Origin of the sequence: Pseudomonas sp. K2I15 (assembly GCF_002204795.1) — a bacterium.
Taxonomy (GTDB): Bacteria; Pseudomonadota; Gammaproteobacteria; order Pseudomonadales; family Pseudomonadaceae; genus Aquipseudomonas.
This window is the reverse complement of the sequence record NZ_NIXO01000009.1, coordinates 1-57,128: the sequence shown is the minus strand read 5'-3', so window position 1 is coordinate 57,128 and position 57,128 is coordinate 1. Positions and strand designations below refer to the sequence as shown.

Below are 57,128 nucleotides of genomic sequence, written 5' to 3'. Positions count from 1 at the left end.
AGGTCCGTATCACCCTGCCCAATGGCCAGGTTTTGTGCGCCCTGGCCCAGCCCGACGCGCTCGCGCAGATCAATGCCGCCGAAGGCCAACAGGTGAAGGTGCAGTTCTCCCCCAGCAACGTGCTGCTGGGCACCCCGGTGTAACGCTTCAAACTGCAACAGTTTCGTCACGACCGCTCCCTAAGGTGGCTGAAAAAACCCGCAGGGAGCCTGAAATGAGCCTGTTAGAAGAAAACCAAACCACCGACCTGGAACAGATGGTCGGCCTCACCCGCCGTCGCTTTATCGGCGCCGGCGCCCTGTGCGGTGCTGCAATGTTCCTCGGCGGCAACCTGCTGACCCGCAGCGCCATGGCCGTGAGTGCCGCCTCCAACAGCCCATTGCTGGGTTTCGCCAGCATCGCCGCCGCCACCAGCGACACCATCACCCTGCCGCCCGGCTACAGCGCCTCGGTGCTGATCAGTTGGGGCCAGCCGCTGCACAAGAACGCGCCGGCCTTCGACCCCAGCGGCAACGGCACGGCCAAGGCCCAGGAACAGCAGTTCGGCGACAACAACGACGGCATGAGCCTGTTCGCCTTCCCCGGTGACGACAACCGCGCGCTGATGGCGATCAACAACGAATACACCAACTACCGCTACCTCTACGCCCACGGCGGCGCGCCGCAATCGGCCGAGGACGTGCGCAAGGCGTTGGCCAGCGAAGGTGTGTCGGTGATCGAAGTGCGGCGCAAAGGCGACACTTGGCAGTTCGTCCAGGACTCGCGCTACAACCGGCGCATCCACGGCAACTCACCGATCCGTTTTGGCGGCCCCGCGGCGGGCCATGCCTGGTTGAAAACCAGCGCCGACAAAACCGGCAAGAAGGTCCTCGGCACCTTCCAGAACTGCGCCAACGGCAAGACCCCGTGGGGCACCTACCTGACCTGCGAAGAAAACTTCACCGACTGCTTCGGCAGCAGCAACCCGCAACAAACCTTCGACGCCGGCCAGAAACGCTACGGCGTGGTGGCCGCCAGCAAAGACATCAACTGGCACCCGCACGACCCGCGCTTCGACATGGCCAAGAACCCCAACGAACTCAACCGCCACGGCTGGGTGGTGGAAATCGACCCGTTCGACCCGCAATCCACCCCGGTCAAACGCACCGCCCTGGGCCGCTTCAAGCACGAAAACGCCGCCCTGGCAGAAACCCGCGACGGTCGCGCCGTGGTGTACATGGGCGACGACGAGCGCGGCGAGTTCATCTACAAGTTCATCAGCCGCGACAAGATCAATCACAAGAACCCCAAGGCCAACAAGGACCTGCTGGACCACGGCACCTTGTACGTGGCGATCTTCGACGCGGGCGACGGCAATGCCGACCATCCCAAGGGCCAGGGGCAATGGGTCGAACTGACCTACGGCAAGAACAGCATCGACGCCAACACCGGTTTCGCCAGCCAGGCCGAAGTGCTGATCCACGCCCGCCTGGCGGCCAGCGTGGTGAAAGCCACCCGCATGGACCGCCCGGAATGGATCGTGGTCAGCCCCACCGACGGCCAGGTGTATTGCACCCTGACCAACAACGCCAAGCGTGGCGAAGACGGCCAGCCGGTAGGCGGCCCGAACCCGCGGGAGAAAAACGTCTACGGGCAGATCCTGCGCTGGAAGGCCAATGCCAACGACCATGGCGCGCCGGATTTCAGCTGGGACCTGTTTGTGGTGGCTGGCAACCCGGCCGCGCATGCCGGGACGCCTAAGGGCGGCTCATCCAACATCAACCCGCAGAACATGTTCAACAGCCCCGACGGCCTGGGCTTCGACAAGGCCGGGCGGTTGTGGATCCTCACCGATGGCGACTACAGCAACGGCGGCGACTTTGCCGGGATAGGCAATAACCAGATGCTGTGTGCCGACCCGGCAACCGGTGAGATCCGCAGGTTCATGGTGGGGCCGGTGGCCTGTGAAGTGACCGGGATCAGCTTCTCGCCAGACCAGAAAACCCTGTTCGTGGGGATTCAGCATCCTGGAGAAACCGGTGGCTCGACCTGGCCGGAACATCTGCCGAATGGCAAGCCACGGTCCTCGGTGATGGCGATTCGTCGGGATGATGGCGGGATCGTCGGCGCCTGATAAGGCCTCTTCGCGAGCATGCCCGCTCCCACACTTGACCGAGTTCCACCTTTGGAATGCGGTCAAGTGTGGGAGCGGGCTTGCTCGCGAACGCGTCCGCACAGCCACCACCTATCTATGCCCGTGTGCGTTACCATACCCGGCCGGACGCGGCGCCCTGCTGCGCGCAGGAGTTCGCATGGCACACCCGTTTGAAACACTGACCCCTGACCTGGTGCTCGACGCTGTCGAAAGCATCGGTTTCCTCAGCGACGCCCGCATCCTCGCGCTCAACAGCTACGAAAACCGTGTCTACCAGGTCGGCATCGAAGACTCCGAGCCCTTGATCGCCAAGTTCTACCGGCCGCAGCGCTGGACCAACGAAGCGATCCTCGAAGAACACAGCTTCACCTTCGAACTGGCCGAGTGCGAAGTGCCGGTGGTGGCGCCGATGATTCACAACGGCGAAAGCCTGTTCGAACACGCCGGTTTCCGCTTCACCCTGTTCCCGCGCCGGGGTGGCCGCGCGCCGGAGCCCGGCAACCTCGACCAGCTGTATCGCCTCGGCCAACTGCTCGGCCGCTTGCACGCGGTCGGCTCCACCCGCCCCTTCGAACACCGCGAAGCCCTGGGCGTGAAGAATTTCGGTCACGATTCCCTGAACACCCTGCTGGAAGGCAATTTCATTCCTCGCAGCCTGCTGCCAGCCTACGAGTCCGTCGCCCGCGACCTGCTCAAGCGTGTGGAAGAGGTTTACAAAGCCACGCCCCACAAGAACATCCGCATGCACGGCGATTGCCACCCCGGCAACATGATGTGCCGCGACGAGATGTTCCACATCGTCGACCTCGACGACTGCCGCATGGGCCCCGCCGTACAGGACCTGTGGATGATGCTCGCCGGTGATCGCCAGGAATGCCTGGGGCAGCTGTCGGAACTGATGGACGGCTACCAGGAATTCCACGACTTCGACCCGCGAGAATTGGCCCTGATCGAACCCCTGCGCGCATTGCGCTTGATGCATTACAGCGCCTGGCTCGCACGGCGCTGGGACGACCCGGCGTTCCCCCACAGCTTCCCCTGGTTTGGCAGCGAACGTTACTGGGGCGACCAGGTGCTGGCGTTGCGCGAACAGCTGTCGGCGCTCAATGAAGAACCGTTGAAGCTGTTCTGATCCCTACCGTCTGGGCCCAAGCCTTGGGCCCTGCACTTTCAACACACATCCCCTGACAAATATCCTTACAATCGCGGCTTTGTTAGCTGCCTAAGCAAGGATTCTGCATGCAAGCCGCCAACCCCCGTCGCGGGTACATATTGGGCCTGAGCGCCTACATCATCTGGGGCCTGTTCCCGATCTACTTCAAAGCCATCGCCAGCGTTCCCGCCGCAGAAATCATCGTCAACCGCGTGCTGTGGTCGGCGCTGTTCGGCAGTTTGTTGCTGATGGTGTGGAAGCACCCGGGCTGGTTTCGCGAACTGCGGGACAACCCCAAGCGCCTGGCGATCCTGGCCCTGAGCGGCACCTTGATCGCGGCTAACTGGCTGACCTATGTGTGGTCGGTGAACAGCGGTCGCATGCTTGAGGCCAGCCTGGGTTATTACATCAACCCGCTGGTGAACGTGCTGCTGGGCATGGTGATCCTGGGTGAGCGCCTGCGCCGCCTGCAATGGGTGGCCGTGGGCTTGGCGACGGTAGGTGTGGCGCAACAGGTGTGGCAAGTCGGCAGCCTGCCGTGGGTGTCCCTGGTACTGGCGGCGACCTTTGGCTTCTACGGGTTGATCCGCAAGCAGGCGCCGGTCAAGGCGCTGCCTGGGCTGGTGGTGGAAACCTGGATGCTGGTGCCGATTGCCATCGCATGGCTGCTGTTCAATCCGTCTGCCCATAGCGCGCAGATGGCGTTCTGGAGCACCTCCGAAGCATGGTGGCTGGTAGCTGCGGGCCCGGTGACGCTGATCCCGCTGGTGTGTTTCAACGCTGCCGCGCGACATTTGCCCTACACCGCCCTGGGCTTCCTGCAATACGTGGCGCCGACCCTGGTGCTGCTGGAAGCGGTGCTGCTGTTCAACGAACACTTGGCGCCAGCCACGCTGATCGCCTTCTGCTTTATCTGGGCCGGCCTGGTGGTTTACAGCCTCGACGCCTGGCTGACCATACGGAAAAACTGATCAAATAACGTACAATCGCCTGCAAGCCACAGCCGGCGTGGCTTGCAGGCATTCACCCCAAGGTTATCCACAGCCTGATCCCCGGCGTTTGTGCACAAGCCCTTGAAACTGCTCGTTTTTTGCTCAACCGGCGAAGAGCCACGGCCCGCGTGGGCTGGCCGCGGGTCTCTACAGGTTATCCACAGGCCCATGCAAGATTTCCATGCATAACCTTGTGGGCAACTATTCCTCGCTGCGCAGTTCCAGTTCCACCATCAAGTCATCCGCCAGGGTTTCCAGGGCGGCCTGCAAGGTCTCCAACGGCAGCGTCAATGGCACCGCCAGCAGGGCTTCGGCGTGGAACAGCGGGTCGCTGCTCATGGGCGCCGGGCGCACGTCGGTGATCAGGCGCTCCAGGTTGACGCCCTGCTTGCTGAGCAGCGCGGTGATGTCGCGGACAATCCCTGGCCGATCGTTACCCACCAGCGCCATCGCGATCGGTTGCGACTCACTGGCGGCGACCGAACTGCTTTCACCCAGCAGCACGCGAATGCCGTGGGTGGATAAGTCTTCCAGCGCTCCAATCAAATCCAGACGATTTTCCGCCGGCACGCTCACGCGCAAAATCCCGGCAAACTGCCCGGCCATGTGCGCCATGCGGCTTTCCAGCCAGTTGCCGCCGTGGGAGGCGATGCATTGGGCGATGCGTTCAACCACGCCGGGTTTGTCCGGGGCGATGACAGTCAGTACGAGATGGTCCATGGTGTCGTCCTCTTGTTCGGCTTCTTGTAGGAGCGAGCTTGCTCGCGAAGAACCTGAGAGCAACGTTGGGTGTCAGGCTTCCCGCGTTATCGTTAACAACCTTCGCGAGCAAGCTCGTTCCTACAAGGTGGACGCAGGCGCTCACGAAAACAAATCGTGTACCGTTTTTATATTTATCTGGAACAATCCAATAGTTTTTTGAGAACATCCCGTACCCCACTGTGACCGTACGACCAAAGTGGGTCGCTAAACGACGTATTTAGTCTAATTTTCACAACCGCAACTCATCATGTAGTATGCCCAATCGCGCACTACATAACGTTAGGTCGATGTCTGCCAAGGCAACCACGCACCGCGATGCAGCCCGCCCAGCCGCCTTCAACGGCATGTACTGGTGCGGCGTGCTCACGGTTTACATGGCCAGAGGCTTCATTGGTAAATTGAAAAGCTGAAAAGCGCATAAGCTCCGCAGAGTGAGGCAAGCAATGACTGAACACGTTCAAGTCGGTGGCCTGCAGGTCGCCAAAGTCCTGTTCGACTTCGTGAACAACGAAGCCATTCCTGGTACCGGCATTACCGCCGACCAGTTCTGGGCCGGTGCCGACAAGGTCATCCACGACCTGGCGCCGAAGAACAAAGCCCTACTCGCCAAACGCGATGATTTTCAAGCGCGCATCGACACCTGGCACCAGGCACACGCCGGCCAGGCCCACGACGCGGTGGCCTACAAAGCCTTCCTCCAGGATATTGGATACCTGCTGCCAGAAGCTGCGGATTTCCAGGCCTCGACCCAAAACGTCGACGAAGAAATTGCCCACATGGCCGGCCCGCAGTTGGTCGTGCCGGTGATGAACGCCCGTTTTGCCCTCAACGCCTCGAATGCGCGCTGGGGCTCCCTGTATGACGCGCTGTATGGCACCGATGCCATCAGCGAAGCCGATGGCGCCGAGAAGGGCAAAGGCTACAACAAGGTGCGCGGCGACAAGGTCATCGCCTTCGCCCGCGCCTTCCTAGACGAAGCCGCGCCCCTGGCTGCCGGCAGCCACGTGGACTCCACCGGCTACAAGATCGTCGACGGCAAGCTCGTGGTCAGCCTCAAGGGCGGCAGCAACAGCGGCCTGCACAGCGATGCCCAGTTGATCGGCTACCACGGCGACGCCGCCAAGCCGACCGCGATCCTGCTGAAACACAACGGCCTGCACTTCGAAATCCAGATCGACGCCAGCACCCCGGTCGGCCAGACCGACGCTGCCGGCGTGAAGGACGTGCTGATGGAAGCCGCCCTGACCACCATCATGGACTGCGAAGACTCCGTCGCCGCCGTCGATGCCGATGACAAGGTGGTGATCTACCGCAACTGGCTCGGCCTGATGAAGGGCGACCTGTCGGAAGAAGTCGCCAAGGGTGGCAAGACCTTTACCCGCACCATGAACGCCGACCGCGTTTACACCGGTGCAGACGGTAAAGAAGTGACCCTGCACGGGCGTTCGCTGTTGTTCGTGCGTAACGTTGGCCACTTGATGACCATCGACGCGATCCTCGACAAAGACGGCAACGAAGTGCCAGAAGGCATTCTCGACGGCCTGCTCACCAGCCTCTCGGCGATCCACAGCCTCAACGGCAACAACAGCCGCAAGAACAGCCGCACCGGTTCGGTCTACATCGTCAAACCGAAAATGCACGGCCCGGAAGAAGCAGCGTTCACCAACGAGCTGTTCGGCCGCATCGAAGACGTGCTGAAGCTGCCACGCAACACCCTCAAAGTCGGGATCATGGACGAGGAGCGCCGCACCACGGTCAACCTCAAGGCCTGCATCAAGGCTGCCAGCGAGCGCGTGGTGTTTATCAACACCGGCTTCCTCGACCGTACCGGCGACGAAATCCACACCTCCATGGAAGCCGGCGCGATGGTGCGCAAGGCGGCGATGAAGGCTGAGAAGTGGATCGGCGCCTACGAAAACTGGAACGTCGATATCGGCTTGAGCACTGGCCTGCAAGGTCGTGCACAAATCGGTAAAGGCATGTGGGCCATGCCCGACCTGATGGCCGCGATGCTTGAGCAGAAGATTGCTCACCCGCTGGCCGGCGCCAACACGGCGTGGGTTCCGTCGCCAACGGCTGCCGCGCTGCACGCGCTGCACTACCACAAGGTCGACGTATTCGCCCGCCAGGCCGAGCTGGCCAAGCGCGAGCGCGCATCGGTGGACGACATCCTGACCATTCCTCTGGCCCAAAATACCGATTGGTCTGACGAAGAAATCCGCAACGACCTGGACAACAACGCCCAGGGCATCCTCGGTTACGTGGTGCGCTGGATCGACCAGGGCGTAGGTTGTTCGAAAGTGCCGGACATCAATGACGTCGGCCTGATGGAAGACCGCGCCACCCTGCGTATCTCCAGCCAACACATCGCCAACTGGTTGCGCCACGGCATCGTCAATGAAGCCCAGGTGATGGAAAGCCTCAAGCGCATGGCGCCGGTGGTAGACCGTCAGAACGCTGGGGACGCGCTGTATCGTCCGCTGGCTCCGGATTTCGACAGCAACATCGCGTTTCAGGCAGCGGTGGAGTTGGTGATTGAAGGGACCAAGCAGCCGAATGGTTATACCGAGCCGGTGTTGCACCGCAGGCGTCGTGAGTTCAAGGCTAAAAATGGCTTGTAAGTAAGCGCTGGAAACGAAAAAGCCCTGATCGAAAGATCAGGGCTTTTTTCTTGTAGGAGCGAGCTTGCTCGCGAAAAACCCAAGACCACCGCGTTCATACAGAGTGCCTGCGTTATCGTTGACGATTTTCGCGAGCAAGCTCGCTCCTACGACGCCATCCCCAACTCCCGCTTCACCATCTTCGCCAGCTTCACGCTATCAATCGGCTTGAGCAGAAAGTCCACCACGCTCAAATGCATGGCATCAATCACATCCGGTGCTTCAGCATCCCCCGACATGATGATGATCGGCAGCGCCGCCCGGGTGGATTCGCGCACCTGGCGAATCAATTGCAGCCCGTTGCTCGGCGCCATGCGCAGGTCGGTGATCAGCAAGCCAATGGAGCTGCTGGAACTCAACAAGTCCCACGCCGACTCACCACTGTCTGCGGTCATGCAGCGGATTCCGTCCAGGCCAAGAATTTCTGCCAGCAGTTCGCGAGAGTCCTTGTCGTCATCCACGATCAAAACCCGTTGTGGCGGTAAATCAGGCTCCTGCATAACAGCGCTCAGGGCCTCGCGCTCGGCATCACTCAAAATATCGTGGTCGGACATACGTTTCTCGGCAGTTCTTATCAATCTCCCAGCACAGAAGTCAGACATCACCGGAAGGGCGAACAATGTGCACTTCGTCGGAAAGTTTGCCTAGTGGGCGTTCTACGGGGTTTGGACGATATTCATGTAAGGTTTTTCCCTAGTACTGGAAGGCAGAACGCTACCTAGACTTACGTCCAATGGGCACCCGCAGCGCAGAAGTCGACCATGAGGCACGATAACGACAAAAAAACTGCGGTCATAGGTATGAGTAAAGCTGATGCTTTCACACAAGCGGGAAAAACCGCTGTGTTGCAGAACATCCACGGCACCCTGCAATTCCTGCAACGCTTCCCGCCGTTCAACCAGATGGAAAACGCCCACCTGGCTTTTCTGGTAGAGCAGTGCCAATTGCGCTTCTACAGCCCCGGCGAGAGCATTCTCAAGCCGTCGGGCGGGCCGGTGGAACACTTTTACATCGTCAAGCAGGGGCGCGTGGTCGGCGAGCGGCCGGATTCCACAGAAACCACCTTTGAAATCACCACCGGTGAATGTTTCCCGCTGGCTGCGTTGTTGGGTGAACGGGCGACCCGCACCGAACATAAAGCCGCTGAAGACACCTTCTGCCTGCAACTGAACAAGCCTGCGTTTATCAAGCTGTTTGCCCTTTCCAGCGCGTTTCGCGACTTCGCCTTGCGCGGGGTGAGCAGCCTGTTGGATCAGGTGAATCAGCAAGTCCAGCAAAAAGCCGTGGAAACCCTCGGCACGCAATATTCGCTGAACACCCGGCTGGGCGAGTTGGCCATGCGTCACCCCGTGACCTGCAGCCCGCTGACGCCGCTGCGCGAAGCCGTCACGCAGATGCACGAACAGCAAGTGGGCAGCATCGTGATCGTCGATGAGCACAAGGCGCCCCTGGGGATTTTCACCCTGCGCGACCTGCGCCAGGTGGTGGCCGACGGCACCAGCGATTTCAGCCAGAGTATTCAGCGCCATATGACCCAGGCGCCGTTCTTTCTCACGCCGGACCACAGCGCCTTCGACGCCGCGATTGCGATGACCGAACGGCATATTGCCCACGTGTGCCTGGTCAAGGATCAGCGCCTGTGCGGCGTGGTGTCTGAGCGCGATCTGTTTTCCCTGCAACGGGTGGACCTGGTGCACCTGGCCCGCACCATTCGCAATGCGCCGCGGGTGGACAACCTGGTGGCGATCCGGGGCGAAATCGGCCAGTTGGTGGAGCGCATGCTGGCCCATGGCGCGTCGTCCACCCAGATCACCCACATCATCACCTTGCTCAACGACCACACCGTGTGCCGCGTTATCGAGCTGACCCTGGCCGACAAGGGCGACCCTGGCGTGCCGTTCAGTTGGCTGTGTTTCGGCAGCGAGGGCCGCCGCGAGCAGACGCTGTATACCGACCAGGACAACGGCATTCTGTTCGAAGCCAGGGATGCCGCTGAAGCCGACGAGATTCGTGCTCGCTTGCTGCCGCTGGCACAACAGATCAATCAGAGCCTGGCGCTGTGCGGTTTTACCCTGTGCAAAGGCAACATCATGGCCGGCAACCCTGAGCTGTGCCTGTCCCGGGCGGAATGGGCGCGGCGGTTTGCCGGGTTTATCCGTGAGGCGACGCCTGCGAACCTGCTGGGTTCGAGCATCTATTTTGATCTGCGAGTGGTCTGGGGTGACGAGCAAGGGTGCGAGCAATTGCGCCAGGGCATTCTCGACCAGGTGGCGGACAACCGCTTGTTCCAGCGCATGCTGGCCGAGAACGCGCTGCGCCAGCGCCCGCCGGTGGGGCGTTTCCGGGATTTTGTGCTGACACGCAAAGGCGCCGACAAGGCCACACTCGACCTCAAGGTGCAAGGCCTCACGCCCTTTGTCGACGGTGCCCGGCTGCTGGCGTTGGCCAATGGCATCAGCGCCATCAACACCCAGGAGCGCTTGCGCCAACTGGTGGCCAGGGAAGTTATCGAGCGCCTGGACGGTGCGGCCTATGAAGAGGCCTACCACTTTATCCAGCAAACCCGCATGCAGCAGCACCAACTTCAAACCCGCGAGAACCTGCCCTACTCCAACCGCGTCGACCCCGACAGCCTCAACCACCTCGACCGGCGCATTCTGCGTGAATCCCTGCGCCAGGCCCAACGCCTGCAAAGCAGCCTGACCTTGCGGTATCAGCTGTGAGCTTGTTTGGTTGGCTGCGTAAACCCAAACCCGGCCTGGATGCGGCGCAACAGCGGCGAGTCGAGCAATTGCCCGAGCCTCGGGAGCTGGGGGACGGTTCGCTGCGGGACCAGCGCTGGGTGGTGGTGGACCTGGAAACCAGCGGCCTGAACCTCAATCGCGACCAGGTGTTGTCGATAGGCGCGGTGGTGATCGAAGACGGCGCGGTGGATTTCTCCCAACTGTTCGAACGCACCCTGCAACGGGCCGAGACCAAGCTCAGCCCCAGCGTGCTGATCCACGGCCTGGGGCCCAGCGCCATTGCAGCGGGCAGTGATCCGGCTGAAGCGTTGATGGACTTTATGGAGTTTGTTGGCGACAGCCCGTTGCTGGCGTTTCATGCGCCCTTTGACCAACACATGCTGTGCCGGGCGCTCAAGGACAGCCTGGGCTATCGCCTGAACCACACCTTTGTGGACGTGGCCGACATCGCCCCGCTGCTGTGCCCCGACGCGAACATTCGCGAAGCAGGGCTGGATGACTGGATCGGGCATTTCAAGCTGCAGGTGGGTGAGCGTCACCATGCCAGTGCGGATGCGTTGGCGACGGCGGAGTTGATGTTGATTCTGTTCAGCCGGGCCCGGCAGCAGCAGATTGATAGTCCCAAGGCTTTGCAAGATCGCCTGGGCCAGTGGAAACGTCGCAAGCAAGCCCCCTCATTCTAATTGTGGCGAGGGAGCTTGCTCCCGCTGGGGTGCGAAGCGCCCCCAAAACCAGCCAACCAATTTCCAACTGAATAAATGCACTGCCTGGATTACGACTGCTGCGCAGCCGAGCGGGAGCAAGCTCCCTCGCCACAGTAAGCTGCATCATCATGATAGATATCATTACGCCGCCACCCGACCAACGCCAATTGCACCCGCCTTACACCTCTGCCACAATCGCGAATAATTCTCGTTAGTTTAAACTTTCCGATCGGTGTCGCCTTGTCGTCAGTCCAAAGTCCCCACAGTGAGCTTGTTGGCGCGTTATACCGCGACCATCGCAGCTGGCTGTTGGCGTGGCTGCGACGCAACGTGGCTTGCCCCAGCCGTGCTGAAGACCTGAGCCAGGACACGTTCATGCGCCTGCTGGGCCGTGAAGAACTGCGCGAACCCCGCGAACCACGGGCGTTTCTGGTGGCGATCGCCAAGGGCCTGTTGTTCGACTACTTCCGCCGCGCGGCGCTGGAACAGGCTTACCTCACCGAGTTGATGCTGATCCCGGAATGCGAACACCCGTCCCCGGAAGAACAGCAACTGATCCTCGAAGACCTCAAGGCCATCGACCGTCTGCTGGGCAAACTCTCGAGCAAAGCCCGCGCCGCCTTCCTCTATAACCGCCTCGATGGCATGGGCCACGCCGAAATCGCCCAGCGCCTGGGGGTTTCCGTGCCCCGTGTGCGGCAATACCTGGCCCAGGGCATTCGCCAGTGCTACATCGCCCTGTATGGCGAGCCGCTGTGAGCCAGGTCAGTTCCAAGCCGGTGTCGGCGCGGGTACTCGACGCGGCGATTGCCTGGCAACTGTCTCTCGACTCGGGCGACGGCGGCGCCGTGGAGCGGGAAGAGTTCGCCAAGTGGCTGGCCAGCAATGAAGAACACGCCCGCGCCTGGCGCCAACTCGGCACGCTCGATCAGCGTTTCAGCGTGGCCTCGGGCCCGGCCCGTGCGGCCTTGTTGCAGTCGCGCGAAGGCATTCGCCGCCGCGTGCGCAAGCTCGGCAGCGGCCTGGCCAGTGTGGTGCTGGTGTGCGGCCTGGTGTTGTTCGCCGGCCAGCGCTACATGCCGCTCAACTATTGGCTGGCCGACCAACGCACCGCCACCGGCGAACAGCGCACGCTGAAGCTGGCGGACGGTACGGTGATCAACCTCAACACCCACAGCGCCATCGACGTGCGCTTCGATGAAAAACGCCGGCTGATCGTGTTGCAGGAAGGCGAGATCCTCATCGAAACCGGCCACAACGACGCCCGTCCGTTTTTTGTCGAAACCCGCGAAGGCAGCCTGCGCGCCCTGGGCACGCGGTTTATCGTCAAGCGCGAGGAGGACGGCACGCGCCTCAGCGTATTGCAGTCCGCCGTCGGCGCGCAGCCTGAGGCGCTGCAGCAGGAGCAGGTCTTCAAGGAAGGCCAGCAAGTGCTGATGCGCCGCGACGGCCTCGGCCCGATGCTGGCCGTGAGCCCCGGCACTGACGCCTGGACGCGCGGCATGCTGGTGGTGGACAACGCGCGCCTCGGCGATGTGGTTGAGGAACTCAGCCGCTACCGCACCGGCTACCTGGGCGTGGATAAACAGGTGGCCGACCTGCGGATCACCGGCAGCTTCCCGCTGCACGACACCAACCTGGCGCTGAACGCGTTGCTGCCAACGCTGCCGGTGCAAATCGAGCAGCACACGCCGTGGTGGGTGACGGTTTCCAGTAAGCCTGCAACCCAATAGAAATTATTTTCATTCAGCCCTATCACTTCTTGAATCTCGCACGGCACATAGGCAATTGAGAAATATTTCCATTCAGGAGCCGCCGTATGTCCCGCACGCTAGACACCTTGTTGCGCCCCAGCCTGTTAGCCGTGGCCATTGCCCTCAGCGCCCCGCTGGCCAGCACCACGCTGATCGCCGCCGAACAGGCGTCCAGCGTGCGCGCCTACAACCTGCCGGCCGCGCCACTCGCCACCACCCTGAACCAGATCGCCAGCCAGGCGGGATTGGCGCTGACGCTCAATCCGGGGTTGGCGTCGGGCAAGACTTCCGCGCCGGTTAAAGGGCAGTTCGACGCACAGGGCGCATTGCGTGAAGCGTTGCGTGGGACGGGTTTGCAGCTGGAGCAAAGCAGCGCGGGCACGTTCAGCCTGGTAGCGATTCCGGATGGGGTTGTGGCGTTGCCGCAGACCAGCATTACTGGGCAAGCCGATGCGGAAAGTGCATGGGGGCCGGTGGAGGGTTACCTGGCGAGTCGCACCGCCGCCGGCACCAAGACCGACACCGCATTGGTCGAAGCGCCGCGTTCGATTTCCGTCGCCACGCGCCAGCAGATGCAGGACCGCAACGTCCAGAACCTTGATGACGCCGTCAAATACATGCCCGGCATTGTGTCCGCCAGCTACGGCAGTGACACCCGCTACGACTGGATGCGTGTGCGTGGCTTCGAACCCACCCAATTCCTCGACGGCCTGCCGCTGCCACGCGGTGTGTACGCCAACCCGAAAGCAGAAACCTGGAACCTCGACCGCCTCGCACTGCTGCGTGGCCCGGCCTCATCGGTGTACGGCCAGACGCCACCCGGCGGCCTGCTGGATATGGTCAGCCGACGCCCCAGCGCTGAATCGAGCAATGCGATCCAGGTGCAATACGGCAGCGACAACTATCGCCAGATCAACTTCGCCAGCACCGGCAAGATCGATGATGAGGGCAAATTTCTGTATGGCCTCAGCGGCGTGGTGCGCGATGCAGGCACCCAGGTCGATCACATCGACAACAAGCGCTACAACATCGCGCCCAGCCTGACCTGGAACATCGACACCGACACCAAGCTGACTTTTCTGTCGCAGTTCACTCGTGACGATACCGGCACCACCAGTCAGTTCCTGCCGATCGTAGGCACCAAGATCAAATCGCCGCTGGGCGAGGTGTCTCATCACAAGAACCTGGGTGATCCGGACTACGAGTACTACGACCGCACTTACTACGCACTGGGCTATGCCTTTGAGCATCGCTTCAACGATACCTGGCAGTTCAAGCAGAACCTGCGTTACACCAAGTCAGAGTTGGCCTTTCAGCAACTGACCGTGGGTTCCTACGGCTACTCGACCATTGATGCCGAGGGCAACACCAGCCGCTCGTCAACCAACGTGGACGAAAACATTGGCCAGTTCGCCGTCGACAACAATTTCCAGGCTGACTTCGCCACCGGCGACATTACCCACACTGTGCTGCTCGGCCTGGATCACCAGCGTACCGACACTTCGTACCTATCGATCTTCGGTGACGCCGGAACGGTCAACATCTACAACCCGGTCAATACCCAGCCGATTGTGCGCCCGGCGCGCTCCACGGCTTATTACGACTACAACCAGAAAACCATCCAGACCGGCCTCTACGCCCAGGACCAGATGGCCCTGGACAAGTGGCGCCTGACCCTGGGTGGCCGTGAAGACTGGGTGCACCAAGGCACCACGTACTTCAACAAAAACGATGCGACCAATACCGACCGCAGCAAAAATTTCAGCGGCAACGCCGCGCTGAGCTATGTGTTCGATTCGGGCTTCGTGCCGTACCTCTCCTACGCCGAATCGTTCCAGCCAGCGAGTAACGCGAGCGTCTCGCCGACCGAGTCGTACAAACCTACCGAAGGCAAGCAATGGGAACTGGGGGTCAAGTACCAGCCGCCCGGCTCAAACACCCTGCTGAGTGCTGCGGTCTACGACCTGACGCAAAAGAACGTGCTGGTCACCAGCTTCGGCGCCGGTGGCCAGTCGATCACCGACCAGACCGGCGAAGTGAAGGTCAAGGGCCTGGAACTGGAAGCCGTGTCTGACGTGACCGAGAACCTCAAGGTCATCGCCGCTTACACCCTGGCCAAGTCCGAAGTGCAAAAAGGCCAATACAAAGGCAACCGCCTGCAACTGATGCCCAACCAGCAAGCGTCCCTGTGGACCGACTACACCTGGCACGCCGGCGTGCTCGACGGTTTCGGCATTGGTGCGGGCGCCCGCTACACCGGCAACACCTATGGCGACCAGGGCAACACCTGGCTGGGCAAGGCCAACGCCTACACCGTGTTCGATGCCTCCGTGCATTACGACCTCGGCCGCCTGGACAACAGCCTCAAAGGTGCGTCGCTGAAACTGAATGCCACCAACCTGTTCGACAAGGACTACATTTCCACCTGTGACGGTTCCTACTGCTACTACGGCGACCAACGCAGCGTCGTCGCCAGCGCCACCTACCAGTGGTAATCGGCTGAGTTAACAACCAGGCCGCCCCGTGGGCGGCTTCGGTGTGTCTGAAGGCTAGAAAATGAAAAGCAAAACCATCCGCCGCTGGTCCTTCATCCACACCTGGACCAGCCTCGTCTGCACCGTGTTCCTGCTGCTGCTCGCCCTCACCGGCCTGCCGTTGATCTTCCACCACGAGATCGACCACCTGCTGGGCAACGAACCCGAACTGGCACACATGCCGGCGGACACCCCACAGCTGAACCTCGAACAACTGGTGGCCAAAGCCCAGGCCCATCGCCCCGGCGAAGCCATGCAATACCTGGCCTGGGACGAGGACGACAAGAACGGCGTGATCGCGATCATGGCCGCCACCGCCGGTACCGAACCCAATGCCTCCCACACCTTCATGCTCGACGCCCGCACCGGCGAAGCCGTGGAAACCCCTTCGGCCAACGGCGGGCTGACACTGTTCCTGCTGCGCCTGCACGTCGACATGTTCGCCGGGCTGCCGGGCAAGTTGCTCCTGGCGTTCATGGGCATTCTGTTTGTGTTGGCGATCATCTCCGGCACGGTGCTGTATTTACCGTTCATGCGCCGGCTCAAGTTCGCCACCGTGCGTCAGGACAAATCCACGCGCCTGCGCTGGCTCGACCTGCACAACCTGATCGGCGTGGTCACCCTGACGTGGGCCTTGGTGGTGGGCGTGACCGGCGTAATCAGCGCCTGCGCCGACCTGATCATCGCCGCCTGGCGCACCGACAGCCTCAGCGCCATGATCGAACCCTACAAAGACGCCCCGCCGCTGACCTTGCGCGCGCCCGCCACCGACCTGCTGACGATTGCCGCCAAGGCCGCGCCGGGCATGGAGCCGGACTTTATTGCGTTCCCCGGCACGCGCTTTTCCAGCGAGCATCACTACGCAGTGTTCATGAAAGGCAGCACCCACCTGACCTCGCACCTGCTGACGCCGGTGTTGATCGACGCGAGCAACCTGCACGTCACCGCCATCGCTGAGCGGCCGTGGTACATGGACGCGATGGGCATGTCCCAGCCGCTGCACTTTGGTGACTACGGCGGCATGCCGATGAAGATCCTCTGGGCGGTGCTGGACGTGCTGACCATTATCGTCCTGGGCAGTGGCGTGTACCTGTGGCGGGTGCGGCGCAAGGCGGCCAAGCCATGAAGCCGCGCCAGTCGAGTTTCTGGAAGGTGTTTGGCATTCCGCTGGCCATCGGGCTGCTGAGTGCTGCCGGGTTGTTTGCGGCGCTGCTGGGGGACGGGCTGTGGGATTCGTTGAGCTGGGTCGGGCTGGGCATTCCGGCGGCAATAGGAGTATGGGCACTTTTGTAGGAGCGTGCTTGCTCGCGAAAAACCTCAGAACACCGCGTTAAACCAGACGCGCTGCGTTATCGTTGACGCCTTTCGCGAGCAAGCTCGCTCCTACAGAGGAATGCCCATGTCCGCCCCCAGCATGACGTTGTTCCACAACCCTGCCTCGCCGTTTGTTCGCAAGGTACGGGTGCTGTTGCACGAGACCGGCCAACTGGACCGGGTGACCTTGCAGGCCTGCGTGCCGACGCCGGTGAAGCCGGATGCCGATGTGATCCGGGACAACCCGCTGGGCAAAATCCCCGCCCTGCGCCTGGCCGATGGTAATACGCTGCATGACAGCCGGGTGATCCTCGATTACCTCGACTACCAACATTGCGGCACACCGCTGATCCCTCGTGACGGCCCGGCCCGCTGGCGGCGCCTGACCCTGGCCTCGACCGCAGACGGGATCATGGATGCCGCCGTGCTGGTGCGTTATGAAACCGCCATGCGCCCCGAGGAAAAACATTGGGACCTGTGGCTGGAAGGGCAGCGCGACAAGATCCGCCGCGCCCTCGACATGCTGGAACAGGACGCCATCGCTGAGCTGACCGGGCCGTTTGATGTGGCGGCGATCAGCGTGGCGTGCGCGCTGGCTTACCTGGACTTCCGCCACCCGGACATGCAGTGGCGGTCGAGCCATCCGAAGCTCGCGGCGTGGTATGCCGAGGTGAGTCAGCGGCCTTCGATGCTCCAGACCCAGCCACCTGTCTGACCACGATTCAATGGTTGCACAAAGGCTCTTGTGGTGAGGGGGCTTGTCCCCCGTTGGGCGGCGAAGCAGCCCCTAAACCTGCTAACCCGGTTTGTCTGAAGATACGCTGTGACTGCACTGGGGCCGCTGCGCGGCCCAACGGGGGACAAGCCCCCTCGCCACATTGATAGCGCCCGGCACTGGAAATAGTGAGTTGATCTGCATCACCAACTTTGTCCGCGCCTGCTGATCCTCCCGCAACCCCAACGACCGGCTCATCGCTTGCCCACCCCATACCAATCCAGCTTGCGGGTCAGCACCATCACCGTGCCCAGCAACCCGAACAGCAACAGCGAGCCCATCAACAACGCGTAATCCTCGGCACTCAACAGCCCGTACAACAAGCCATACAACGCCGCCAACCCCGCCGAAAACCCCAGGCCATGGACGACACTGCGCAGCACATGGCAAACGTAAAACCCAATCAGCAACACACAGGCAGCCGCCGATATCAGGTACGCCGGGCCAAACCCGATGTGCTCCGACAACGACAACAGCAGCAGGTAGAAAAACGCCAGGGCAACTCCCACCAACGCGTACTGGATCGGGTGCACCGCCAGGCTCTTGAGCACCTCGAACAGGAAGAAACCGGCAAACGTCAGGGCGATAAACAGCAGCGCATATTTGATCGCCCGATCGCTCTTGAGGTACTGGTCCACCGGGTCGATAAAGCTCACACCAAAGCTGCGACCGTTGAAGTCGTCACACACCTGGTCCCACGAGCAGCCGCGCAGGGTTTCTTCCAGGTTGGTGGAGAAGAACGTGGTCTGCCAGTTGGCGGTAAAGCCTTGGGCGGTGACCTCACGCTGGGCCGGCAGGAAGTTGCCGATAAAGCTCGGGTGCGGCCAATTGGACGCCAGCTTGACCTGGCTGGTCTTACCCACCGGCACCACTTGCAGCTGCTCGGTGCCTTGCAAGCGCAGGTCAAAAGCGAAGTCCAGCGGCGCCGGCTTCTTATTGTCCTGCTCGGGCAGCATCACGTGTACGCCTTCCCCCAGCCACGCCACTTGAGTGCCCGGCGAAAACTCCAGTTGCTGGCTGCCCAGCTCCAGCTTCAACCCATTTTCGATGCCGCGAATGTCACTGATACCCACCGCCAGATACGCCGGGTCAAAGCGGTAATCGGCAAAGTTCTCCTTGATACCCAATTGCTCCGGCAACACAAACCGCCCGCTGATACGGCTGTCGGCATGGAACAGCCGCGCCTGGTAAATGCCCCGGGAACGCACTTCGGTTTGCACCTGGCCGTCGAGGGCAAATTGCTCCGGCAGGAAATACAGACGACCGCGCACCTCGCGGGTTTCTTCGTAGCGTTTGTTAAGCTTTTCATTGAGCTTCCACTCCCGGACGGTCTTGCGATAAGGCACCACCAGCACCGGGCCACTGAGGCGCTGGCTGTAGCTGGAACTGCGGGCGATATCCTGCAAGACGTCGTCGCGCAGCTGCTGACGGTCGGTAATCACTCCGTGGATCATCAGCAACGGAATCAACAACAGCACGATCAGCAGCGCGATGGCGCCCAGTTTGAAAAGCAGATTGCGGTTCATGAAGCTCTCCCTGTTTTGATGGGGGAGAGTCTGGCAAGGGCTTAAGGGGGGTTTATGAAGGGAATGTGGAGACTGTGTGGAGATGCAGTTTTACCAGCACGCCGCCGGGCACGTTGCCGATCCGCAATGAGCCGCCGTGCAGTTTCATCACTTCCTCGACAAAATTGAGCCCAAGGCCGGTGCTCTTGCGCCCGCTGGCCGGGCGCGGCAGCGAATAGAAGCGCTCGCTGAGGCGCGGCAAGGCGTATTCGGGGATGGGTTCGGCCTGGTTGAACAGCGCAAATTCGATGCCGTCATTCACGTCCCGGGCGCTGAACCGCAATGTGCCACCGGGCGGGGTGAAATCCAGGGCGTTTTCCAACAGATTGCCCAGCGCCTGACGCAGCAGGAATGGCTCACCGTACACCTGCACATCCGCCGCAATCGCCTGCTCGACCTGCAACCCGGCGCCTTCGATACGCGCACATTGAGCCTTGAGCACTTCATCCACCAGCGCTGCCAACGACAGGCTGGCCTGGTCTTCCAGGCCTTGGCGCTGCTCCACCTGAGCCAGGTTCAGCAGGCGCTCGATCAACTGTTGCAAGCGCGCACTTTCACTGTCGATATTGCCCACGAATCGCTGCTGCTGATCACGGGACATGTCGCCCTGCAACAGCTCCGCCGCGCCGCGAATCGCCGCCAATGGGCTTTTCAATTCGTGGGTCAGGGTGTGCACATAACGCTCGACGTACGCCTTGCCTTCCAGCTGCGTGCGCATGTGTTCCACGGCGGTGGACAGTTGCTCCAGCTCGCCGCCGCGATAGTGCGGCAACTCGGCGCGCCGGCCTTCGCTGACCGCCTGGGCATACGCCGTCAGCCGGCGCAACGCGACACTCAACCACCACGACAACAGCGCGCCAAACAGCAGGCCCAGGCCTACCAGCCCGGCGCCGTACCACAGCAGCCGGTCTTCAGTGCGATCCACATAGGGTTGCAGCGAACTGTTGGGCTTGGCCACGGTGACCACGCCGATGATCTGCCCGTTATCGCGGATCGGCGCGCCGACGTGCATCACCGACGAGGCCGGGTCGTCCAGTTCGCTGCGGGTCGAGCGCGCGCCGTATTCGCCGCGCAGAGTGAGGTACACGTCGTTCCATTTCGAGTAGTCCTCGCCCACTGCCTCGCCGGTGGAGTCCAGCAGCACGATGCCCTTGGCGTCGGTGACGTAGATGCGGTGGTTCACCTGATTTTTCGGCAGGCCCCAGATGTTCGCGCCGGGCTGACGTTCGCCGTAAGCCTTGAGCAGTTCCGGCCAATGGCTCTGGCCGAGGGTGCCGTTCTTCACATCGTCACGCAGGATTTCCGCCAGCAGGTTGGCGGTGTCCACCAGGGTTTCTTCGGTGGACTGGCGCACGCCGGGGCGGATTTCCTTCATCACGGTGCTGAGCACAAAGTAGCCGGTCAGGCCGATAAACAGCGCATACACCAGGAAGAACCGAATCCCCAGGCGCATCAGCTATTGCCCGGGCTGTAGCTGTAGCCGAGGCCGCGATGAGTCTGGATCGGCTCGGCGTCGGGCGCCACCGCGCGCAATTTGCTGCGCACGCTTTTGATATGGCTGTCGATATTGCGCTCGTAGCCTGCGTCGGCAGCCACGCCCACGGCGTCCAACAGTTGTTCGCGGCTGAACACCCGCTCGGGTTGCTCCAGCAGGCAGTTCAGCAAACGGAATTCATGGCGTGTCAGGCTCAGCGGCTGGCCACGGTAGCCAATCTGCACCCGCTCGTGGTCCACCTGAAACACTGTCGGCACCGCCGTCGGGCCCACACGCTTGAGAATCGCCCGTACCCGCGCCGCCACTTCACGCGGGCTGAACGGCTTGACCACATAGTCGTCAGCGCCGATCTCCAGGCCCACCACACGGTCAATCTCGCCATCCCGGGCGCTGAGGAACATCACCGGCACTTCGCTGAAGCGGCGCAATTGCTTGCAGGTTTCAAAGCCGGTGATGTCCGGCAGGCCGATGTCGAGGATGATCAGGTCCGCCGGGGTTTGCCGCTGATGGGCCAGCGCCGCCTGGCCGAGGCTTAGCCAGGTGGTGGTGAAGCCCTCGCCTTGCAGGGCGAAAATCAGCGTGTCGGCGATGGCCGCTTCGTCTTCGACAATCAGGATATGCGGCATGGTCTCAATCAGCAGTCCGGTTTGTCCGCAGTGTAACGGCGAGCCGGGTTCACCGCAGCGCCGAATTCACGCAGGGCCTTGGCGCCGATCAGCAGCGGGTAGTTGAAGCTGCTGCGGTCGGTGAGGTTGACCTCCACGGTGCGCTTGACGTTGCCCAGGCACATTTCCAGGTCGATCACCGGGCGCTTGGCCACGGTGGCTTCGTCCTTGTCGTCATCTTCGTCAGAGCGGCTTTTGATTTTGCTGATGCGCGAGACTTTGTGCTCGTAGACCTTGTTGGTCGCGTCCTTGCCGCCGACACGGAAGCGCACCCAGTCGTCGCCATCACGGGTGAAGGTCTCAATGTCCCGGGCCGACAGCGAGGCGGTCAGCGCGCCGGTGTCCATCTTGGCCTTGAAGGTTTCGCCGATTTCCGGCAGTTGAATGTATTCGTAGCGACCGTAAAGGGTCGGCTCGGCGGCCATGACAGGCAAGGCCACGAGGGTTAGCAGGGCAAGGATGGATTTCACGTAGGAGGTTTCCTTGAAATAGGTGGGCCAATTCTAGACTGCAAAATCGCCGCTTAGTTAGATCACAAAGCATACCCAGCCCGCTGTGAAACATTCGTCAGCGTATTTGCGATTTGGCCTCTAGACCCCAAGCTGCTTATCATGGCGGGCCAAAATGATTCCAAGAGTTACTTATGCGCCGCCTGCTCACCGGCTGTTTTGTCACATTGCTGTTATTGCTTAACACCCTGGTGCTGTTCGGGCCATTGATGGTGTTTGCCCTGCTCAAGCTGGTGGCCCCCGGTCGCGTTCGCGACTACGCCTCCTGGGCGGTCATGTGGATCGCTGAAACCTGGGCCGAGATCGACAAGCTGATCTTCGCCCTGTGCATCCCCACCCAATGGGACATTCGCGGCGGTGGCAACCTGCGGGGCGACACGTCCTACCTGGTGATCAGCAACCACCAATCCTGGGTCGACATCCCGGCGCTGATCCAGACCCTCAACCGGCGCACGCCGTTCTTCAAGTTCTTCCTGAAAAAGGAGCTGATCTGGGTACCGTTCCTGGGCCTGGCCTGGTGGGCGCTGGATTACCCGTTCATGAAGCGCTACACCAAGGCGTTCCTGGCCAAGCACCCCGAGCTTGCGGGCCAGGACCTGAAAATCACCCAAGAGGCCTGCGAACTGTTCAAGCGCCAGCCAGTCACGGTGGTCAATTATCTGGAAGGCACGCGGTTCACTCAGGCAAAGCGCAAACAGCAGGATTCACCCTTCGAGCGCCTGCTGAAACCCAAGGCGGGCGGCGTGGCGTTCGTGCTGGCGGCTTTGGGCGAACAGTTGGATGCCGTGCTCGACGTCACCGTGGTTTATCCACAGCAGAACATTCCCGGCTTCTGGGACTTGATCAGCGGCGCGGTGCCGAAGGTGATCGTAGATATCCGCAGCCGAGAGCTGGACCCGGCGTTGTGGCAGGGGGATTACGAGAACGATCCGGCGTTTCGCCAGACCGTCCAGAACTGGGTCAACCAGCTCTGGATGGAGAAGGATGCGCGCATCGCCAAACTGCGCGCAGAACGCCCTTAGCTGCCGGCGCCCCAGATGCCGCCCAGCTTGCCCAGCACCGAGCTATTGGCGCCCTGGCCGCCCAGGTATTGCAGGATCACCGGGGCAAACTTGCCGACCATGCTGTCATCCATGCCCAGCGCGCTGAACGCGGTGTTCAGGTCGCTGGTGTTCTTCACATTGCCCAATACGCCGTCCAGGCCCGAGGTCTTGCTGCCGCCGCTCTGGCCGAGCATGCCGCTCAGCGCGCCGAGGCTGCCCAGGGAGTTGCTGCCGGAGAGCTTGTCCAGGCCCGGAACACTCTGGGTCAGTTGCGAGTAATCACCGCCGCCCAATTTATTCTTGGCCAGGCCCAGCATCGCGCCGGTGCCACCGACGGCCTGCTCAGGGGTCACGTTCAATTGCGAGGTCAGGGCACCCAGCAGACCAGCGGTCTGTGAGGTGGGTGCAGCCGCTGCTGCCTTGTCGCCACCTTGTGCGCCGGAAACGGCGTTGGCCACGTCGCCGAGGCTGAAACCTGCCGCAAACACCGGGCTGGCCGCCACGGTCAGCAGGCAGGACAGGGCAAAACCGCGTGAAATCTTCATCAAGACAACCTCTGAAAGTAAGCGCTAAAAGCAGGGCTTTGACTGGGTACGCCGAAGGATTGTTCCCTCCCTACAGATTAGTTCAGAAAACCACTGCATCCGAATCGCCTTGCGCTACGTATATCCACCACGAGCCGCACGGAGGTAGATGGAATGAATGCCCAAGCTGGACTAACCTCTGCCTGCTCTCTTTACCGTGCGCCGTCCCATCGCCCTGTTACAAGTGCCTGGAGAAGCCCCATTTCGACCCACGATGCAGATCAGCTACGGCAATTGCTGGCCCAATGTTCCCTGGGTAACCGCCCGGCGTTCGAAACGCTCTATCGCAGCGTTTCCCCGCGCTTGCACGGTGTTGCCCTGCGTTTCATGGGGCGCCAGGACCTGGCCGAAGAGGTGCTGCAGGAAAGCTTCGTGCGCATCTGGTTCAACGCCTCGCGCTATGAAGCCCACCTGTCGGCGCCAATGACCTGGATGATCAATATCACCCGCAACCTGGCGATCGACCAATTGCGCAAACACCGCGAGCAACCCCTGAGCGAAGGCCAAGAGGACGCCATGGCCGACGAAAGCCCCAGCGCCCATGAACGGCTCGACAGCGAGCGTGAAGCCCACGCCCTGAACCGCTGCCTGGACAGCCTTGAAGGCATGCAGCGCCAATCGATCACCGTGGCTTACTTCCAGGGCCTGTCGTGCTCGGAGTTGGCCGACCACTTGGCCGCGCCCCTGGGCTCGGTCAAATCCTGGATTCGCCGCGGCATGGAGCGTTTGCGCAGGTGCCTTGAATCATGAACTACCAGACCACGTCCCTGCGCCGCGCCCTCGCGGCTGATTACGCCATTGGGCTGATGCCGGCCACCGCTCGTCGACGCTTTGAAGCGCTGCTGCTGGACGATGCAGCCCTGCGGGTCGAATTGGGCCATTGGCAGGATGCCCTCGCCAGCCTGACCGGGCCGTTGCCCGAGCGGCCGGTGCCGGATCATGTGTGGGAAGGGATCAAGGCGCGCATTGAACCGCAAGTGCTGCATATGCCGGCGAAGAGGCCGTTCTGGAAGAACCTGCGGTTGCTGGCGGCAGCGTGCGGGGTGGTGATCGCGGTGTTGGTGGGTGTGTTGTACCAGCGCGATCTTGGGGTGGAATACAACGCTACGCTGGTGGCGGCGGACCAGCAGCCAGCGTTGAAGATCCAGGCGTATGCGGATCATCTGCAGGTTGAACCGCTGACGCTGGCGGCTGTGGAGCAGGCGCGGGACCTGGAGCTGTGGGCGATTGCGCCGGGGGGCAAGCCGATTTCTCTGGGGTTGGTGCCGGTGTCGGGTAAAGGCCGGATTCAGTTGAGCAAGGAACAGCAGGCGCTGCTCAAGGCACCGTTGACGCTGGCGGTGAGTCTTGAGCCGCACGGTGGTTCGCCGACCGGGCAACCGACGGGGCCGGTGCTGTATCAAGGCCAATTGGCCTCACTCTAACCCCTGTAGGAGCGAGCTCGCTCGCGAAGGTCGTCAACGATAACGCGGGAAACCTGAAAGCCCACGGCGCCCTCAGGTTTTTCGCGAGCAAGCTCGCTCCTACAGTTGATCGTCGTTGGGTTCAAAATGTGTTCGGTGTTGCGCCTTGCATCGGCCAAACAAGGAAGCTTATAGTCCGGCGGTCGTCCACATGGCGATACGGGTTTGGCGACTCGATTGAAATAATGCATGCAAAAGCACCTGTTTCTTTGCAGGCTTTTTTGCACCCGCAAAGCTGCGCTTTATGGCGGCTGTGCGCGGGAGACCTTCGGGTCTGCCGGCTTTGCTTCATTTCACCGGTTCGCCAACCTGCGTACAGCTGCCACCCATTCGTTTGGCGACGTGTGAGTGGTAGCCCCATTTACTGAAATGAGGTTGCACATATGAACCGATACATGCCCCTAACCGGCCACGACTGCACCGTCCCGTCCCTGCTCATCGACACTCAAACCCCGCTGGACGTGCTCCACGACGCTGCCGCCTACCGCATCCGCGCGGTGACGCAAGTCCTGGAAAATCTCGCGTTTCGCGACACCCTGATCACCGACACCATCGTCCTCAAGGACTTCGCCCTGCTCTGCGCCATTCCGCTGCGTGACGGTTGCGATTTGATGGATGTGATCGGCCGACGTTTGCAGGTGTAGGCATACACCTACACTTAAGTAGTCCATTTCCGAAACGCTGAAAACGTCCCTGCACGCGTCTTACTCCGCTTGTAGCGCCTTCTTATAGTCGTGCGCCTCAGTCACTGGAGGTGTACGTAATGCAGGGACCCTACGCATTTATCAATGATCGATCACAGCCTTATCCGCTGCTCAAACAACGCCTGTCGCTTAATCCCCATACGCAAACAAAGTTCGACACCCTCAACCAACATATTCGCAATACCGTGGTATTGCCCGGGCAACTGGTGATCATCGGCGACAGCCAGACAGCTTCTTGTACCCCCGAAGAAGCACGGTTGATGAGTTCGGCAGAGAACGTGAAACATGCCCTGTTGGCACACTCTGCAACTGATCAGTTCCTGATCAAAAATTACGACCAGTTGCAGGCAATCATGGCCCACGCTTCCATCGGTGTCGGGAGCGCCACCAGCGCGTGGAGTAAACACCTGGACGGAATCGAAAAGACCCTCCAGGAAATCGAAGGTCTTCATAAGCAGTACTTGAGCAAAGGGACCATGGCCGCAAGGGATGAGTTCGTGGTTAAACGAAGAACCTTATTCACCCGACTCGAGAGTCAACTGCGCGGCATGGCCCGCTTCGGAAGCGGGCTGAGAAGTGAAGGTTCCATCAAGAAAATGTTGGGTATCTCCAGTAAAAGCTATTGGCATCATGGAGAAATTCGCGGGTATGAGGAAACGGTCAAGCGCGTAGCCAAGGCTTCGCAGATATTGAAAAAGGGGACTTATATTGGTATCGCGCTGGATGTTGGGGCGACAGCACTGGAGATAACGGAGGCGTGCTCCACGGGCCGCGAGCAAGCGTGTACGCAAGCGAAGTATGTTGAAGGTGGGAAGTTGGTGATTGGAGTGGGTGGAGCATCTGCGGGCGGGACACTTGGAGCCGTTGGCGGTATCGGCGCCTGTGCGATTGTTTTTGGTATTCCTACGGCTGGCGCCGGTGCTTTGGCATGCGCCATCATCGGTGGTGCAGCAGGTGGACTCGCCTTGGGCACGCTTGGAAGCAATGCTGGAGAATGGGTGGGTAAAGTTCTCTATCAGGCAGTGGAGGATTGAATGTACTTGGAATACTTTGCGGTGGGCTCATGCATCCTCCTGCTACTCAGCTTCCCGATCGTCTTTTCTGCCATGTACAAAAAGCTCGATGCCGCTGAGCGCTATATGCAATACAGCACCTTTATAGTCGGATGCAGGCACACGTTTCGTCATACCCACTTTGAAGGAAGGCCGCAACGTGTATTCGCTATGGCAACCGTTATTCTCATTCCGAAAATAATTCAACGCCGGGGTATGGTACTGGTTGAGGACGTTGAACAAATACCACGGCACCTCAAGTATTGGATGGTCATACCAACACTCGTTACCTGTCTCTCGCTTATAGGTATCACCATCACCGGATTTCTTATAGAAGACTGAAATTTTATATAAAAAGGGCGACCCTTGGGTCGCCCTTATCTATCGCCTACGCCGCGCTGAACAACTTATGCGGATCAATCACAAACTTCTTCGGCACACCCGCATCGAACTCGCCATAACCACGCGGTGCGTCATCCAGGCTGATGACTTCCACGCCCACAATGTCGGCAATCTTGATGCGGTCCCACATGATCGCCTGCATCAACTGGCGGTTGTACTTCATCACCGGCGTTTGCCCGGTGTGGAAGCTGTGGGATTTGGCCCAACCCAGACCAAAACGAATGCTCAGGCTGCCCATTTTCGCGGCAGCGTCCACAGCACCCGGATCTTCAGTCACATACAGGCCCGGGATACCGATTTTGCCGGCCACCCGCACTACGCCCATCAATGAGTTGAGCACGGTCGCCGGGGCTTCGTGCTTGACGCCGTCATGCCCGTGGCCGCGCGCTTCAAAGCCCACCGCATCCACCGCGCAATCCACTTCTGGCTCGCCCAGCAACGCAGCGATCTGCTCATGCAGCGGCGTGTCTTTGGACAGGTCGGCAATTTCAAAACCCTGGGCCTTGGCATGGGCCAGGCGGATCGGGTTCACGTCACCGATGATCACCACCGCCGCGCCCAGCAGGCGAGCCGAAGCGGCAGCAGCCAGGCCGACAGGGCCGGCACCGGCCACGTAGACCGTGCTGCCCGGGCCAACACCGGCCGTCACGGCGCCGTGATAACCGGTAGGCAGGATGTCGGAGAGGCACGTCAGGTCACGGATTTTCTCCATGGCGCGGTCGCGGTCCGGCAGCTTCAGCAGGTTGAAGTCGGCGTACGGCACCAGCGCGTATTCGGCCTGGCCGCCGGTCCAGTCGCCCATATCGACGTAACCGTAGGCACCGCCCGGGCGGGCCGGGTTGACGCTCAGGCACACGCCGGTGTGCATTTCCTTGCAGGAGCGGCAGCGGCCGCACGCCACGTTGAAGGGTACGGACACCAGGTCGCCGATTTTCAGGTTCTCGACGTCGCTGCCCTTCTCGATCACTTCGCCGGTGATTTCATGCCCCAGTACCAGGCCGGTCTGGGCGGTGGTACGGCCGCGCACCATGTGTTGGTCGGAGCCGCAGATGTTGGTGGAGACCACGCGCAGGATGACGCCGTGCTCAATCTTCCTGCCACGGGGGTCCTGCATTTTGGGATAGTCGATTTTCTGTACTTCGACCTTGCCATTGCCGAGATACACGACACCACGATTACCAGACATGCTTTCACCTCGCTGTTGTTTTTAGGGAACCGCGTTGCCCAGACAGGCAGCGCGTTAAAGTGCTCGGGTACAGATGCTGTTTTTGCGTTGTTGGTGATGGCCCTTTCGCGAGCAAGCCCGCTCCCACATTCGACCGGGTTCCACCTATGGAATGCGGTCGAATGTGGGAGCGGGCTTGCTCGCGAAGGCGTCCATCAGAGCACCACCGTGCGATTGGCGTTCAAGAACACCCGCCGCTCAATGTGATACCCCACGGCCCGGGCCAACGTCAGGCCTTCGATATCCCGTCCCTTGGCGATCAAATCTTCCGGGTAGTGACTGTGGTCCACCACCTCCACGCCCTGGGCGATGATCGGACCTTCGTCCAGGTCGTTGTTGATGTAGTGCGCAGTGGCGCCCACCAGTTTCACGCCCTTGTTGTACGCCTGGTGATACGGCTTGGCGCCTTTAAAACCGGGCAACAGGGAATGGTGGATGTTGATGGCTTTACCGTCGAGCTTGCGGCACAGCTCCGGCGACAGCACTTGCATATAGCGCGCAAGGATCACCAGCTCAGCGCCCGACTCTTCGATCACCTGCCACACCTGGCGCTCCTGCGACGGTTTGTCGTTGGGGTCCAGGGGGAAGTGGTAGTAGGGAATCTGGTGCCAGTCGGCCAGGGGCTTGAGGTCGGGGTGGTTGGAGACCACGGCGACCACGTCCATCGACAGTTGGCCGATGCGCTGGCGGTAGAGCAAGTCGTTGAGGCAGTGATCGGCCTTGGAGACCATGATCACCACTTTCGGCCGGTAATTCGGCGCGGTCAGTTCGAAGATCATGCCGAAGGCCTCGCCGCGAGTGGCCAGGCCATCGCGGAAGGCTTGTTCGTCGAAACCGTCGGGCTGGCGGAACTCCACGCGGATGAAGAACCGGCCCGAGAGCCGGTCATCAAAGGAGTGGTGTTCCGTGACGTAGCAGCCCTGCTCGAACAGATAGCGGGTCACCGCGTCCACCGTGCCGAGCACGCTGGGGCAGTCGGCAGTCAAAATCCATGTGTCGGGTACGCGGCTCATATTGGAATCCTCAGGCCTTTGTGGCGAGGGGGCTTGTCCCCCGTTGGGCTGCGAAGCAGCCCCAAAACCTGCCGTTCGGTTATTTCAGAAAAAATGCGCTGACCTTATTGGGACCGCTGCGCGCTCCAACGGGGGACAAGCCCCCTCGCCACAACAGCCCGCTCATCACAAAAGGTATGCACTCACTCGATCAGGCTTCCACGCTCAACCCATACTCAGCCGCCGCATCCTGCAACCACAGCCACCAGTAATCCGAGAAGCTGCGACGAATCACCAGCTCCCAGGTGTCTTGCGCGGTATGGCGAATCACCAATTGCGATTTGGCGAACACCGTGCCCACGGCCTTGCCCACCGGGAAGCTGTCGGGGTGCACGTCGTAGCTGGTGGACTTCATCAGCACATCCCGCACGTTCGGGCCGCTGAGTTCGAGAATCTGCTGGCCGCCGCTGACGTTGACGATCTGGATATGCAAATCACCCAGCGCCTCGCGCAAGCTTTTCTCGGCGGCGAATTCTTCACCGCTCGGCACCACCAGCAGCCACTCATCCGGGCCGAGCCATTGCAGGCTGGTTTCACCCTTGAAGATGACGGCCAGGGCGCCGGGCAATTCGATGCCAAGGGCCTTGTGCACGCCAGCGGCGAAGGCTGCGTCATGACCATCACCACGGATGGTCAGATGGCCCAGCAGTTTCTTTTCGCGCACGGTCACACCGGCGTTCTTGCGGCCCTTGCCCGCAAGGCTCGCGAGGTCGGCATGGTGCAGCGACGACTCGGCCTTGGCTCCGGAGGTAGGGCGTTGTTGGTAAACATTGGCTGCTGTCATAAAGCACCTGTTTGAATGATCGTTCCCACGCTCTGCGTGGGAATGCCGCCATGGACGCTCTGCGTCCGCTCTTGGGACGCGGAGCGTCCCGGGATGCATTCCCACGCAGAGCGTGGGAATGCTCAGGTATCAGATGTTCTGACGATCGCCTTTAGGGTCAAAGAACACCGAAGACACAATCTCCGCCTCGATCACGCTGCCATCCGCCAGCGGTGCAAACACCCGCTCGCCGATGCGCTTCAAGCCGCCCTTCACCACGCCCATGGCAAACGAATAGCCGAGGGAGTTGTGGGCATAACTTGAGGTGACGTGGCCGACCATCTTCATCGGGATCGTCTGCTTGGTGTCGAACACCAACTGCGCGCCTTCCGGCAGCCACACGTTCGGGTCAATCGGCTTCAAACCCACCAGTTGCTTGCGGTCTTCACGCACGCAATCTTCGCGATTCATCCCGCGCCAGCCGAGCCACGAGAACGGTTTGGTGCGGCCTACGCACCAGCCCATGTTCAGGTCGTCGGGGGTCATCGAGCCGTCGGTATCCTGGCCAACAATGATGAAACCCTTCTCGGCCCGCAGCACGTGCATGGTCTCGGTGCCGTACGGGGTCAGGTTGTATTGCTTGCCGGCTTCGACGATTTTCTCGAGCACGCCCATGGCGTAGTCGGCCTGCACGTTGACCTCAAACGACAGCTCACCGGTAAACGAAATCCGGAACACCCGCGCCGGCACGCCGCCCACCAAGCCTTCTTTCCAGGTCATGAACGGGAAGCCGTCCTTGTCCAGGTCAATGTCGGTGACTTCGCTCAGCAGCTTGCGGCTGTTAGGGCCGGACAAGGTCATGGTCGCCCAATGGTCGGTGACCGAGGTGAAGTACACCTTGAGGTCTGGCCATTCGGTCTGTTGGTAGATTTCCAGCCACTGGAGTACGCGCGCTGCGCCGCCGGTGGTGGTGGTCATCAGGAAGTGGTTGTCGGCGAGGCAGGCGGTTACGCCGTCGTCGAAGACCATGCCGTCTTCCTTGCACATCAGGCCGTAGCGGGCCTTGCCCACATCGAGCTTGGTCCAGGCGTTGCTGTAGATGCGGTTGAGGAACTCGCGGGCATCCGGGCCTTGAATGTCGATCTTGCCGAGGGTGGACGCATCCAGCAGGCCGACGCTGTCGCGCACGGCCAGGCATTCGCGTTTCACCGCGGCGTGCAGGTCTTCACCGTTACGCGGGAAGTACCACGGGCGCTTCCACTGGCCGACGTCTTCAAACTCGGCGCCGTTTTTCACGTGCCAGGCTTGCAGCGCGGTGTAGCGTACCGGCTCGAAGATGTGCCCACAGTGGCGGCCCGCTACCGCGCCGAAAGTCACTGGCGTGTAGTTGGGACGGAACATGGTGGTGCCCATCTGCGGGATGGTCACGTTCAGCGAACGGGCCGCGATGGCCAGGCCGTTGACGTTGCCGAGCTTGCCCTGGTCGGTGCCGAAGCCCAGCGCGGTGTAGCGTTTGACGTGCTCCACCGACTCGAAACCTTCGCGGGTGGCGAGTTCGATGGCGGCAGCGGTGACGTCGTTTTGCAGGTCGACAAATTGCTTGGGCGCCCGTGCAGTGGCTTTTTCGTGAGGCACCTGGAACAGCGCCAGGGTCGGTTCTTCAAGACGGCTCAAGGCTTTTGGCAGCGTACCTTCCACCGGCGCAAACCCGGCTTCGCTGGCGGCGCGCACGCCACCTTCAAAACCGTCGGCCAGGGAATCACCCAGGCCGTAGACGCCATTGATACCGCCGACACACACGCGCTTTTGCGGTGCTTCGCCCGGTACAAAACCGAGGATGTCTTCACGCCAGATCGGCTTGCCGCCCAGGTGCGAGGCCAGGTGAACCACCGGGCTGTAGCCGCCGGAGCTGGCGACAAGGTCGCACTCCAGCCATTCGCCGGGGCTGGTGACTTTGTGGGCTTTGACGTCAATGGCGGCAACGCGGGCGCCAGTGACGTGCTTGCTGCCACGGGCTTCGATCACGGCGCTGCCGGTGAGGATGCGAATGCCTTTGGCGCGGGCTTCTTCAACCAGTGCACCGCGTGGGTTGTGGCGGGCATCGGCCACAGCCACCACGGTGAGGCCTGCGTCAAACCAGTCCAGTGCAACGCGGTAGGCATGGTCGTTGTTGGTCGACAGCACCAGCTTCTTGCCCGGTGCCACGCCGTAGCGGCGCACATAAGTCGAAACCGCACCCGCCAGCATGTTGCCCGGCACGTCGTTGTTGCCGTACACCAGCGGACGCTCGCACGCACCCGTCGCCAACACGACGCGCTTGGCACGAATACGGTGGATACGCTGACGCACCTGGCCGATCGGCGCACGGTCACCGAGGTGATCGGTGAGGCGCTCGTGAATGGTCAGGAAGTTATGGTCGTGGTAACCGTTGACGGTGGCGCGAGGCAGCAGCACCACATCGTGCAGGGCCTTCAGCTCAGCGATCACGCTGGCAACCCACTCGGCCGCCGGCTTGCCGTCGAGGCTTTCACGGGAGTCCAGCAAGGAGCCGCCGAACTCTTCCTGCTCGTCCGCGATGATCACCCGGGCGCCGCTTCGCGCAGCAGCCAGGGCAGCCGACAGACCGGCAGGGCCAGCGCCCACAATCAGCACGTCGCAATGACGGTTCATGTAGTCGTAGGTGTCCGGATCGTTCTCGGTCGGCGAGCGGCCAAGACCGGCTGCCTTACGGATGTACTTCTCGTAAGTCATCCAGAACGATTGCGGGTACATGAAGGTTTTGTAGTAGAAGCCCGGCGGCATCAGCTTGCCGCCGACCTTGCCGAGAATGCCCATCATGTCGTTGTTCACGCTTGGCCAGCCGTTGGTGCTGGTGGCGACCAAACCCTGGTACAGCGCCTGTTGCGTGGCGCGCACGTTGGGTATTTGCGTGGCTTCGGTGGCGCCGATCTGCAACACCGCGTTTGGCTCCTCGCTACCGGCGGCGAAGATGCCGCGCGGGCGCGAATACTTGAAGCTGCGACCGATGATGTCGACGCCGTTGGCCAGCAGTGCAGCGGCCAGGGTGTCGCCTTCAAAGCCTTTGTAGCTCTGGCCGTTGAAGCTGAAGCTCAGGACTTTGTTGCGGTCGATCCGGCCACCGTTGGACAGGCGATTGATCTGGCTCATACCTTCTCTCCAGAAGCCTTGGCGGTGAATTGCGGCTTGGTGCCTATCTTGTAGGTTTCAAGAATTTCGTAGGTCACGGTGTCGCGGGTCGCGTTGAAATACTGGCGGCAACCGGCGGCGTGAATCCACAGTTCGTGGTGCAGCCCACGCGGGTTATCGCGGAAGAACATGTAGTCGCCCCACTGCTCGTCGGTGCAGGTATTCGGGTCCAGCGGGCGCGGGATGTGCGCTTGGCCGGAGGCGTGGAATTCCTCTTCGGAGCGCAGTTCGCCACAGTGAGGACAGAAGATATGCAACATAGGAATTTCTCCTGTTAGTGGGCGACGGCCGCGGCGCCGTGTTCGTCGATCAGCGCACCGTTGTGGAAACGGTCGATGGAGAATGGAGCGGCCAACGGGTGCATTTCACCCTTGGCGAGGCTGGCGGCAAATACGTTGCCTGAGCCGGGTGTGGCCTTGAAGCCACCGGTGCCCCAACCGCAGTTGAAGAACATGTTCGGTACCGGCGTCTTGGAGATGATCGGGCAGGCATCCGGCGTGGTGTCGACGATGCCGCCCCACTGGCGGTTCATGCGCACGCGCGACAGCACCGGGAACATCTCGACGATGGCCTGGATGGTGTGCTCGATCACCGGGTACGAGCCGCGCTGGCCGTAGCCGTTGTAGCCGTCGATACCGGCGCCGATCACCAGGTCGCCCTTGTCGGACTGGCTGATGTAACCGTGCACGGCGTTGGACATGATCACGCTGTCGATGATCGGTTTGATCGGCTCCGACACCAACGCTTGCAGCGGGTGGGATTCGATCGGCAGGCGGAAGCCCGCCAGCGAAGCCATGTGGCCGGAGTTACCGGCCGTGACCACACCAACGCGCTTGGCGCCGATAAAGCCCTTGTTGGTTTCGACGCCGATGCACACACCGTTTTCCTTACGGAAACCGATGACTTCGGTCTGCTGGATCAAGTCCACGCCCAGTGCATCCGCCGCACGGGCAAAGCCCCAGGCCACGGCATCGTGACGGGCCACGCCGCCGCGACGTTGCACGGTGGCGCCCATCACCGGGTAGCGGGTGTTTTTCGAGCAGTCGAGGTACGGGATCTCGTCGGCCACTTGTTTGGCGTTGAGCAGTTCGCCGTCCACACCGTTGAGGCGGTTGGCGCTGACGCGACGCTCGGAATCACGGATGTCTTGCAGGGTGTGGCACAGGTTGTAGACGCCACGCTGGGAGAACATCACGTTGTAGTTCAAATCCTGGGACAAACCTTCCCAGAGTTTCATCGCGTGTTCGTACAGGTGCGCCGACTCGTCCCACAGGTAGTTGGAACGCACGATAGTGGTGTTGCGCGCGGTGTTACCGCCGCCCAGCCAGCCTTTCTCGACCACGGCCACGTTGGTGATGCCGTGCTCTTTGGCCAAATAGTAAGCCGTCGCCAGACCATGCCCGCCGCCGCCGACGATGACCACGTCGTAGACCTTTTTAGGGGTCGGCGTGCGCCACATTTTCTGCCAGTTTTCGTGGTGGCTGAGTGAGTGCTTGAAGAGGCCGAAGCCCGAGTAGCGTTGCATAGTCATTACTCCAAAACCGCGCTCAGCGATAAACCGGGAAATCAGCGCACAGGGCGGCCACATGCTTGGCGACGTTGGCCTCCACATCGGCGTCGCCGAGGTTGTCGAGGATGTCGCAGATCCAGCCGGCCAGCTCCAGGCATTGGGTCACTTTGAAGCCACGTGTGGTCACCGCCGGGGTGCCGATGCGCAGGCCCGAGGTCACGAACGGCGACTGCGGGTCGTTGGGCACGGCGTTCTTGTTGACGGTGATATGGGCGCGACCGAGGGCAGCGTCCGCCTCTTTACCGGTGAGGCCCTGACGGATCAGGCTGACCAGGAACAAGTGGTTATCGGTACCGCCGGACACTACATCGTAGCCGCGTTTGATAAACACGCCGGCCATGGCCTGGGCGTTGTCGATCACTTGCTGTTGATAAACCTTGAAACCCGGCTCCTGGGCTTCCTTGAAGCACACCGCCTTACCGGCGATCACGTGCATCAGCGGGCCGCCCTGGGCGCCGGGGAATACTGCAGAGTTGAGTTTCTTTTCAATTTCTTCGTTGGACCTGGCCAGGATCAGCCCGCCACGTGGACCGCGCAGGGTCTTGTGGGTGGTGGTGGTGACCACATCGGCGTAGGGCAGCGGGTTCGGGTACAGACCGGCGGCAACCAGGCCGGCGACGTGGGCCATGTCGACGAACAGCAGCGCACCGACCTTGTCGGCGATCTGGCGAAAACGCGGGAAGTCCAGGGTCTTGGAGTAGGCGGAGAAACCGGCCACGACCATCTTCGGCTTGTGTTCCACGGCCAGGCGCTCGACCTCGTCGTAGTCGATCAGGCCGGTGGCGGTGTCGATGCCGTATTGCACCGCGTTGTAGAGTTTGCCCGAGGACGACACTTTGGCGCCGTGGGTCAGGTGGCCACCGTGGGCCAGGCTCATGCCGAGGAGGGTGTCACCGGCGTTCAGCAGCGCCAGGTACACCGCGCTGTTGGCGGACGAACCGGAGTGCGGCTGCACGTTGGCGTAATCGGCGCCGAACAGCTGCTTGGCGCGTTCGATGGCCAACACTTCAACTTTATCGACGTGCTCGCAGCCACCGTAGTAGCGCTTGCCCGGATAACCTTCGGCGTATTTGTTGGTGAGGCCGCTGCCCTGGGCTTCCATGACGCGCTTGCTGGTGTAGTTCTCTGACGCGATCAGCTCGATATGATCTTCCTGGCGCTGCTCCTCGGCATTCATGGCCGCCAGCAGTGCATCGTCATAACCCTGGATCTGGTCTTGCTTGCTGAACATCGCGTCTCTCCCAGCGGCGGCGGTGCGCCAATCGTATTGTTGGGGCCGCCGCACGACGGAGGGGCCCTTTGATGCGATGGTAGGGCTGGTGCAGATAGACCAAATGCCTACGGACGCCACGCAAAGGTGCGTTTACGACATCGGATGAACGACGCAGAACAAATGTGGGAGCGGGCTTGCTCGCGAATGCGGTGGGCCAGCCAATATAGGTGCAGCCTGACACACCGCTTTCGCGAGCAAGCCCGCTCCCACAGGGGTTAGGCGATGATCTTGCGCACGAGTAGCAGCAGTAAGAAATGCGCCGGATAGAGCGCATACGCCCAGCGACGCATGGCGGGCGGCGACACGTGCCGGGCATGTCGCAACAAGACCAATCCGGCCAGTGGCGCTATCAGGCATGTGGCCAATCCCAGCATGGCCACGAGGGTGCCGCTGTTGAGCAGAATCTGCCATTGATTGGCCGCCAGGCACACCACACCCGGCAACAAGCTGAAATACCATGGCCGACGAAACACCAACAGCATCGCCAGCGGCAGCAGCACGCCAAAGAAACCGAACATCAGATGCGCCGAAAACAACCCCGCCAAAACCAGCGCGATTAACGCCAATCCTCGATCAACAGCCGCCTTCTGCTGCCATCCCCGCGCAACCAGCAACCCAAGCGCCAGGGTCGGCAGCACGTTCAGCGTGTCGGCGTCGTCAATGAACATCCGGTACGGCACTTCACTGATCACACTGAACAGCAGCAGCCAGCCCAAATAGCGCCACTGGCCGGTAACGGGCGCATCCTTGACCCGGTGCAGGTTCGCCGCAATCGCCAGGCAAAACCACGGGAACGCCAGGCGCCCCGGCACATACAGCCCGTCCAGGCTCAAACCGACGTAGCGCAGGTGGTCCAGCACCATACTCAGCAGCGCCAGCCACTTGAGCAGATCCAGGGCGCCATCGCGGACGCGGCTTACAGGAACGCTTTCAGAACCGTGCATAATTCCCCAATGACTTTGCATTAACAGTGCGTGCGCCCGCCCGACAATCTTGGGTAAAGTGCGCACCAACATCGACCACAGGACTGGGCCATGACCGACAAGAGCCAACAATTCGCCAGCGACAACTATTCCGGTATCTGCCCGGAAGCCTGGGCCGCCATGGAACTCGCCAACCAGGGCCATCAACGCGCCTACGGCGATGATGAATGGACCCACCGCGCCGCCGACGGTTTCCGCAAACTGTTCGAAACCGACTGCGAAGTGTTCTTCGCCTTCAACGGCACCGCCGCCAACTCCCTGGCCCTGTCATCACTGTGCCAGAGCTACCATAGCGTGATTTGCTCGGAAACCGCCCACGTCGAAACCGACGAATGCGGCGCGCCGGAGTTTTTCTCCAACGGCTCCAAGCTGCTCACCGCCCGCACCGAAAACGGCAAGCTGACCCCGGAGTCGATCCGCGAGATCGCCCTCAAGCGTCAAGACATCCACTATCCAAAACCTCGCGTGGTCACCCTGACCCAGGCCACGGAAGTCGGCAGCGTGTACACCCCGGAAGAAATCCGCGCCATCAGCGTCACCTGCAAAGAGCTGGGGCTGAACCTGCACATGGACGGCGCGCGTTTCTCCAACGCCTGCGCATTCCTCGGCTGCTCGCCTGCCGACCTGACCTGGAAAGCCGGCGTCGACGTGCTGTGTTTTGGCGGCACCAAGAACGGCATGGCTGTAGGTGAAGCGATCCTGTTCTTCAACCACAAGCTGGCTGAAGACTTCGACTACCGCTGCAAGCAGGCGGGGCAGTTGGCCTCGAAGATGCGCTTCCTCTCCGCGCCGTGGGTAGGCTTGCTGGAAAACGACGCGTGGCTCAAACACGCCCTCCACGCCAACCATTGCGCGCAATTGCTCAGCAGCCTGGTGGCGGATATTCCTGGAGTGGAATTGATGTTCCCGGTGCAGGCCAACGGCGTGTTCCTGCAACTGTCGGAGCCGGCGATTGCCGCGCTGACGGCCAAGGGCTGGCGGTTCTATACCTTCATCGGTAAAGGCGGCGCGCGGTTCATGTGTGCGTGGGATACCGAGGAAGAGCGCGTCAGAGAATTAGCCGCTGATATTCGCGAAGTGATGAGCGCCTGAGGTAGGAATCAGGCCGTCGGATACTGGCGGAATGCCGAGACTGTTTTTTGATATTTCTGACAGCCATATACCCCACTTTCATTGACTAGCCTCTTGGAACCCGGAAGGAAACGGCAGACGTATCTGCCACCTTTCGGGACTAACCACCTGCCGAACAATCGGCCGGAAACGGAAATCCAGCAGAGGGTAATACCATGGAAGTTCAACGCTACGAAAACAACCTGCAAGGCGACGGCACTGTCCACACCACGGTTATCGACTGGGATGAGTTCAGAAAAACCGTGAACGTCGGTGACACGATCAGCGAGCCGACGAGGACACTGAGGGTCACCGATAAAGTCTATGAATTGACAGCATCAGGCCAGCATTTCGTCATCCATATCTACGCCCAATAACCTTTAACGCCTGAGGCTCGCGTCGAAGACTCATGACCCTCGACGCGAAGCTGAAGCCCCCATGATCGTTCCCACGCTCCGCGTGGGAACGATCACTACCCACTTAAAACTCTATACGCACGTCGCCCTTCGGCACGCTGCAGCAAGAGAGGATATAACCCTCGGCTTCGTCTTCCTCGGTGATCCCGCCGTTATGGTCCATTTCGACCTCCCCGCCGAGCTTCATCACCTTGCACGTTCCGCAGATCCCCATCCCGCAGGCTTTCGGAATCAGCAGGCCAAGCTTGGCCGCCGCCGCGTGCACCGTCTCGCCCGGTGCCACGCGAATGCTTTTGCCTGAGGCAATGAATTCCACCTGGTGCAGGTCTGCCAGGTCGATTTCCGGGGCATCCGCCGCTTGTTCGGCTTGCTCCACCGCATCCGCACGGGCTTCCGGCGGCGTCGCGCCGAAGGATTCCTCGTGGTAGCGGCTCATGTCGAAGCCAGCGGCTTCCAGCAGGCGCTTCACCGCATTCATGTACGGCGTAGGGCCACAGCAGAAGACTTCCCGCTCAAGGAAGTCCGGCACCATCAGTTCGAGCATCTTGTGGTTCAGGTAACCGCGATAACCGGCCCAAGGCTCACCCAGACCGTGCTTCTCGCAAATCAGGTGCAGGCTGAAGTTATCGATCCGCGATGCCATGTGCTCCAGCTCGCGGTGGTAGATGATGTCTTTTGGCGAGCGGGCGCTGTGGATAAATGTCATGTCGACGTTGGCGTTGGTGTCGTAATACCAGCGCGCCATGGACATGACCGGCGTAATGCCGACGCCACCGCTCAGGTACAGGACCTTCGGGTTGCTGAAGTCGATGGCGTTGAACAAACCGACCGGCCCGTGCACCGCCAGCTCCTGGCCTTCGTGCAACGTGTCGTGCAGCCAGTTGGAGACCTTGCCGCCGGGCACGCGCTTGATGGTCACCGAGAAGCTGTAAGGCACCGACGGCGAGCTGGAAATGGTGTAGGAACGCATGATCGGCTGGCCGTCGATTTCCAGCTCCAGGGTGACAAACTGCCCCGGCTTGAAAAAGAACAGGATCGGCTGGTCGGCCATAAAGCAGAAGGTGCGCACGTCCCAGGTTTCCTGGATGACTTTGACGCAACGGACGATGTGCCGACCATTGGCCCAGGTCTGGGTAGTTACCGGGTTCAGGAAGCTGTTGGACATGCTGTTCTCCGTAGCCGTGTGTCGGCCTTATGGTGGCGATTCTGCGTAACGCGCACACCGGCCATTTACCTATCTGCGACATTCACATACTTATCGCGACCAGCCCCCATACCACGGGGGTTGCGCGTCGGGAACAGAGTGGGCCATGTCGCTCATGGATAAGGTTCTGGCCTGCGCCGGCCCCACACTCGCTCCCAACAACGACACTTTCTTTACGCCTTGCTGCAAAACCTGATTAGCCACTTTTCGCCGGCCACACAGAATGGCCATGAGGACACACACGATGGACGTCACCGCAACCTTAAGCTTGGGCGATCCGCTGGAACCCGCACGCAAGGCCACCGCGCAAATGCTGCAAGAGCGCGAACGCACCTTTTCGCTGCCGCAGCCGTTTTACTCTGATGAGCGGCTGTTCGATATCGACATGCAGGAAATTTTCCTGAAAGAGTGGTTGATCGCCGGTATGACCTGCGAGATTCCCGCCAAGGGCAACTACATCACCCTGCAAATAGGCAAGAACCCGATCATCGTGATCCGGGGCGCCGACGGCGTGGTGCATGCGTTCCATAACGTGTGCCGCCATCGCGGTTCGCGCCTGTGCACCAGCGACAAGGGCAAGGTCGCCAAGCTGGTCTGCCATTACCACCAGTGGACATACGAGCTGGACGGCCGCCTGCTGTTCGCCGGCACCGAGATGGGCGCCGACTTCGACATGAAGCAGTACGGCCTAAAGCCGGTGAACGTGAAGACCGCCGGTGGCTACATTTTCATCAGCCTGTCGCAGAACCCGCCGGCCATCGACGACTTCCTGTCGACCCTGAGCCATTACATGGAACCCTACGACATGGAGAACACCAAGGTGGCGATTACCACCACCTTGTTTGAAAAAGCCAACTGGAAACTGGTGCTGGAAAACAACCGTGAGTGCTACCACTGCAACGCGTCGCACCCGGAACTGCTGAAAACCCTGCTGGAATGGGACGACGTCACCGACCCACGGGCCGACCAGGCGTTCAAGGACCACGTGGCCGCCTCCGCCGCCGCGTGGGACGCCGAGAAGATCCCTTACGCCCACGCCAGCTTCGGCCTGCGCAACCGCATCGTGCGCATGCCGCTGCTCAAGGGCACCGTGTCGATGACCCTCGACGGCAAGCAAGGCTGCAACAAGCTGATGGGCCGCATCAAGAACCCGGACCTGGGCTCAATGCGCATCCTGCACCTGCCGCACTCGTGGAACCACTGCATGGGCGATCACATCATCGTGTTCACCGTGTGGCCAATCAGTGCCCAGGAAACCATGGTCACCACCAAGTGGATCGTGCACAAGGACGCCGTGGAAGGCGTGGACTACGACGTCGAGCGCATGCGCAAAGTGTGGGACGCCACCAACGACCAGGACCGTCGCCTGGCCGAAGAGAACCAGCGCGGCATCAACTCCACCGCGTACCAGCCAGGCCCGTACTCCAAGACGTACGAGTTTGGCGTGGTGAACTTTGTGGATTGGTACAGCGAGCGGATGCTGAGCAACCTGGGGGCGGCGCCGGCGCCGTATCTGAAAGGCGTTGCCGTACACGAGTAACCGGCTGACACGCTGCCGATCAAAATGTGGGAGCCGAGCTTGCCCGGCTCCCACAATAGTTTATGGCTGTACATAATTCATCCAACACCCTGACAGACCAGTGGCGCCCTGACTTCCAGCGATTGCCCAACAACTTATCCACAAAGCCACCCACAGCAATTGTGGGCAACTGCGCTTATCCCTCGAAATAAAACCAAGAAAATCCGTGACTTATTCAAAGAGACCGGTTTTATCCCACATTGATCGTTTTTTAATCTAAAGCCTGAAAGCCACGTTCTGTATGGGTTACAGAGGAACGCAAACACCTTATCCACAGAAGCGCCAACAGACTTTGGGGGCAACTTTGGTCTATCTGTGGAAAACCGGCTGAAACTGAGCAAAATCGCGACGTTGAGAGCGAAAGCCAGCTGAAAAGGCGATATTGATCAAATTTCAACCAACGCACCACAAGCCACGTTTTGTATGGCCTACAGCGGATAGCGAACATCTTATCCACAGAAGCACCAACAGACTTTGGGGGCAAGTTTGCGCCGGGTATTTTCCTTATCCACAGAAAAACCCAAGGAAAAACCGTCAGTTAGGTTGGTTGTTTTTCGTACAGCAGGCTGCAGGGCTTGATTTGCATGGGATGTGGACAGCCGCGAACAGGTTATCCACAGGTGGGTGAACAGGGATTGTGGGTAACCCCACAAGCGCCGCAAAACAATGTGGCAGCGGGCTTGCTCGCGAAGGCGGCGTTTCAGTCGGCACATGTATTGACTGATTCACCGTATTCGCGAGCAAGCCCGCTGCCACACTGGATTAGCGTACTACGCCTTCTTCTATGAGCAGCTTAAGAATGGCTTCAGCGCCTGCTTCCGGGCTAACACCCTTGAGCACCTGCCCACCGCCACCACTGGCCTTGGCCGTTGCGGCCTTCATCCGATCCGCCCCGCTCTTGGCCTTGATCACCTTGAGGCGCTTGGGCCGTGGCTTGGCCGGCTGCAACACAGCGCCTGTGAATAACTCATCCTCCAGCACCTCAACGTCGTGAGCTTCCAGCACCCCACGCTGAGCCGGGCCGTAGGCGCTTTGCCGTGGTTTGGGCGCCGCGTTATCCACCGTGGCCAGGAACGGCAGGCGCACCTTCAGCCGCCGCCGCTGGCCACGTGGCAGTGCTTGCAGCACGTGGGCCACGCCGCCTTCGATAGTTTCCACCTGGGCCAGGCCAACAATCAGCGGCCAGCCCAGTTGCTCGGCCAGCAGGAACGGCAACATTCCCGAACCTTCGCCGGTTTCCGCCTGGCTGCCGGTGAGTACCACCTGGGCGCCAGCGTCACGCAGATAGTCACTGAGCACCGGCAAGGCATCCGCGCCGGACGGTTGTTCAAGCACGTGCAACTGCGGCAAGCCCATGCCCAGGTATGCGCGCAGGGTCGGTTCGGCGATGTCGCCGGCGTGCAGCACCTGCAGGTTATCCCCAGCCAGTTGCAGGCCCAGCTCTACAGCGCGGGCATCTTGCTCGGCGCGGCGTGGGCGGCCCGAAGTCGGGTGGGCGCCGATGGACACCAGGCTGATTACAGTAGTCGTCATGGCCATTTCCTTAAGCCGCATCGCGCTTGGCGCCGTGGCGGTAGGCCTCGACCGCAACGATCAAGGCTTGCAGAATCGCGGCGCTTTCGCCGATCACCGACAGGTCGGCACGCTTGATCATGTCGCAGCCCGGGTCGAGGTTGATCGCCACCACCTTGTCGCAGGCACCAATGCCTTGCAGGTGCTGGATCGCCCCGGAAATCCCCACCGCCACGTAAACCCGCGCGGTGACCCAGGTACCGCTGGCGCCGACCTGGCGATCACGCGCCATGAAGCCGTCGTCCACGGCCACCCGCGAGGCGCCTTCGGTAGCGCCCAACGCGGCAGCGGTCTGGTGGAACAGCGCCCAGTCCTTGACCCCGTTGCCGCCGGAGAAAATAAATTCGGCTTCGGCCATGGGAATCGCCGCCGGGTCCACCGCCACCGCGCCCAAATCCTCGATACGCGGCAAGCTGCGCGCCAGGCTTGTGGATAACTCCACCGGCAGCACTTCATGACGGGTTTCGCTGACGGGCTCGGCGCATTCCACCGCCGCCAGAATCATCCGTGGCAATGGCCGGGCGAGGTCTTCCTGGCCGGCACCTGCGCGGCCAATACATTCCCGGCCCTTGATCTGCCAGACCCGCGTGGCCGGGCGTTCCTTGAGGCTTGCGGCAAAGCGCCGGCCCAATTCCCCGCCGCCGCCGCCGCTGCGGCTGTCCGGCAGCAACCAATGGCGCGGGTTGAACTGGTTATCCACAGCCCGCAGGCCGTGAACCCGTTGCTCCGGTGAATACCCGTCGAACGCGTGGCCGTCCAGCACCAGCAGCCGGTCAACACCGGCGGTGGCGAAGGCGTTTTCCTTGTGTTCACCGAATACCACAGCCAGCACCGCACCGTCGTTGCCGGCCAACTGTCGGGCCAGGCCCAGCAGGTCGCGGTCGTGGCTGCTCAAGCGGCCGCCGACCATGTCCGGCACCACGTTGATGTAGAACGCAGGCGCCGCCACCTGATGCAGCGGCAATTGCACGTCCACCGCCGCCGAACGCTTGGCCGCGCCGCCCTGCTGGGCGCCGCTGCGGTCGATACGCTTGATGCCATTGGGCCCGATAAAACCGACGCCATGTACGTTCTTGCGGATGACGCCGTTAGGCCCCATCCAGCTTTGTTGCACCGGCTGCATCGCCGCGTGCAGCGGATGCAGCCGGTTACGGGCGATCCATTCGGCCCGTGGGTCGCGGCGGATAATGTCGCTCATATATGCACCTGCGCAGGTTCACGCTTGATCGGGGTCTTGGCTGGCGCAGCGTCTTCGAGCAACGCGTCAGCCACCAACTCGGCGATGTCTTTGATCAACGGACGCGGTTCAACTACACCTTCAAGCATCGCCGTGCACTGTGGACAACCCACGGCCACCAGCTCGGCGCCGGTTTCGCGGATGTCTTCCATGCGCATATCGGGAATCCGCTGCTTGCCGGGGATATCCGTGATCGGCGCCCCGCCACCGCCACCGCAGCAACGGGAACGGAAACCGGAACGTTGCATCTCCTTGACCTCAATCCCCAGCGCCCGCAGCACTTGGCGCGGTGCTTCGTATTCGCCGTTGTAGCGGCCCAGGTAGCACGGGTCGTGATAGGTCACGCTGTTGCCTTTGTGCTGGCCCAGGTTCAAGGCGCCAGCGTCGATCAGCTCGGCCATGTAGGTGCTGTGGTGCTGCACGAAATAGTTGCCGTCGAAGGCGCCGTATTCGTTTTTCAGCACGTGGAAACTGTGGGGGTCGCAGGTGACGATGCGCTTGAAGCTGTACTTGGCCAGGGTCTGGATATTGCGCGCGGCCAGCAGTTGGAAGGTGGCTTCATCGCCAAGGCGCCGGGCCACGTCGCCGCTGTCGCGTTCTTCAAGGCCCAGTACCGCGAAGTCGACCTTGGCGGCTATCAGCACTTTGACGAACGAACGCAGGGTGCGCTGGTTGCGCATGTCGAAGGCGCCATCGCCGACCCAGAACAGCACGTCGACAGTTTGCTTGTCACTGAGCAAGGGCAGGTTCAAATCCGCCGCCCAGTTCATCCGCCCGCCCGGTGCGAAACCGCCCGGGTTGTCGGTGGCGATCAGGTTTTCCAGGACTTCGGCGCCCTTGTTCGGGGTGGCGCCTTTTTCCAGGGTGAGGTGGCGGCGCATGTCGACGATGGCGTCTACGTGCTCGATCATCATCGGGCACTCTTCCACGCAGGCGCGGCAGGTGGTGCACGACCACAGGGTTTCAGCGCCCACCAGGCCGTTGACGATCGGCTGGTGCGGGTTGCCGCTGTGTTCGCCGATAGCCTTGCCAGGGTAAGGGCTGCCGGCGAACTTGGCGTCGGTGCCACCGGCCAGGCCGACGACCATGTCCTGGATAAGTTTTTTCGGGTTCAGCGGCTGGCCGGCGGCGAACGCCGGGCACGCGGCTTCGCACTTGCCGCACTGCACGCAGGCGTCGAAGCCGAGCAGTTGGTTCCAGGTAAAATCCACCGGTTTTTCCACGCCCAGTGGCGCGGTTTTGTCGGCGAGGTCCAGAGGCTTCAAGCCGGTGGAACGGCCACCACCGAAACGCTCGGCGCGGCGGTGCCAGGCCAGGTGCAAGGCCCCGGCGAAGGCGTGTTTCATCGGGCCGCCCCAGGTCATGCCGAAGAACATTTCGGACACGCCCCACAGCACGCCCACACTCAGCAAGGCGGCGAGCAGCCAGCCGCCGAAGTCCGCAGGCAGAATCCCGGCCACCGGCAAGGTCACCAGGAAGAAGCTCACCGAGAACGCCATCAGGCTTTTCGGCAGGCGCATCCACGGGCCTTTCGACAGGCGTGCAGGCGGGTTGCGACGGCGCAGATAGACGAACGTGGCGCCGACAAACATCAGCACCGAGGCCAGCAGCAAGGCATAGCCGAGGATGCGGTTATGCAGGCCGAAACCGTGCACCAGAATCGCCAGCGCCGCCGAGAGCACAAAACCCAGGGCGGTGGCGACGTGGGTGTTGGCGATGTATTTGTCGCGGGCAACCACGTGGTGCAGGTCGACCATGTAGCGCTTGGGCATGGCCAGCAGGCCGCCGATCAGGTCGACCTTGGAGGCGCGGCCGCGGCGCCACATGGCTGCCCGCCGCAGTGCACCCAAGACAGCAAGGCCCAGGGCGGCAAACAAGAGAATAGGAAGCAAGGTGTTCAACATGGTGAAGCTCCCACATTTTTGACCGAGCCCACAGTGGTTCGGTGTCGGGTCAGAAATCCTTGCACAAGCGCAGGGCGTCGTAGATGGCGGCGTGGGTATTACGCTGGGCCACACAGTCACCAATGCGGAACAGCAAGTACCCTTCACCCGGCTCGCTCAGGCAAGGCTGCGGCTTGATCGCGAACAGGGCTTCGATGTCCATCTGGCCCTTGTTGCGCGAACCTTCCTTGAGCCCGTAGTAGATCTCTTCATCCGGACGCACGCCGTTCTCGACCACCACTTGATCGACCACCCGCTCTTCCTTGGCGCCGGTGTATTCGTTCTCCAGCACCGCCACCAGCTTGTCGCCTTCGCGGTAGACCTTTTCCAGCATCATGTCGCCGGTCATGATCACTTCCTTGGGGTACATGCTGCGGTAGTACGTCGGGAACGACGTGCCGCCGATGGCCACGCCCGGCTTGATGTCGTCGGTGACGATCTCGACCTGGCTGCCCTTGTCCGCAAGGAAGTCCGCCACCGACATGCCGGTGAATTCGCAGATGGTGTCGTACACCAGCACGTTCTTGCCTGGCGCCACCTTGCCGTCGAGCACATCCCAGCTGCTGACCACCAGGCCTTCCGCCGCGCCCCAGTGTTCGTTCTGTTCCAGGAACGGATGACCGCCCACCGCCAGCACTACCACGTCCGGGCGCAGGTCCAGGATGGTCGCCGCGTCCGCCGCCACGCCCAGGCGCAGGTCGACGTTCAGGCGCGCCAGCTCCAGCTGGAACCAGCGGGTGATCCCGGCAATCTGGTCACGCTGCGGGGCTTTCGATGCGGTAGTGATTTGCCCGCCGATAAATTCTTTCTTCTCCAACAGCGTCACGTCGTGGCCACGTTCAGCGGCAACCCGCGCCGCTTCCATCCCGGCAGGGCCGGCACCCACCACAACGACTTTGCGTTTGGGCCCGGTGGATTTCTCGATGATGTGCGGCACGCCCATGTACTCACGGGACGTGGCGGCGTTCTGGATGCACAGCACGTCCAGCCCTTGGTACTGGCGGTCGATGCAGTAGTTGGCGCCGACGCACTGTTTGATCTGGTCGATCTGGCCCATCTTGATCTTGGCGATCAGGTGCGGGTCGGCGATGTGGGCGCGGGTCATGCCGACCATGTCCACGTAGCCGCCTTCCAGGATGCGGGTCGCCTGGTTCGGGTCCTTGATGTTCTGCGCGTGCAGCACCGGGGCCTTGACCACTTCCTTGATGCCGGCCGCCAAGTGCAGGAAGGGCTCCGGTGGATAACTCATGTTCGGGATAACGTTGGCCAGGGTGTTGTGGGTGTCGCAACCCGAGCCGACCACGCCGATAAAGTCGAGCATGCCGGTGTCGTCGTAGTACTTGGCGATCTGTTTCATGTCCTCGTGGGACAAGCCGTCCGGGTGGAATTCATCGCCGCACAAACGGATGCCGACGCAGAAATCCGGGCCGACTTCCTTGCGTACAGCCTTCAATACTTCCAGGCCAAAACGCATGCGGTTTTCGAAGCTGCCGCCCCATTCATCAGTACGCTTGTTGACCCGTGGGCTCCAGAACTGGTCGATCATGTGCTGGTGCACCGCCGACAGTTCCACGCCGTCCAGGCCACCCGCCTTGGCGCGCGCCGCAGCGCTGGCGTAGTTGCCGATCACCCGCCAGATTTCTTCCGGCTCGATGGTTTTGCAAGTCGCGCGGTGCACCGGCTCGCGGATGCCCGACGGCGACAGCAGCGTAGGCCAATGCTCGCCGTCCCAGCGCGAGCGACGGCCCATGTGGGTAATCTGGATCATGATCTTGGCGCCATGCTTATGCATGGCATCGGCCAGGTTCTGGAAGTGCGGGATGATCCGGTCATCCGCCAGGTTCACTGATTTCCACCAGCCTTGCGGGCTGTCGATGGCGACACTGGAAGAACCGCCGCAGATTGCCAGGCCGATCCCGCCCTTGGCTTTCTCTTCGTAGTACTTCACATAGCGGTCGGTGGTCATGCCGCCGTCGGTGGCATACACCTCGGCGTGGGCGGTACTGAGCACGCGGTTGCGGATGGTCAGTTTGCCGATCTGGATCGGCGCAAACATTGCTTCGAAAGCCATGGCAGGGTCCTCGACTTACAACGGCTGGACGGTGAACAGGCCGTCGTCGTGGCCCTCTTCGGAGCCGCCATAGACCTGCTGCGCAACGGTGCGGATCTTGCTGCCGCGGGCTTCGAGGATCTGGTCCATCGCACCGGCAAACCAGCCAGTGAACATGTAGTCGACCTTGCGCCCGACCTTGCCGTATACATACACGAACGCCGAGTGTTCGAGCTTGACGCTGGCGGTGCCTTTGTCGAGGTCGATGTCCTGGATCTTGAACAGGCCCCAGCCGCGTTGCGACAGGCGCTTCATGTAGTGTTCGAACACCGCGACGCCTTCCAGGCCGTGGCATTCCGCTTCTTTTTCACACCAGTGCCAGGCAGATTTGTAGCCGGCCTTGTAGAGGATTTCGGCGTAGGCGTCGGCACCCAAAACCTCTTCGATGCCCATGTGGTTGTTGACGAAGAAATGGCGCGGTACGTACAGCATCGGCAGGGCGTCAGAGGTCCAGACACCGGTTTCGCTGTCGACTTCGATAGGCAATTGAGGGGCGATCTTGGCCATGGAAACTTAACTCCAAACAATTCGGTTTATTGCCCGCTGCGCGGACGGCAGCGGGAAAGGATTCAGAGGATGCAGTGGCTTATTCGCCCCAAACGTCTTTCAAGACGTTGACCCAGTTCTCGCCCATGATCTTACGCACCACACGCTCAGGATGGCCGCGCTTGAGCAGGGTCTCGGTGAGGTTGGGGAACTCGCCCACGGTGCGGATGCCCAGTGGGTTGATGATCTTGCCGAAGCTGGTCAGGCGGCGGGCGTAGCCCTTGTCGTGGGTCAGCATTTCGAAGAAATCCTGGCCATGGCCCTGGGTGAAGTCGGTGCCAATACCGATGGCGTCTTCGCCCACGATGTTCATGGTGTATTCGATGGCTTCGGCGTAGTCGTCGATGGTCGAATCGATGCCCTTGGCCAGGAACGGCGCGAACATGGTCACGCCGACAAAACCACCGTGGTCGGCGATGAATTTCAGCTCTTCATCAGACTTGTTGCGCGGGTGCTCTTTAAGGCCTGAAGGCAGGCAGTGGGAGTAGCACACCGGCTTTTTCGATTCGAGGATGACTTCTTCGCTGGTCTTGGAGCCCACGTGGGACAGGTCGCACATGATGCCGACGCGGTTCATCTCGGCGACGACCTCACGACCGAAGCCCGACAGGCCGCCATCGCGCTCGTAGCAGCCGGTGCCCACCAGGTTCTGGGTGTTGTAGCACATCTGCACCACGCCAACACCGAGCTGTTTGAAGATCTCGACGTAGCCGAGCTGGTCTTCAAACGCATGGGCGTTCTGGAAGCCGAAGATGATGCCGGTCTTGCCCTGTTCCTTGGCGCGACGGATATCGGCGGTGGTTTTCACCGGAATCACCAGGTCGCTGTTTTCGCGGATCAGGGTCTGGCTGGCCACGATGTTGTTAATGGTGGCCTGGAACCCTTCCCATACCGACACGGTGCAGTTGGCAGCGGTGAGGCCACCCTTGCGCATGTCTTCGAACAGGTCGCGGTTCCACTTGGCAATGATCAGCCCGTCGATAACGATGCTGTCGGCGTGCAATTCGGCTGGGCTCATCAGGCGTCCCCTTATTGGCAATTCATGCGCCGAATCGTCTGCCGGCGCTTTGGGGCCAGCATATGCCCCGGGGCAGAAGGAGCCGGGTGCAAAAACGACAAGGGAATTGCCGAAAGCGTCAATCCGCGACAAAGGCCAACATGACATCTCTGACGGGTGTCTGTTCTTTGTCTTACGCTTGAGCCAGAATTTGCTCATCAACTGATATGAGACGGCGCAATGAAATCGATTTTCCTGGCTTTGGCACTCATCGCAACCGGCGTGCACGCGGCTGAAGACACCGACAACACGCCCTGCGATGGCATCGAGAACGACAAGCAAACCCTGGAATGCGCCACCTACAACAAAACCACCGCCGAGCAACTGCTCAAGGATAACTACCAGGGGCTGCTGGAACGCATGGGTTCGACCTATGGCAGCAACAAGACGCAGCTGGCGGACATTACCGCTCGTCTGAAGGATGCCCAGCAGAAGTGGGAAAAACTGCGCGACGCGGATTGCGCCGTGGATACCTTCCCGGCGGTGGCGGGAAGCAAGGCGTATGCGATTGAGCAGAATGACTGTTTGGCGCGGATGAGCGATGAACGGTCGGAGTTTTTGGAGTCGATTGGGCAGGAATAAGCGTTAGAAGTCTTTCCATACCGAGTTAAGCGTCAGCAGCACTTTTTCCCGCTGGACCTTATCGACCTCGAAGTCGGCACAGTGCTGATTCCATTGCGATAACGCGTCCAGGGTCTGCTCGATGTAAAGCTCAGGCTCCAGAAAGCTGAATGGCTTGCAGACTTCGATGATCACCTTGCGTGTCGGGTGGCCGGCGCCTGCAAACGCTGTGGTGTGCTCGTTGCCGCGACCACTGGTGCTGGAAAATGTCAGGTCGTACGCCGGCGCCATCTGCCAGCCATTGGCTGCGCCAAAGAACGAGAAGTTTTTGGCGTGATCGTCCCGGTTGTGGGCAAGCGCGTTGAACACCATCAGCCGCGCCATTTTCTGTACCTGGCTGGCATCCTGGGTAATCGCGAATGAGAGGCGCAACAGGTCGCCGTAATCCAGGCTAGGCATGCGGAAGTCTGCGTACAGAATCGCAGCGGCTGTCAGCATATGCCGCCGGGTGGCGCTGTCACGGTCAAAACGGCGAGTGACAAAGAAACGCTCAATGCCTGTCGGTGTCGGGACCTCTAACACGTCCGAGGCGGAAATTTCGACGCCGGCACTGCGAGCCGTGATTGCGTAAACCTGCTCGATCGCGCCGCTGTCGCGATGCTCGTCCTGGCTGCGGAATTTGATCAGCCAGTGTTCGTATCCATCCGGCATCTCACCAAATGAAGAAATGGCCCGGGACTTGTCAGGCGACAGCCCGATGACCGCCTTGGGACGGGCACCGCCGGGGGAACCACCGGCGAAACGCAATGATTCAATCACTTCACAGGTCTCACCCGACAGAACGTCCTGGGAGGCCTGGTAGAGAGAGGCCAGATCCAGGGCCGTCTGATCGGGATCCTTTTCGAACATAGGCACGTATTCCAATGCTCCCATGCTCCGGTCGCCCATGTAGGCCAATCGGTCCAAAGGTCCCAACGCATGCCGCTCAATCGCCATTGAGCGGCGAAAGAAACGATCCATCAGCAGCAACCCCCAACCATCGGGCAGGGAGTCGCTGAAAGCACCATGCAGCCCATTGAACAGCGTGGTGTCCGCAGCCAACTGGGGCCTTGATGAAAACTCCATGTGCAGGGGCGCCAAATTGAACCCCTTCAACAGCCAGCTCGGGTCATAGGAGAAATACAGGCCTTTACGGGGGATATCGACCAACTCACCCACCCGGGAACCTTGCAACATGACGTGGAGCGCAGTGACCGGTTTCATTGACGACCTCGAAGCCTGGTGTGATTTTTCAGTTCTTGAAGGCTGGCCGGTGCTGGCGCGCTGAACAACTGCGCCAGTTGCTCGCCGACGCCCAGGCTCATCGCAATCAATAACAGCGCATCCAGGGAAACCTTACCGGTTGTCTCGAAACGCTTGATCGTGGACTCGGGCACCCCGGATTTGGTCGCCAGTGCCCGTCGAGAAAGGTTTTTACTCAACCGAAGCGCTTTGGCGTTGCCGGCGATCTGCAGGGCGATCTCACCAGGGGCGTAGAGGATATGAGTAAGGGCCATGGTTCGACTTCCGGTGGAGTGTGAGCAAGTGTAGCAACGATAAAAATAATAAAACTATAATGGATAACAGATTATCCATAATCACGAAATAATTAGAATAACGGACAAGATTTTATCCCTTATCATTAATTATTTCTCTGCATCTTTCCCTTCCGGTCCGGCCCCGAGCAATTTTGTTGACTTGCCAGTCAATCACCATGCCCGCCATGATCAGCGCCCATTTCTACCAATGCCGCCCCATGAACCCACGCATCTACCTCCTCGCCCTCGCCGCCTTCGTCGCCGGTATCGATGAAAACCTGGTGGGCGGGATTCTGCCGCTGCTGTCCCGGGAACTGGGCGTCACCCTGAGTGCGGCCGGGCAGCTGACGGCGGTGTTTTCCCTGACCTTTGCCCTGTGCGCCGCGCCGTTGCTGTCGCTGACGTCGCGGATTGAACGGCGCTCCCTGCTGATTGCCGCGTTGCTGACCTTTGCGGTGGGCAACCTGGGCTCCGGGCTGGCGGTGAATTATTGGATGCTGCTGGTCTGTCGCATCATCAGCGCGGCCAGTTGTGCGCTGGTGGTGGTGCTGGCGTCGACCCTCTCGGCTTCGCTGGTGGACGCACGCCTGCGGGGGCGGGCGATCGGCATTGTGTTCATGGGCATCAGCGGCTCGCTGGTGCTGGGGATTCCGCTGGGCATCGCCGTGAGCGAGTCCCTGAGCTGGCGTGCGCCGTTTCTGCTGCTGGCGCTGCTGGCGGTGGTGATCGCCGCGCTATTGCGCCTGAGCCTGCCGACATTCGCCAGCCGCCCGCCCACCTCGTTGCGTGATTACTGCCGGCAGTTGGTGATTCCCAGGCTGCTGTTGGCGCAACTGGTGTCGGTCTTGCTGTTGACCGGGCATTTTGTGCTGTTCGCTTACCTGGCGCCCTACGTGCAACAGACCATGGGTATCCACGGCGTTTCCTTGAGTTATCTCTATGTGTTCTTCGGCATCGCGGCCATCAGCGGTGGTTTTTGCGGCGGCTGGCTGTCGGACCGGCTGGGGTTCAAGCGTGCGCTGGTGTTGATCCCGGCGCTGTTCACCCTGGTCATGGCGTTGCTGCCATGGGCCATCGGTTCGCTGGCGAGTTTCCTGGCGCTGTACGCGTTGTGGATGGCGTTGAGCTGGACCATCTCGCCGGTGGTGCAGAACTACTTGCTGCACACTGCGCCCGAATCCGGTGAAGCCAATGTGGGGATCAATACCTCGGCCATGCACCTGGGCGTCGCCTTGGGCGCGGCGCTGGGCGGCGTGGTGATCGCCAAGGGCAGCCTGGAAATCACCCCGCTGGTGGGTGCGCTGGTGACGGCGCTGGCCCTGGCGGCAGCGTGCCTGAGCCTGATGGCCAGAACGCGCGAACCGGGTCGGGCCTGATACCATTCGCGCCTTCTCCACTTTTCCAAGGCGACCCCATGACTATCTGCGGCATCGAAATCAAAGGCAGCGAAGCCATCATCGCCGTCGCCTCACTGGACGGCCAGGCGTTGAGCCACGTTGCCCTGGCCACCAAGAAAATTGCCCTGGAAGACGACGATGAGGCGGCCAACGTCAAGGCCTTCGCCGCTCAAGTGAGTGCGTTTGTGCGGGACAACGCGATCACCCGCATCGCCATCAAGAAGCGCAGCAAGAAAGGCGAATTCGCCGGTGGCCCGACCACGTTCAAGATTGAAGGGGTGTTTCAGCTGCTGGACGGTGTTGAGGTGACGCTGCTGTCGCCGCAGACCATCAATGCGCAGAACAAAAAACACAATTTTGATGTGCCCGCGACGCTGAACAAATATCAGCATGAGGCCTTCAAGGCCGCGTGCTCGGCGCTGCTGAAGAAATAAGCCACACCACACATCCACTGTGGGAGCGGGCTTGCTCGCGAATGCGGTGTATCCGTTGATGCATTCGGTGGCTGATCCACCGCTTTCGCGAGCAAGCCCGCTCCCACATTTGATCTGCGTTGTTCTCGAGAGCGGTGCTCACACCGCTTCCCGTCGCCGATCCTCCCTCGGGCACTTGGCAAACCTCGCCCGGTAACTGCGGGTGAAATACGACGGCGACTCAAACCCGCAGGCGATGCTCACTTCCAGCACGCTCCTGTCGGTCTGGCGCAACAGCTGCCGGGCTTTCTCCAGGCGCAAGCCCAGGTAGAAATTACTCGGTGTGTCGTTCAGGTGCAGCCGAAACAACCGCTCCAACTGCCGCCGCGTGACCTTGATCGCTTCCGCCAGCGCCAGGGTGCTCAGCGGCGGTTCGGTGTGCTGCTCCATCTCGCCGATCACCTGCACCAACTTTTTGTTGTTGATGCCGTAGCGCGTGGCGATCTGCATGCGTTGGTGGTCTTTGCGCGGGCGGATGCGGCCGAGCACAAATTGCTCGGACACCTGGATCGCCAACTCCGGCCCGTGAGCCTGGCCGATCAGGTCGAGCATCAGGTCGATGGAAGCGGTGCCGCCCGCCGAGGTGATGCGCCGGCGGTCGATCTCGAACAGTTCCTGGGTCACCGTCAGCTGTGGATAAGACTCCTTGAAGGCGTCGATGGCTTCCCAGTGCAGAGTCAGGCGGTGGCCATCGAGCAGGCCCGCTTCGGCGAGCACGCAGGCGCCGGTGTCGATGGCGCCCAGGGTCACGCCGTCGTGATCGAGGCGGCGCAGCCAGTGTTCCAGCGCAGGTGTGGCGAACTTCAGCGGTTCGAAGCCGGCCACCACCAATAGGGTCGCGCCCTTCTTCAAGGGCTCCAGCGCCGCGTCAGCATTGACCGACATGCCATTGCTCGCCAGCACCGCGCCGCCGTCGGCACTCAATACGTGCCAGCGATACAGTTCGCCACGAAAGCGATTGGCGACGCGCAGCGGTTCGATTGCAGAGATAAAGCCGATGGCGGAGAAACCCGGCATCAGCAGAAAGTAGAAATCCTGGGACATGGAGCGCTCTCGTAGGACAGACAGCGTGGTCACTGTGATACGCCAGTTCAATCGGTCATTCAAGGGGGCAGGTCGCTGCAGTGCAAAAGCGGGTCGCCGCCGTGCGTTTTGTTCGCTCTCAAGCTGCGTAGCTTAAACCTGCAAGACGGCCACACGGTGCACAAAGACGCCGAAACCCACAATAACAACCTGCCGAGGGAACCACCATGAACCGACTGATCAGCCGCTGCGTGCTCGCACTCAGCGCCAGCGCCATTTTGAGCACCAACGTGATGGCCGCCGATGCGGCTTCTTGCCAGAACGTGCGCATGGGCGTAGTGAACTGGACCGACGTAATCGCCACCAGCGCCATGACCCAAGTGTTGCTCGACGGCCTCGGCTACAAGACCAAACAAACCAGCGCGTCCCAGCAAATCATCTTTGCCGGGATCCGCGACCAGCGCCTGGACATGTTCCTGGGCTACTGGAACCCGCTGATGACCCAGACCATCACCCCGTTTGTCGACGCCAAACAGGTCAAGGTGCTCGACAAGCCATCACTGGAAGACGCCCGCGCGACATTGGCGGTGCCGACTTACCTGGCCGACAAAGGCCTGAAGACTTTCGCCGATATCGCCAAGTTTGAAAAAGAACTGGGCGGCAAGATCTATGGGATCGAGCCCGGCTCGGGCGCCAATACCCAGATCAAGGCGATGATCGCCAAGAATCAGTTTGGCCTGGGCAAGTTCCAGCTGGTGGAATCCAGCGAGGCCGGCATGCTCGCCGCCGTGGACCGCGCCGTGCGCCGCAAAGAGGCCGTGGTGTTCTTCGGCTGGGCGCCGCACCCGATGAACGTCAACGTGGCGATGACTTACCTCACCGGCAGCGATGATGCACTGGGCCCGAACGAAGGCATGGCCACCGTGTGGTCCGTCACCGCACCGACCTACGCCGAGCAATGCCCCAACGTGCACAAATTGCTCAGCAACCTGACCTTCACCGCCGCCGACGAGAGCCGAATGATGCAGCCGCTGCTGGATCACAAGGACGCTTTGGAATCGGCCAAGCAATGGCTCAAGGACCACCCGCAAGACCAGCAGCGCTGGCTGGAAGGCGTGACCACCTTCGACGGCAAACCGGCCGCCGCCAACCTGCAATTGACCAGCAAATAACCTTTTTGAATAACCGTTTCGCAGCCGCGCCTGGCTGCGAACGGCATCACCACGCCTGTAAGGAACCTGCCTCATGAACCACGACGTCATCATCACCTGCGCACTCACCGGTGCTGGCGACACGACCGCCAGAAGCCCTCACGTGCCGGTCACCCCCAAACAAATCGCCGCCGCCGCGGTGGAAGCTGCCAAAGCCGGTGCCACCGTGGTGCATTGCCACGTACGTGACCCCGAAACCGGCAAGTTCAGCCGCGACGTGGCGCTGTACCGCGAAGTGATGGAGCGCATCCGCGAGGCGGACGTCGACATCATCGTCAACCTCACCGCCGGCATGGGTGGCGACCTGGAAATCGGTGGTGGTGAAAACCCCATGGAGTTCGGCCCCAACACCGACCTGGTCGGCCCGCTGACCCGCCTGGCCCACGTGGAAGAGCTGCTGCCGGAAATCTGCACCCTCGATTGCGGCACCCTGAACTTCGGTGATGGCGACACCATTTATGTCTCCACCCCGGCGCAACTGCGCGCTGGCGCCAAACGTATTCAAGAGCTGGGCGTTAAGCCTGAGCTTGAAATTTTCGACACCGGTCACCTGTGGTTCGCCAAGCAGATGATCAAGGAAGGCTTGCTCGACAACCCGCTGTTCCAGCTGTGCCTGGGCATCCCGTGGGGCGCGCCGGCCGACACCACCACCATGAAAGCCATGGTCGACAACCTGCCGGCAGACGCCGTGTGGGCCGGCTTCGGCATTGGTCGCATGCAGATGCCGATGGCGGCGCAAGCGGTGCTGCTGGGCGGCAACGTGCGGGTCGGCCTGGAAGACAACCTGTGGCTGGACAAGGGCGTGCTGGCGACCAACGGCCAGTTGGTGGAACGCGCCAGCGAGATCCTCAGCCGCTTGGGTGCACGGGTTATGACCCCTGCCGAAGGCCGCGTGAAGATGGGCCTGACCAAGCGCGGCTAAGGCGCACCGCACGACTCCCTGCCGGAACCGAATCAAATGTGGGAGCGGGCTTGCTCGCGAATGCGGTGAACCAGTCACCGAATGCATCAACTGATACACCGCATTCGCG

At 61.2% G+C, this 57,128-nt stretch carries 52 protein-coding genes and 1 pseudogene (1 of these 53 running past the window's edge); 27 read left to right on the top strand and 26 right to left on the bottom strand.

Annotated elements, in window-relative coordinates; genetic code table 11:
• The 4 genes from CEC48_RS08460 to rarD form a co-directional block, all read left to right on the top strand.
• Positions 1-143 carry the 3' portion of a TOBE domain-containing protein gene (locus CEC48_RS08460; RefSeq protein ID WP_088423329.1) on the top strand. The gene continues 622 nt to the left of window position 1, outside the view, so the window shows 143 of its 765 coding nt (coding positions 623-765); the start codon falls outside the window, past its left edge; it ends in the stop codon at positions 141-143.
• A 71-nt stretch (positions 144-214) separates the two neighbouring features.
• Positions 215-2,113, top strand: coding sequence for a PhoX family phosphatase (locus CEC48_RS08455; RefSeq protein ID WP_088423328.1), 1,899 nt, complete (start codon positions 215-217; stop codon positions 2,111-2,113).
• 178 nt (positions 2,114-2,291) lie between these two features.
• Positions 2,292-3,266, top strand: a complete 975-nt coding sequence (locus CEC48_RS08450) for a serine/threonine protein kinase (RefSeq protein WP_003211077.1) — start codon at positions 2,292-2,294, stop codon at positions 3,264-3,266.
• A gap of 107 nt (positions 3,267-3,373) precedes the next feature.
• Complete coding sequence (rarD, locus tag CEC48_RS08445; RefSeq protein ID WP_088423327.1) at positions 3,374-4,258, top strand: EamA family transporter RarD; 885 nt, start codon at positions 3,374-3,376, stop codon at positions 4,256-4,258.
• Between the two features lie 222 nt (positions 4,259-4,480).
• Here rarD and CEC48_RS08440 read toward each other — a convergent pair whose 3' ends face one another.
• Positions 4,481-4,999, bottom strand: a complete 519-nt coding sequence (locus CEC48_RS08440) for a glycine cleavage system protein R (RefSeq protein WP_088423326.1) — start codon at positions 4,997-4,999, stop codon at positions 4,481-4,483.
• A 25-nt stretch (positions 5,000-5,024) separates the two neighbouring features.
• Positions 5,025-5,111, bottom strand: a pseudogene (locus CEC48_RS31805) (outer membrane lipoprotein carrier protein LolA); the annotation flags it as partial.
• 373 nt (positions 5,112-5,484) lie between these two features.
• Between CEC48_RS31805 and CEC48_RS08430 the strand changes: the two are divergent.
• Positions 5,485-7,662, top strand: a complete 2,178-nt coding sequence (locus CEC48_RS08430) for a malate synthase G (protein WP_088423324.1) — start codon at positions 5,485-5,487, stop codon at positions 7,660-7,662.
• Positions 7,663-7,808: 146 nt separating this feature from the next.
• Here the strand turns inward: CEC48_RS08430 and CEC48_RS08425 are convergent, their stop codons facing one another.
• Entirely contained in the window at positions 7,809-8,255 is a 447-nt protein-coding gene (locus tag CEC48_RS08425) for a response regulator (protein WP_088423323.1), read from the bottom strand.
• 246 nt (positions 8,256-8,501) lie between these two features.
• On the opposite strand from CEC48_RS08425, the gene CEC48_RS08420 reads away from it, so the two are divergent.
• The 8 genes from CEC48_RS08420 to CEC48_RS08385 all read left to right on the top strand — a co-directional run bounded on the left by CEC48_RS08420 (position 8,502) and on the right by CEC48_RS08385 (position 17,466).
• A complete protein-coding gene (locus CEC48_RS08420) occupies positions 8,502-10,424 on the top strand; it encodes a putative nucleotidyltransferase substrate binding domain-containing protein (RefSeq protein WP_176438690.1) in 1,923 nt (640 codons plus the stop codon).
• Positions 10,421-11,128 (top strand): PolC-type DNA polymerase III, encoded by a 708-nt coding sequence (locus CEC48_RS08415; protein ID WP_088423321.1) that lies wholly within the window; start codon positions 10,421-10,423, stop codon positions 11,126-11,128. The genes CEC48_RS08420 and CEC48_RS08415 overlap by 4 nt, the downstream gene beginning before the upstream one ends.
• A gap of 261 nt (positions 11,129-11,389) precedes the next feature.
• On the top strand, positions 11,390-11,908 hold the full coding sequence (locus CEC48_RS08410; RefSeq protein WP_088423320.1) for an RNA polymerase sigma factor: 519 nt from the start codon (positions 11,390-11,392) through the stop codon (positions 11,906-11,908).
• The gene (locus tag CEC48_RS08405) at positions 11,905-12,882 is read left to right on the top strand and encodes a FecR domain-containing protein (RefSeq protein WP_088423319.1); all 978 of its coding nucleotides are present in this window, start codon (positions 11,905-11,907) and stop codon (positions 12,880-12,882) included. Before CEC48_RS08410 ends, CEC48_RS08405 begins: the two co-directional genes overlap by 4 nt.
• An 86-nt stretch (positions 12,883-12,968) precedes the next feature.
• Complete coding sequence (locus tag CEC48_RS08400) at positions 12,969-15,398, top strand: TonB-dependent siderophore receptor (protein ID WP_088423318.1); 2,430 nt, start codon at positions 12,969-12,971, stop codon at positions 15,396-15,398.
• A 61-nt stretch (positions 15,399-15,459) separates the two neighbouring features.
• A complete protein-coding gene (locus tag CEC48_RS08395) occupies positions 15,460-16,563 on the top strand; it encodes a PepSY domain-containing protein (protein ID WP_088423317.1) in 1,104 nt (367 codons plus the stop codon).
• Positions 16,560-16,730, top strand: a complete 171-nt coding sequence (locus tag CEC48_RS08390) for a hypothetical protein (protein ID WP_088423316.1) — start codon at positions 16,560-16,562, stop codon at positions 16,728-16,730. Before CEC48_RS08395 ends, CEC48_RS08390 begins: the two co-directional genes overlap by 4 nt.
• A 106-nt stretch (positions 16,731-16,836) precedes the next feature.
• The gene (locus tag CEC48_RS08385; protein WP_088423315.1) at positions 16,837-17,466 is read left to right on the top strand and encodes a glutathione S-transferase; all 630 of its coding nucleotides are present in this window, start codon (positions 16,837-16,839) and stop codon (positions 17,464-17,466) included.
• A 254-nt stretch (positions 17,467-17,720) separates the two neighbouring features.
• On the opposite strand, the gene creD is transcribed toward CEC48_RS08385, so the two are convergent.
• From creD to CEC48_RS08365, 4 genes are read right to left on the bottom strand one after another with little or no spacing between them, the layout of a single operon-like run.
• Positions 17,721-19,052 (bottom strand): cell envelope integrity protein CreD, encoded by a 1,332-nt coding sequence (gene creD / locus CEC48_RS08380; protein WP_088423314.1) that lies wholly within the window; start codon positions 19,050-19,052, stop codon positions 17,721-17,723.
• Positions 19,053-19,104: 52 nt separating this feature from the next.
• Positions 19,105-20,544 (bottom strand): two-component system sensor histidine kinase CreC, encoded by a 1,440-nt coding sequence (gene creC / locus CEC48_RS08375; RefSeq protein WP_088423313.1) that lies wholly within the window; start codon positions 20,542-20,544, stop codon positions 19,105-19,107.
• Positions 20,544-21,212, bottom strand: a complete 669-nt coding sequence (creB, locus tag CEC48_RS08370) for a two-component system response regulator CreB (protein WP_088423312.1) — start codon at positions 21,210-21,212, stop codon at positions 20,544-20,546. The genes creC and creB overlap by 1 nt, the downstream gene beginning before the upstream one ends.
• 8 nt (positions 21,213-21,220) lie before the next feature.
• Positions 21,221-21,721: an ATP-dependent zinc protease gene (locus tag CEC48_RS08365; RefSeq protein WP_088423311.1), complete on the bottom strand. Its 501-nt coding sequence runs from the start codon at positions 21,719-21,721 to the stop codon at positions 21,221-21,223.
• A 173-nt stretch (positions 21,722-21,894) separates the two neighbouring features.
• On the opposite strand from CEC48_RS08365, the gene CEC48_RS08360 reads away from it, so the two are divergent.
• Positions 21,895-22,782: an acyltransferase gene (locus CEC48_RS08360; protein ID WP_088423310.1), complete on the top strand. Its 888-nt coding sequence runs from the start codon at positions 21,895-21,897 to the stop codon at positions 22,780-22,782.
• On the opposite strand, the gene CEC48_RS08355 is transcribed toward CEC48_RS08360, so the two are convergent.
• Complete coding sequence (locus tag CEC48_RS08355) at positions 22,779-23,348, bottom strand: DUF2780 domain-containing protein (RefSeq protein ID WP_088423309.1); 570 nt, start codon at positions 23,346-23,348, stop codon at positions 22,779-22,781. The two genes, CEC48_RS08360 and CEC48_RS08355, sit on opposite strands and share 4 nt — an antisense overlap.
• 153 nt (positions 23,349-23,501) lie before the next feature.
• Here CEC48_RS08355 and CEC48_RS08350 point away from each other — a divergent pair, with 153 nt between their 5' ends.
• The 5 genes from CEC48_RS08350 to CEC48_RS08330 all read left to right on the top strand — a co-directional run bounded on the left by CEC48_RS08350 (position 23,502) and on the right by CEC48_RS08330 (position 26,948).
• A complete protein-coding gene (locus CEC48_RS08350; RefSeq protein ID WP_088423308.1) occupies positions 23,502-24,137 on the top strand; it encodes a sigma-70 family RNA polymerase sigma factor in 636 nt (211 codons plus the stop codon).
• Positions 24,134-24,811 (top strand): anti-sigma factor domain-containing protein, encoded by a 678-nt coding sequence (locus CEC48_RS08345; protein ID WP_088423307.1) that lies wholly within the window; start codon positions 24,134-24,136, stop codon positions 24,809-24,811. The genes CEC48_RS08350 and CEC48_RS08345 overlap by 4 nt, the downstream gene beginning before the upstream one ends.
• A gap of 434 nt (positions 24,812-25,245) precedes the next feature.
• Positions 25,246-25,494: a hypothetical protein gene (locus CEC48_RS08340; protein ID WP_088423390.1), complete on the top strand. Its 249-nt coding sequence runs from the start codon at positions 25,246-25,248 to the stop codon at positions 25,492-25,494.
• A 119-nt stretch (positions 25,495-25,613) separates the two neighbouring features.
• Complete coding sequence (locus CEC48_RS08335; protein ID WP_088423306.1) at positions 25,614-26,588, top strand: hypothetical protein; 975 nt, start codon at positions 25,614-25,616, stop codon at positions 26,586-26,588.
• Positions 26,589-26,948: a hypothetical protein gene (locus CEC48_RS08330; protein ID WP_088423305.1), complete on the top strand. Its 360-nt coding sequence runs from the start codon at positions 26,589-26,591 to the stop codon at positions 26,946-26,948.
• A 46-nt stretch (positions 26,949-26,994) separates the two neighbouring features.
• Here the strand turns inward: CEC48_RS08330 and fdhA are convergent, their stop codons facing one another.
• The 8 genes from fdhA to CEC48_RS08290 form a co-directional block, all read right to left on the bottom strand.
• On the bottom strand, positions 26,995-28,194 hold the full coding sequence (gene fdhA / locus CEC48_RS08325) for a formaldehyde dehydrogenase, glutathione-independent (protein WP_088423304.1): 1,200 nt from the start codon (positions 28,192-28,194) through the stop codon (positions 26,995-26,997).
• A gap of 194 nt (positions 28,195-28,388) precedes the next feature.
• Positions 28,389-29,246, bottom strand: a complete 858-nt coding sequence (gene purU / locus CEC48_RS08320) for a formyltetrahydrofolate deformylase (RefSeq protein ID WP_003209192.1) — start codon at positions 29,244-29,246, stop codon at positions 28,389-28,391.
• Between the two features lie 190 nt (positions 29,247-29,436).
• Complete coding sequence (locus CEC48_RS08315; protein ID WP_088423303.1) at positions 29,437-30,069, bottom strand: sarcosine oxidase subunit gamma; 633 nt, start codon at positions 30,067-30,069, stop codon at positions 29,437-29,439.
• A 129-nt stretch (positions 30,070-30,198) separates the two neighbouring features.
• Positions 30,199-33,216 carry a sarcosine oxidase subunit alpha gene (locus CEC48_RS08310; protein ID WP_088423302.1) on the bottom strand — a complete coding sequence of 1,006 codons (3,018 nt, stop codon included), beginning with the start codon at positions 33,214-33,216 and terminating at the stop codon, positions 30,199-30,201.
• Positions 33,213-33,515, bottom strand: a complete 303-nt coding sequence (locus tag CEC48_RS08305; protein ID WP_088423301.1) for a sarcosine oxidase subunit delta — start codon at positions 33,513-33,515, stop codon at positions 33,213-33,215. The genes CEC48_RS08310 and CEC48_RS08305 overlap by 4 nt, the downstream gene beginning before the upstream one ends.
• 14 nt (positions 33,516-33,529) lie before the next feature.
• A complete protein-coding gene (locus CEC48_RS08300; protein ID WP_003209185.1) occupies positions 33,530-34,780 on the bottom strand; it encodes a sarcosine oxidase subunit beta in 1,251 nt (416 codons plus the stop codon).
• 22 nt (positions 34,781-34,802) lie between these two features.
• Positions 34,803-36,056: a serine hydroxymethyltransferase gene (gene glyA / locus CEC48_RS08295; protein WP_088423300.1), complete on the bottom strand. Its 1,254-nt coding sequence runs from the start codon at positions 36,054-36,056 to the stop codon at positions 34,803-34,805.
• Positions 36,057-36,313: 257 nt separating this feature from the next.
• Complete coding sequence (locus CEC48_RS08290; RefSeq protein WP_088423299.1) at positions 36,314-37,042, bottom strand: TraX family protein; 729 nt, start codon at positions 37,040-37,042, stop codon at positions 36,314-36,316.
• Between the two features lie 90 nt (positions 37,043-37,132).
• Between CEC48_RS08290 and CEC48_RS08285 the strand changes: the two genes are divergently transcribed.
• Both CEC48_RS08285 and CEC48_RS08280 read left to right on the top strand, forming a co-directional pair.
• Positions 37,133-38,173 (top strand): low specificity L-threonine aldolase, encoded by a 1,041-nt coding sequence (locus tag CEC48_RS08285; RefSeq protein WP_088423298.1) that lies wholly within the window; start codon positions 37,133-37,135, stop codon positions 38,171-38,173.
• Between the two features lie 194 nt (positions 38,174-38,367).
• Positions 38,368-38,568, top strand: coding sequence for a hypothetical protein (locus CEC48_RS08280; protein WP_088423297.1), 201 nt, complete (start codon positions 38,368-38,370; stop codon positions 38,566-38,568).
• 103 nt (positions 38,569-38,671) lie between these two features.
• Here the strand turns inward: CEC48_RS08280 and gbcB are convergent, their stop codons facing one another.
• Positions 38,672-39,772 carry a glycine-betaine demethylase subunit GbcB gene (gbcB, locus tag CEC48_RS08275; protein WP_088423296.1) on the bottom strand — a complete coding sequence of 367 codons (1,101 nt, stop codon included), beginning with the start codon at positions 39,770-39,772 and terminating at the stop codon, positions 38,672-38,674.
• A 283-nt stretch (positions 39,773-40,055) separates the two neighbouring features.
• Between gbcB and gbcA the strand changes: the two genes are divergently transcribed.
• Complete coding sequence (gbcA, locus tag CEC48_RS08265; protein ID WP_088423294.1) at positions 40,056-41,351, top strand: glycine-betaine demethylase subunit GbcA; 1,296 nt, start codon at positions 40,056-40,058, stop codon at positions 41,349-41,351.
• An 801-nt stretch (positions 41,352-42,152) separates the two neighbouring features.
• On the opposite strand, the gene CEC48_RS08260 is transcribed toward gbcA, so the two are convergent.
• The 6 genes from CEC48_RS08260 to CEC48_RS08235 all read right to left on the bottom strand — a co-directional run bounded on the left by CEC48_RS08260 (position 42,153) and on the right by CEC48_RS08235 (position 49,816).
• On the bottom strand, positions 42,153-42,923 hold the full coding sequence (locus tag CEC48_RS08260; RefSeq protein WP_088423293.1) for an electron transfer flavoprotein subunit beta: 771 nt from the start codon (positions 42,921-42,923) through the stop codon (positions 42,153-42,155).
• Between the two features lie 10 nt (positions 42,924-42,933).
• The gene (locus CEC48_RS08255; protein ID WP_088423292.1) at positions 42,934-44,160 is read right to left on the bottom strand and encodes an electron transfer flavoprotein subunit alpha/FixB family protein; all 1,227 of its coding nucleotides are present in this window, start codon (positions 44,158-44,160) and stop codon (positions 42,934-42,936) included.
• Entirely contained in the window at positions 44,157-46,103 is a 1,947-nt protein-coding gene (gene dgcB / locus CEC48_RS08250; RefSeq protein ID WP_088423291.1) for a dimethylglycine demethylation protein DgcB, read from the bottom strand. Before dgcB ends, CEC48_RS08255 begins: the two co-directional genes overlap by 4 nt.
• 49 nt (positions 46,104-46,152) lie before the next feature.
• Positions 46,153-48,213 carry a dimethylglycine demethylation protein DgcA gene (gene dgcA, locus CEC48_RS08245; RefSeq protein ID WP_088423290.1) on the bottom strand — a complete coding sequence of 687 codons (2,061 nt, stop codon included), beginning with the start codon at positions 48,211-48,213 and terminating at the stop codon, positions 46,153-46,155.
• Between the two features lie 15 nt (positions 48,214-48,228).
• A complete protein-coding gene (locus tag CEC48_RS08240) occupies positions 48,229-48,759 on the bottom strand; it encodes a DUF5943 domain-containing protein (protein WP_088423289.1) in 531 nt (176 codons plus the stop codon).
• A gap of 79 nt (positions 48,760-48,838) precedes the next feature.
• Complete coding sequence (locus tag CEC48_RS08235) at positions 48,839-49,816, bottom strand: dipeptidase (RefSeq protein WP_003216932.1); 978 nt, start codon at positions 49,814-49,816, stop codon at positions 48,839-48,841.
• 219 nt (positions 49,817-50,035) lie between these two features.
• On the opposite strand from CEC48_RS08235, the gene CEC48_RS08230 reads away from it, so the two are divergent.
• A complete protein-coding gene (locus CEC48_RS08230) occupies positions 50,036-50,437 on the top strand; it encodes a lysozyme inhibitor LprI family protein (RefSeq protein WP_088423288.1) in 402 nt (133 codons plus the stop codon).
• Between the two features lie 3 nt (positions 50,438-50,440).
• Here the strand turns inward: CEC48_RS08230 and CEC48_RS08225 are convergent, their stop codons facing one another.
• Positions 50,441-51,679: a type II toxin-antitoxin system HipA family toxin gene (locus CEC48_RS08225; RefSeq protein ID WP_088423287.1), complete on the bottom strand. Its 1,239-nt coding sequence runs from the start codon at positions 51,677-51,679 to the stop codon at positions 50,441-50,443.
• Positions 51,676-51,972: a helix-turn-helix transcriptional regulator gene (locus CEC48_RS08220; protein ID WP_088423286.1), complete on the bottom strand. Its 297-nt coding sequence runs from the start codon at positions 51,970-51,972 to the stop codon at positions 51,676-51,678. Before CEC48_RS08220 ends, CEC48_RS08225 begins: the two co-directional genes overlap by 4 nt.
• A gap of 197 nt (positions 51,973-52,169) precedes the next feature.
• Here CEC48_RS08220 and CEC48_RS08215 point away from each other — a divergent pair, with 197 nt between their 5' ends.
• Together CEC48_RS08215 and CEC48_RS08210 are read left to right on the top strand one after the other, a co-directional pair.
• On the top strand, positions 52,170-53,369 hold the full coding sequence (locus CEC48_RS08215) for an MFS transporter (RefSeq protein WP_256579682.1): 1,200 nt from the start codon (positions 52,170-52,172) through the stop codon (positions 53,367-53,369).
• A 38-nt stretch (positions 53,370-53,407) separates the two neighbouring features.
• Positions 53,408-53,824: a DUF3010 family protein gene (locus CEC48_RS08210; protein ID WP_088423284.1), complete on the top strand. Its 417-nt coding sequence runs from the start codon at positions 53,408-53,410 to the stop codon at positions 53,822-53,824.
• Between the two features lie 138 nt (positions 53,825-53,962).
• On the opposite strand, the gene CEC48_RS08200 is transcribed toward CEC48_RS08210, so the two are convergent.
• A complete protein-coding gene (locus CEC48_RS08200) occupies positions 53,963-54,907 on the bottom strand; it encodes a GlxA family transcriptional regulator (protein WP_088423282.1) in 945 nt (314 codons plus the stop codon).
• Positions 54,908-55,113: 206 nt separating this feature from the next.
• Between CEC48_RS08200 and CEC48_RS08195 the strand changes: the two genes are divergently transcribed.
• Positions 55,114-56,058, top strand: coding sequence for a choline ABC transporter substrate-binding protein (locus tag CEC48_RS08195; RefSeq protein WP_088423281.1), 945 nt, complete (start codon positions 55,114-55,116; stop codon positions 56,056-56,058).
• 73 nt (positions 56,059-56,131) lie between these two features.
• Positions 56,132-57,019: a 3-keto-5-aminohexanoate cleavage protein gene (locus CEC48_RS08190; RefSeq protein ID WP_088423280.1), complete on the top strand. Its 888-nt coding sequence runs from the start codon at positions 56,132-56,134 to the stop codon at positions 57,017-57,019.
• The last annotated feature ends 109 nt before the right edge of the window (positions 57,020-57,128 follow it).

Bases quoted from the DNA above. Each gene is read 5' to 3' on its own strand.
- CEC48_RS08455 (WP_088423328.1), top strand. From the start codon at position 215: ATGAGCCTGTTAGAAGAAAACCAAACCACCGACCTGGAACAGATGGTC.
- CEC48_RS08450 (WP_003211077.1), top strand. From the start codon at position 2,292: ATGGCACACCCGTTTGAAACACTGACCCCTGACCTGGTGCTCGACGCT.
- rarD (WP_088423327.1), top strand. From the start codon at position 3,374: ATGCAAGCCGCCAACCCCCGTCGCGGGTACATATTGGGCCTGAGCGCC.
- CEC48_RS08440 (WP_088423326.1), bottom strand. From the start codon at position 4,999: ATGGACCATCTCGTACTGACTGTCATCGCCCCGGACAAACCCGGCGTG.
- CEC48_RS08430 (WP_088423324.1), top strand. From the start codon at position 5,485: ATGACTGAACACGTTCAAGTCGGTGGCCTGCAGGTCGCCAAAGTCCTG.
- CEC48_RS08425 (WP_088423323.1), bottom strand. From the start codon at position 8,255: ATGTCCGACCACGATATTTTGAGTGATGCCGAGCGCGAGGCCCTGAGC.
- CEC48_RS08420 (WP_176438690.1), top strand. From the start codon at position 8,502: ATGAGTAAAGCTGATGCTTTCACACAAGCGGGAAAAACCGCTGTGTTG.
- CEC48_RS08400 (WP_088423318.1), top strand. From the start codon at position 12,969: ATGTCCCGCACGCTAGACACCTTGTTGCGCCCCAGCCTGTTAGCCGTG.
- CEC48_RS08395 (WP_088423317.1), top strand. From the start codon at position 15,460: ATGAAAAGCAAAACCATCCGCCGCTGGTCCTTCATCCACACCTGGACC.
- CEC48_RS08390 (WP_088423316.1), top strand. From the start codon at position 16,560: ATGAAGCCGCGCCAGTCGAGTTTCTGGAAGGTGTTTGGCATTCCGCTG.
- CEC48_RS08385 (WP_088423315.1), top strand. From the start codon at position 16,837: ATGTCCGCCCCCAGCATGACGTTGTTCCACAACCCTGCCTCGCCGTTT.
- creD (WP_088423314.1), bottom strand. From the start codon at position 19,052: ATGAACCGCAATCTGCTTTTCAAACTGGGCGCCATCGCGCTGCTGATC.
- creC (WP_088423313.1), bottom strand. From the start codon at position 20,544: ATGCGCCTGGGGATTCGGTTCTTCCTGGTGTATGCGCTGTTTATCGGC.
- creB (WP_088423312.1), bottom strand. From the start codon at position 21,212: ATGCCGCATATCCTGATTGTCGAAGACGAAGCGGCCATCGCCGACACG.
- CEC48_RS08360 (WP_088423310.1), top strand. From the start codon at position 21,895: ATGCGCCGCCTGCTCACCGGCTGTTTTGTCACATTGCTGTTATTGCTT.
- CEC48_RS08355 (WP_088423309.1), bottom strand. From the start codon at position 23,348: ATGAAGATTTCACGCGGTTTTGCCCTGTCCTGCCTGCTGACCGTGGCG.
- CEC48_RS08350 (WP_088423308.1), top strand. From the start codon at position 23,502: ATGAATGCCCAAGCTGGACTAACCTCTGCCTGCTCTCTTTACCGTGCG.
- CEC48_RS08345 (WP_088423307.1), top strand. From the start codon at position 24,134: ATGAACTACCAGACCACGTCCCTGCGCCGCGCCCTCGCGGCTGATTAC.
- CEC48_RS08340 (WP_088423390.1), top strand. From the start codon at position 25,246: ATGCCCCTAACCGGCCACGACTGCACCGTCCCGTCCCTGCTCATCGAC.
- CEC48_RS08335 (WP_088423306.1), top strand. From the start codon at position 25,614: ATGCAGGGACCCTACGCATTTATCAATGATCGATCACAGCCTTATCCG.
- CEC48_RS08330 (WP_088423305.1), top strand. From the start codon at position 26,589: ATGTACTTGGAATACTTTGCGGTGGGCTCATGCATCCTCCTGCTACTC.
- fdhA (WP_088423304.1), bottom strand. From the start codon at position 28,194: ATGTCTGGTAATCGTGGTGTCGTGTATCTCGGCAATGGCAAGGTCGAA.
- purU (WP_003209192.1), bottom strand. From the start codon at position 29,246: ATGAGCCGCGTACCCGACACATGGATTTTGACTGCCGACTGCCCCAGC.
- CEC48_RS08315 (WP_088423303.1), bottom strand. From the start codon at position 30,069: ATGACAGCAGCCAATGTTTACCAACAACGCCCTACCTCCGGAGCCAAG.
- CEC48_RS08310 (WP_088423302.1), bottom strand. From the start codon at position 33,216: ATGAGCCAGATCAATCGCCTGTCCAACGGTGGCCGGATCGACCGCAAC.
- CEC48_RS08305 (WP_088423301.1), bottom strand. From the start codon at position 33,515: ATGTTGCATATCTTCTGTCCTCACTGTGGCGAACTGCGCTCCGAAGAG.
- CEC48_RS08300 (WP_003209185.1), bottom strand. From the start codon at position 34,780: ATGCAACGCTACTCGGGCTTCGGCCTCTTCAAGCACTCACTCAGCCAC.
- glyA (WP_088423300.1), bottom strand. From the start codon at position 36,056: ATGTTCAGCAAGCAAGACCAGATCCAGGGTTATGACGATGCACTGCTG.
- CEC48_RS08290 (WP_088423299.1), bottom strand. From the start codon at position 37,042: ATGCACGGTTCTGAAAGCGTTCCTGTAAGCCGCGTCCGCGATGGCGCC.
- CEC48_RS08285 (WP_088423298.1), top strand. From the start codon at position 37,133: ATGACCGACAAGAGCCAACAATTCGCCAGCGACAACTATTCCGGTATC.
- CEC48_RS08280 (WP_088423297.1), top strand. From the start codon at position 38,368: ATGGAAGTTCAACGCTACGAAAACAACCTGCAAGGCGACGGCACTGTC.
- gbcB (WP_088423296.1), bottom strand. From the start codon at position 39,772: ATGTCCAACAGCTTCCTGAACCCGGTAACTACCCAGACCTGGGCCAAT.
- gbcA (WP_088423294.1), top strand. From the start codon at position 40,056: ATGGACGTCACCGCAACCTTAAGCTTGGGCGATCCGCTGGAACCCGCA.
- CEC48_RS08260 (WP_088423293.1), bottom strand. From the start codon at position 42,923: ATGACGACTACTGTAATCAGCCTGGTGTCCATCGGCGCCCACCCGACT.
- CEC48_RS08255 (WP_088423292.1), bottom strand. From the start codon at position 44,160: ATGAGCGACATTATCCGCCGCGACCCACGGGCCGAATGGATCGCCCGT.
- dgcB (WP_088423291.1), bottom strand. From the start codon at position 46,103: ATGTTGAACACCTTGCTTCCTATTCTCTTGTTTGCCGCCCTGGGCCTT.
- dgcA (WP_088423290.1), bottom strand. From the start codon at position 48,213: ATGGCTTTCGAAGCAATGTTTGCGCCGATCCAGATCGGCAAACTGACC.
- CEC48_RS08240 (WP_088423289.1), bottom strand. From the start codon at position 48,759: ATGGCCAAGATCGCCCCTCAATTGCCTATCGAAGTCGACAGCGAAACC.
- CEC48_RS08235 (WP_003216932.1), bottom strand. From the start codon at position 49,816: ATGAGCCCAGCCGAATTGCACGCCGACAGCATCGTTATCGACGGGCTG.
- CEC48_RS08230 (WP_088423288.1), top strand. From the start codon at position 50,036: ATGAAATCGATTTTCCTGGCTTTGGCACTCATCGCAACCGGCGTGCAC.
- CEC48_RS08225 (WP_088423287.1), bottom strand. From the start codon at position 51,679: ATGAAACCGGTCACTGCGCTCCACGTCATGTTGCAAGGTTCCCGGGTG.
- CEC48_RS08220 (WP_088423286.1), bottom strand. From the start codon at position 51,972: ATGGCCCTTACTCATATCCTCTACGCCCCTGGTGAGATCGCCCTGCAG.
- CEC48_RS08215 (WP_256579682.1), top strand. From the start codon at position 52,170: ATGCCCGCCATGATCAGCGCCCATTTCTACCAATGCCGCCCCATGAAC.
- CEC48_RS08210 (WP_088423284.1), top strand. From the start codon at position 53,408: ATGACTATCTGCGGCATCGAAATCAAAGGCAGCGAAGCCATCATCGCC.
- CEC48_RS08200 (WP_088423282.1), bottom strand. From the start codon at position 54,907: ATGTCCCAGGATTTCTACTTTCTGCTGATGCCGGGTTTCTCCGCCATC.
- CEC48_RS08195 (WP_088423281.1), top strand. From the start codon at position 55,114: ATGAACCGACTGATCAGCCGCTGCGTGCTCGCACTCAGCGCCAGCGCC.
- CEC48_RS08190 (WP_088423280.1), top strand. From the start codon at position 56,132: ATGAACCACGACGTCATCATCACCTGCGCACTCACCGGTGCTGGCGAC.